We start from the raw sequence: 43,321 nt of genomic DNA, 5'->3' as shown, positions 1-43,321 counted from the left end.
CGGACGGGAGATCCTGCGCGCCGGCTGACCGATGGTAATGTGGAATACATTGGCCGGGTTGACCGGCAACTGAAGATCCGTGGCAACCGCGTAGAACCTGGTGAAATAGAATACGCGATGCTGGCGGCTCCCGGTATATCCGACGCTTGTGTGGTATTCAGGGAAGATATTTTATGTGGCTATTATACCAGTGCAACAGCAGTGGAAGAATCCTTTTTGAGGGCTTACCTGTCCGGGGAACTGGCAGATTATATGGTGCCTGGTGTGTTAATGCGCCTGGATTCGTTTCCGCTAACAGGTAGCGGAAAAAAAGACGTACAGGCGTTACCGTCGCCACTGTCGTTTACCGACAACCTGTTCCGCGCCCCTTCGGGAGAAACCGAGCAGCAGGTAGCTGCTGTGTGGGCTGCTACACTGGGCAGGGAGCAGATCGGGGCAACAGCAAACTTTTTCTCACTGGGTGGCGATTCCATTAAGGCCATACAGGTAATGTCACGCTTACGCAGCCAGGGATACAGCGTAAGCATGAAGAACATTTTTGATTATCCGACAGTAGAAGGATTGGCGCAGCAGGTGCGCAAGGTAACAGGAGAGGCAACACAGGAGACCATTACAGGCAGGGATTCACAGGGCCCGCCACAATTTACTTACGGGGAATTGTCGCAGGAAAATATCGGTAACATTTGCAAAAAGTACCCGGTAGATGACCTGTACCGGCTGAGTGGTATACAGGAAGGAATGCTTTTTCACTGGTTGTATGATCCGCATTCCAATGCTTATTTCCAACAGTTTTCCTACCTGTTAAAAGGAAGCATAGATCGGGACAGGATGTGGGATACTTTGCACCGGCTGGTTGAAAAGCATGACAGCCTGAGAACTGTTTTTCTTTATAAGGGTTTGCAACAACCGGTTCAGGCAGTGCTGACAACATTGCCGCCATTGATCAGTTTCCGGGATGTGAGTGCGCAGGTAGTCCTGGAAGGAAAGCGGAAAGTAGTGGAGCAATACCGGCAGGCCGACCGGCGGCAGCCTTTTGTGCCGGATAGCGGGCCGCTGATCAGATTCGCATTGTTACAGCTGGCAACAGACCAATATGAGCTGATATGGTCGTTTCATCATATTATCATGGACGGATGGTGCATTAACCTGTTGGTGAAAGATTTCCTGGACATATATCAGCAATACGGAAAATTGACAGCGCCGGAAACCGATACCCCACAGTATAAAAATTATCTTAACTGGCTGGACAAAGGAAATAAAGAAGAGATGCGGTCATTCTGGAAAGCCTATTTTGAAGGATATTCAACAAACAGTTCCTCCATTCTTTCCGCATATGCAGACCTGCCCTGCGGAAAAGAAGAACAATCCTGCCGGCACCTGGTAGTCAGTACGGAACAATCGGTTCAATTAAAATCCCTTTGCCGCAAAATGCAGCTGACACCCAGTATGGTAATACAGGCGTTATGGGGTATACTACTGGGCAAGTATGGTAACTGCGGGGATGTAGTTTTCGGCCTGGTCGTATCGGGCCGTCCCCCGGAACTCCCGCAGGCAGACGTCATTGTTGGGTTGTTTATCAATACAGTTCCCTTAAGAATTACCTTTAACAATAACATGTCCTTTGCTGCACTGTTTGAAGCAGTAAAAAAGCAGGCGGGAGATATCACGCTTTATCAGTATACTCCGCTGCCGGAAATCCGGGAGATGATATCCGCCGGTACAGCGCCTATGTTTGATCATACCCTTGTGTTTGAAGATTTTGGTTATCAGCTTCCCGCTGATTGGAAGGAAGCAGGTTTTGAAATGCTGGCCGGAGAACTGTTTGAGCAAACTAATTATATGCTCGACGTTAGCGTTCATACAGTAAATGAGATCTCCTTTAAGTTCACTTATGATCCATCACAACTAACAGACAGTTTGGTGAAGAACCTGATATCAGACTTGTCTGGCCTGATTGATAAAGTAATTGAGAATCCTCAACAGCCTGTCGGGGATTTTCGTGCAGGTAATGGTAGTGCTGAGAAGCATTCAAACCTGTTTTCGGATATACGTTTCTGATCTGTTCAACTTCTAATAAGTTTATTATGCAGCAGTATGATTACAGTAGCTTTCACTATTGTGAAGCGCCCTCTATTGTTTCCGGCAGCATTCCCGGTGAAAATTCACGGGTTCTTCTTGATAAGCAGGAACAGTATGAAAGTAATAACAGAAGTTATCCCCGTTCAATGCCGGTAGCTTTCCGTTCATCTATGGGATCTGTTATAGAAGATGTGGACGGCAACCGTTTCCTGGATTTTTTCTCCGGCTGTGGAGTGGTAAACCTTGGGCATAATAACCCCGTGATTATGGAAGGGATGCAACAGCAGATGGATAAGGTAATACATGCACTTGATTTTCCCACTGAAATTAAGATCGCCTTCATGGAAAACCTGAATGCCATGTTGCCTGATTCATTGCGGGATAAGGTAAAGTTTAATTTTTGCGGCCCTACCGGGGCAGACGCTGTGGAGGCTGCCATTAAAATTGCGAAGATCAACACCAAAAGAGATTCCATATTTTCTTTCCAGGGTGCTTTCCATGGAATGACCGCAGCCGCCTTGAGCGTAACCAGTAACGATTACAACAGGAAGCAGCTGAAGGCCCATGGCGGACAAGTCAGCTTTTTCCCATACAGCTACTGTTACCGCTGTCCATTTGGTAAAAAAGCAGACAGCTGCAAACTGGAATGCGCTCGGTTCCTGAGAAATGCACTGGAAAATCCGGGCTCTGGTGTGGATACGCCCTGTGCCATCATTATTGAGCCTATACAGGGAGAAGGAGGAACCATTATACCACGTGAAGGATACCTGGAAGAAGTAGTTAAGATTGGTAATGACCATCATATTCCGGTCATTTTTGACGAAATACAGGTTGGGTTTTACCGCTCTGGTAAGCTGTTCTCTTTTGAGCATACCAATGCGGTTCCCGATCTGGTGACAGTTTCCAAAGGAATCGGGGGGATAGGGATGCCATTGGCACTTCTATTAATCCGTAAGGAACTGGATATCTGGACGAAAGCCACGCACACCGGCACTTTCAGGGGAAATCAGTTGAGCATTGCAGCCGGTAATGCAGCCCTGCGTTTTGTTCAGGAAACCAATGTACTTGAACATGCCAATGCCGTTGGAGAATATATGCTGGATGCACTCAGGGAAATTCAAAAACGCTCGAAATATATCGGAGAGGTGCGGGGAAGAGGACTGGTGTTTGGATTGGAGTATGTGAAAGATATCAATACAAAGGAACCTTTTACGGAGTTCGTAGGGAAGCTGAGAAACAATTGCCTGCAAAAGGGGCTGTTGTTTGAAACAGGCGGGCATTATGATAACGTGATACGTTTTCTCCCACCGCTCGTAACCACAAAAAATATGGTTGACCGTTTCCTGGATATTTTCGAAAGGGCCAACTATGCCCTGGAACAGGAAATCCAGTAAAACACTTTTTACCAGGTTATTCAACATTGTTTATGAAGAGAGACAGCGATGCAAGACGGACGGAGTTTAAGAACAATATACCCGCCCGTATTTTCTGGAAAAAGATGTTGGGCGATTCGTTCCGTAAATCCGTGCTGGCATTTGATAAACCGCTTGCAGGAGGTGTTCCGGGATATGGGGAATGTGTCATCCCGGTGTTACCCGGACCGGGGCAGGAAATAGCCGCTTTTGCAGGAACAGACCCGTCACGGGTATTTGTACTTTTCCTCACCGGCATCACTTATACGCTGCGTTACTTTATACAGGACGATACGGTAGTAACCGGTGTACCGTCTATGGACGAGGCAAATAATCATCAGGAACCGTTTAATGAATTTATTCCCTTCAGCATAACTATCAACGACAGTGAGTCTTTCAGGACGTTGCTGAATAAGCTGGCAGGCAGGCTTTCCGAAGCGTTGTTATACAAACATTTTCCTGTTGAGATGTTAGCAGAGACGGCAGGAAGCCGCTTATACGATATCATATTCAGTTATGATGACCTGCAAAAGGTGCCATCAGACAGCGTGCCGGAGGTAGGGCTCTTTTTCCGGCTCCGTACAACACCGGCGGGCTTGCAGCTGTTTTTGAGATATGATAAGCTGCATTACAGGGAAGAAAGGATGCAACAGCTGCTGAGGTATGTGCTGAACAGCATCTCCCAGGGTATTCGTTATCCCGACAAATCGCTGTTGACGGTTGATTTTATACTCCCGGAAGAAAAAGATACTATTCTTAACAGGTTCAATCAACAGCCCGAAGCTGCGACCGGCCTGCTGTTCCCGGAGGCATTTCAGCAGCATGCGGAAACAATGCCTGATGCCATTGCCGTTATTCACAAAAACAGGCGTGTAACTTACAGGCAACTGGCACTACTGTCTGATGAGATTGCAGCGGAGCTTACAGCCAGAGGAATACAACAAGGCCATATCGTGATCACCTTTGGTACCAGGAGTATCGAACAGCTGGCCATTATGCTGGCAGTGCTGAAATGCGGTGCTGTATTGAGTGTGCTGGATGCCGAAGGTGCACCCGAACGTACCGGGCGGATCATCGCGGACTCGGGAGCGGCCCTCCTGGTTACAACATCTCATCACCAGGAAACAGCGCAACGTTTCCGTACGATGATTCCCGTGGTATTTATCCTGCCGGAGGAGCTGCCGGTAACAGGTGCTCACATCAGGACTATGGAGCCGCTTTCCCCCCCGATGCCTGCCTACATCGTTTATACCTCCGGAACAACCGGGAAACCCAAAGGAGTTGTGTTAACACATACAGGTCTTCAGAATCACCTGCTCGGTGTATCAGAAGTATTGGGCCTGTCGGCGGCAGATATTTTTGCGCAGACAGCCGCATGTAGTTTCGATATCTTCATCATGCAATACCTCATCGCTCTCTCGGTGGGCGCCACTACACATATTATAGACGATGTAGCTATCATGGATCCTGCGGCGTTCCTGGAGGAGATAGGCCGCGCAGGTACCACCATCACAGAGCTGGTGCCTACTTATATTGAAACGCTGGCAGATTTGGTGGAAAGAGAACCGTTGCTGTTGCCCGCTGGTTTAAAGTGGCTGATCTCCACAGGGGATTCGCTGAGCTTACCAACAGCCCGGAAATGGCTGGAACTTTTTCCCGGAACCCGGATATTGAATGCGTATGGTCCTGCAGAGGCTTCAGACGACGTATGTACGTATACGTTACATCGGGACAATATTGACCGGTATACCCTGATCCCGGTTGGCAAACCATTGCGGAATGTCAGGATGCTGATCCTTGACGGGAAAAAACAGCTTTGTCCTGTAGGTCATCCGGGTACAATATATATCGCCGGTACCGGATTAGGTGCTGGCTATTTGAATGACCCTGTTAAAACAGAAAGGGCATTTTTCAGGTTACACACCATTGAAGATGATTCCTGGAAAGGAATAACCGTTTATAATACCGGGGATATTGGTTATTGGTTGCCCAACGGTAATATCGTATTCTCAGGCAGGCAGGACAATCAGGTAAAGGTAAACGGGGCAAGAATTGAACTGGGTGAAATAGAAAAAGCGCTCGAAGAAGTACCCGGTATTATTGCGGCCAAAGTTATCCCCGGAAATGATGCGATGGACAGAAAATTTATCTGCGCTTATTTTCTGGCAACCAGGCCCCTGCTTCCGGATGATATCCGCGAAGGCCTGAAGGACCTGCTTCCCGGCTATATGCTGCCTTCGGGGTTTGTACAGCTGGACAAATTCCCGGTTACGGCAAACGGAAAAATTGATATCAATGCGCTGCCCGCACCCCGGCAAGCTATGGGCACCATAGGGATGGAGCCGGTAACAGAAGAAGAAAAAGCCGTTCACCGCGCATGGACAGCTGTTTTGGGGATAACGGCGATAGGCGTGCTGGATAATTATTTCATGTTGGGTGGGGATTCCATTAAATCTATCCGGATTGCTTCAAAACTTTACAGTGAAAAATACCGGGTTAGTGTGAAAGAGATCTTCAATCGTCCCACTATCCGCGAATTAGCGGAAGTGCTGGAACCGGTAGCGGATATAATAGAAGATACCACATCGGAATACGGATCCACTGCTGCCTTTATAACTGCCGGACTTCCGCCGGAACAGTTTGCATTTTTGCAACAGCAATATGATGCAGAAGCGATATATCCGCTCAGTCCCATGCAGGAAGGGATGCTTTTCCTGTCATTACTGACACCTGCCTCCGGCGCTTACCTGGAACAGATGTCTTATAGTATAAAGGGTGCGCTTGACAGCCGGATCATTTTGCAATGCCTGCAGGCGCTTGGGAAGAGACATGAAATACTCAGGACCTCTTTTGTACATGAAAACCTTGAAAGGGCAGTACAGGTGGTATTGAAACAACGGGAAATAGATTTTTCCTTTTCTGATCTCACCAGTGAGGATAACCCCGGTGAGATGATACGGATGTTTAAGGAGGCAGACAGAGCAAACGTATTCGACCTGTCGGCTGGTGCATTGATGCGGGTAAAAGTGTTCCGGGTGGCCGATAATAAGTATGAATTTATCTGGTCGCATCACCATATCCTGATGGATGGCTGGTGTATGTCAATTATCGTGGAAGAATTTTCTGCGCTGTATCGCCATTATACCGGTAAGGGGCATTATCTGCCAGCTTCCGTGGTGCCCTACAGGAACTACATAAAATGGCTGTCTCAGCAGCCGCGGGAAGAGGGGCGGGCATTCTGGCAGGAATATCTTTCCGGATATACTAACCAGGTATTCCTGCCGGGACATATCACCAATACGCCCGGGGCATTTGCCCAGCAGGAAATTATATGTGAACTGGATGAATCCCACACTGCTGCTTTGTATCAGCTGGCGAAGGAACATCAGCTTACTATCAGTACGGTTATTCATGTGTTATGGGGAATTTTGCTGGCGAGGTATAATAATGTGGATGATGTGGTGTTCGGATCAGTGGTATCTGGCCGGCCGGCCGCGCTGGCAGGGGCAGCATCGATGCTTGGTTTATTTATAAACACAGTACCGGTCCGGATAAAAACGGAGAGAAGAACATTCAGCCAGCTGCTGGAGTCCACCCGTGATCATTTCCTGGAATCAGAACGTTATCATCATATTGCCCTGCATGAGATACAGGCCCTCAGCCTTTTAAAAACGGAGTTGATTAATCACCTGCTGATATTTGAAAACTATCCTTTGCTATCGGCGGAAAACGATCCGGATGAAACAGCGGATGACTACCAGGTGTTTGGCGTAGAAGCTTTTGAGCAAACCAATTATGACCTCACTTTTACGGTGGTACCGGGTAGCAGATTGCGCTTTGAATGGGCTGTTAATACATATGCCTACAGGGAGAAGGAGATCGGCAAAGTGGCTTCGCATCTATGCATGCTGATAAGTGAGGTACTAAAACATCCTGATGGTTTTGTCAGTGATTTTTCTTTGTTGTCTGCCGGTGAAAAAGAGCAGATGCTGGCGTTGTCAACAGGAGAACACCGGCAGTACGGAAATGGAATGTTGGTGCAGGAAATATTTGAGGAACAGGTAAATCTTCATGGAGATAAAACCGCGCTGGTTTTTGAAAGCAAGCGCCTTACCTACCAGGAGCTTAATATACGGGTAAATCAACTGGCGCATTATCTCCGGGAAAAGGGAGTACAGCGGAACCGGGTTGTGGGCATCTGCGCCGGCAGATCAATAGAGATGGTGATTGCCGTACTGGCTGTAATAAAATCAGGCGGCGCTTATCTTCCGGTTGATGCAGATTATCCTGCTGAACGGGTTAGCTACCTGCTGAAAGACAGCAAAGCGGATGTTTTGCTGACAGATCAGGTGTCACCACCTTTTGAAGGAATGACCATAGAATTGGGAGACCTGCACCTGGAGGGGTATCCTGCGGATAATCCATTGCCTGTAAACACCATCGATGATCTTCTGTATGTGATATATACTTCCGGTTCAACCGGGTTGCCAAAGGGCGCGATGATCCCGCAACGGCCTTTCATCAATGCCACATACGCCTGGCGGGAATGTTACCAGTTATCCGCAGCAAAAACTTCCCTGTTGCAGATGGCAGGTTTTTCTTTCGATGTTTTTTCCGGAGATATTGCCAGGGCCTTGTTGAATGGCGGAAAGATGGTGATTTGTCCGGCGGCAGCGCGACTGGATGTGGAGCATTTGTACCGGCTGATACGGGATGAGGGTATCAGCCTGTTTGAGGCTACGCCGGCATTAATTGTTCCGTTGATGGACTATGTGATGGAACAGGATCTTGATATTGCTTCCCTGCGGTTACTGATTTTCGGGGCAGACATCTGCCGGGTAGATCAGTTCAACCGGATAAAGTCCCGTTACGGGAACAGGCTGCGGATCCTTAATTCCTATGGCGTTACCGAAGCCACTATTGATACCAGTTACTTTGAAGGAGAACCGCAACTATCGGCAGTGAATGGACAGGTTCCGATCGGACGGCCTATGCCTAACATGCGGACTTATGTACTGGACCAGCACCTGCAGCTGCTGCCGGTGGGAATGACCGGGGAATTGTTTATCGGCGGTGCAGGCATAGGCAACGGGTACCTGGGAAGAGAAGAACTTACTGCTGCAAGGTTTGTGAATGATCCGTTTAATCCAGGCGCCAAAATGTACAGAACGGGTGACCGCTGCAAATGGCAGGAAGACGGTAACCTGCTTTTCCTGGGAAGAGATGATGACCAGGTAAAGATACGCGGACACAGGATAGCTACAGGAGAGATTGAAAGTTTGCTGATGAAATACGGGGGAGTAACGGATGTTGTTATTGTAGCAACAGAAACGGCAGGTGCTGCCGGAAACTTGTGCGCATACTATGTGGCCGGCAAAAAAACAGAACCCGCTGTTTTGCGTGGCTGGTTGGCAGACAGGCTGCCAGCCTATATGGTCCCTGATCATTTTGTGCATCTTCATCAAATGCCTTTAACACCCAATGGCAAAGTAGATAGAAAGAACCTGCCCGCTCCCGTAGGCAATACGCGCTACGAAGGCCGTTTGCCTGCCGGGCAACTGGAAACACAGGTTACAGCTATATGGGCAGCCGTATTACAACGACACCCTGATGAAATCAGGGTTACTGATAATTTTTTTGAGATAGGGGGCGATTCCATTAAAATCATGCACATCAGGAATAAACTGATTAAAACGATATCGAAGAAGATCGCTGTTGTGAAATTCTTTGAACTGCCCACTATTGAAACATTCTGCGCAGGGCTACAGTCGGAAACTGTGCCGGAAACCGCGGATGCTTTGGAAGAAAGTGCACTGGGGATGCTCACAGAAACATTAAAACTGGTAGGAAATGATGAATGAAAAAAGAGACAACGTATATAGTGGGCTTGAACTGGCAATTGTAGGAATGAGTGTCAGGTTTCCCGGAGCAGCCGATTACCACGAATTTTGGGATAACCTGGCTAACGGGGTGGAATCTGTATCCTTTGCCACAAAAGAAGAGATAAACAGCTCTCCCGAATACCGGCAGATGGCTAAAAGCAGCAGTTTTGTTCCCTGTAAGGGAGGCGTATTGCCAGACAAAGGAGGTTTTGATGCCGCTTTTTTTGGCTACCAGCCGAAAGAGGCAGAACTGATGGATCCCCAGATCAGGATATTCCATGAGGTAACATGGGCTGCCCTGGAAGACGCCGGATACCCGCCGGGATTATATTCCGGACGTATCGGTGTTTTTGCAGGAGCAAATTCCAGTTATTACTGGGAAGTGCTCACGGAGGCATCCGGCAAACTGGCGGAGTTCGGGAAGTTTGAGGGTAGCCAGCTGAATACCAAAGATTCCATGGCTAAGTTGTTGTCGTACAAATTTAATCTTACTGGTCCCAGCTGGATGATACATACCAATTGTTCTACCTCGCTGGTGGCAGTACATCAGGCATGCAGGTCTCTGCTGTTGGGAGAATGTGAGATGGCAGTGGCAGGTGGGGTTGGCATTGTGTATAACGATGAACTGGGGTATCTGTACCAGGATGGTATGATAGCTTCTCCGGACGGACATTGTAAAGCTTTTGATGTTGAGGCGGGTGGTACCGTGGGCGGTGAAGGATGTGGGGTGATTGTATTGAAACCACTGAAAAAGGCGCTCGCTGACAACGATCATATACATGCGATCATCAAGGGAAGCGCCGTCAATAATGATGGTAATCTGAAAGTAGGATATACTGCGCCGAGTGTAAAAGGTCAGTATGCGGTTATCCGGTCGGCGCTTTCATTCAGCAAAGTATCTCCCGCCAGCATTACTTATGTGGAAACGCATGGTACTGCCACTAAGCTGGGGGATTCGATAGAAGTGGCTGCGTTAAAAAAAGCGTATGGCTATGATCGTCAGACACCCTGCGCTATCGGATCAGTTAAAACCAATATCGGGCATCTGGACAGTGCAGCAGGCATTGCCGGCCTGGTTAAAACAGTACTTTGCCTGCAACACGGGAAATTAGTACCCAGTCTGCATTTTAACCAGCTGAATCCTGAAATTGAAATGGACGATGCTGATATTTATGTCTGCAACCAGCTAACAGCGTGGGAACGCCGGGAAGGCGTGTTGAGGGCCGGCGTCAGCTCATTTGGTATCGGAGGCACCAATGCCCACGTCATTTTGGAAGAACCGCCGGCAAAAACTGAAAGGAAACAGGAAACGGCCGCTCATGTGCTGCTGATATCTGCGAAATCTGCCGCAGCACTAGACGCCTCCACTACACGGCTTGTTGAGTTTATCAGGCGAAATCCTGCCGCTGATATCAGGGATCTTGCTTTTACGCTTCAAACAGGCAGAACAACTTTTCCCTACAAACGTATGGTGCTTTGCCAATCCGGTGAGGAAGCGGTATCATTTATTGAAACGCAGCATCCGCAATATGTACGGACACATTATAGCCAGGAAAAGAAAAAGCTGGTTTTCCTGTTCCCCGGTCAGGGTGCCCAGTATCTGAATATGGCTGCCGGACTTTATCAGCATAACACATTTTTTGCGGGTGAGATGGACAAATGTGCGGCCATTGTTAGGAAGACCGGGGGAGATGATGTATTGGGCGTGCTTTTCGGAAGTGATGAAGCAGCGATCACAGCTACTATCCATGCACAACCCCTGCTGTTTATTGTTGAATACGCGCTGGCAAGATTGCTGATAAGGTACACAGGGGAGCCATCTGCCATGATAGGACATAGTTTGGGCGAATTAGTGGCGGCCTGTCTCTCAGGTGTTATGGAACTGGAGGATGCTTTAAAGATAGTTGTGCGCAGGGGACAGGTAATGCAGGAAGTATCTCACGGGGCCATGCTAAGTATTTTGCTCCCGGAAGAACAATTGTTACCACTTTTGACCGGCTTTCAGCTGAACATTGCGGCAGTAAATACACAAGACCTCTGCGTGGTATCCGGCGAAGAAGAGGAGATCAGCGCTTTTGAAAGTATGCTGACTGCAATGGGTTATCCCGCTTCAAGGCTGCCCACTTCCCATGCGTCTCACTCAGCCATGATGAGCGCTGCAGTACCTGTCTTTGAAAAATTCCTGGAAGATATTGATCTCAAAAATCCACGCATTCCTTTTATTTCAAGCGTTACCGGCAGCTGGATTGAAGATGGCATGGCTACCTCGGCGCAGTACTGGGGCCAGCATATCCTGGCTACCGTCCGTTTTAAAAATGGGGTTGACACACTATTGAAAGATGAACAGTGCATTTTTGTGGAGGTTGGCCCCGGTAACGCACTGTCTGCATTTATAAGAGGACATGAATCCCGCAAACCATCGCAACAGGTGGTGAACCTGCTCAGACATCCTAAAGACACAATGGAAGACGAAATGTACCTGTCAGATAAAATCGGACAGCTGTGGCTTTACGGTGTAGCGGTAGACTGGACCGTATTGCATGAAAATGCAATGGTAAAAAGGGTGCCGCTGCCTGCCTATCCCTTTGAGCACAAGCGCTATTGGGTGGATGAAGATCCTTTTGAACTATATACTGCTGCCTCAGGAGATCAGCGCCTGAGAGTGAATGACTGGTTTAATTATCCTGCCTGGCAACAAAGCCAGTCATCAGGCGCCCATAACAGTGAAGCAGGAACATGGATTACCTTTATCGCAGATCCCCTGCTGGCAGACAGTCTACAGCTATCGCCCGGGAACTGTATACAGGTTTCAGAAGGCCCGGCTTTTGCTACAGGTAACGATGGTAACCTGGTAATAAACCCACATAATGTGAACGACTGGGAGCGGTTAATGGACCGGGTGAATGACATGACACAACAACCAGTGGGCTTTATATACAGCGCAGACGCCGGCCGCGGGTATTATGACCTGCTGTACCTGTGTAAAGCAGTGGGCCGGCTGAAAAATCATCACCGTATACCCCTGAAAGTATTACTGCCTGAAGTGCATAGGGTAACCGGCACGGAAAGGATCTCCCCGGATAAATCCGCCATAGCCGCTGCTATAAGGGTCATACAACAGGAATTTCCTTCGCTGGTTTGCCAACTGATTGACATCGATGGAATATATCCGGCCACATGCCGGACCCTTCGCCGCGAGCTGGAACTCAATACCAACGACAGGATAGTGGCTATACGGAATGGGGTGCGGTGGACACTCGGGTTCCGGAGCGCCGGTATAAACAGGAATCAGGCAGCAGTGCTGGTAAAACCGGATGGCGTTTATGTTATCACTGGCGGCACCGGAACAGTGGGCCTGAGACATGCCCGTTTCCTGCTAAGTTACCCCGGTACAAAAGTAGTGATCCTCGGGAGAAGGGAATTGAGCCGCGAAACACCGGGAAATGCACATCAGCCGGCCGACCGGCAATTGCTGGAAGCGTTTGATCAACTGGATCCCGCAGGTGATCGCCTGTATTACCGCAGGGCAGATGTAGGGAACTATGCTTCACTAAAACATTGCCTGGATGATTGCATAGCGGTATTAGGACAGATAGACGGTATCATCCATGCTGCGGCATTATCTAATGATAAGTCTACTGAAACAGGCATTGTATCCCTGTCGGGAAAAGATATAGATACCCAGTTCTATGCAAAAGTACAGGGCGCGAAAAATATTGCCGCCATCACCAGGGAGATACCGGTTGATTTCGTACTGGCAACTTCATCGCTTTCCGCTTTCCTCGGAGGTGTCGGCTTTTATGCTTATGCCGCTTCCAATGCCATGCTGGATACTTTGGCCGTATTGGAAAATGACAGGGGAACCACCCGCTGGATAACCGTTAACTGGGACGGATGGAGCGAAACGCCGGACGATGGATTGATAGACGATCAGGAGGCGATGGAAGCCCTGTCCCTGGTACTATCTGATATAGCGCCTGATCAGCTTACGGTATCGCTAACCAGCCTGCAGGCCCGGATACGGAAATGGATCGATACGGATTTCTCAGCAACTGAAAACAACAGCGCCCCCGATATAGATATAGATAATGAAAACATCAGACCGCAAATGACCGTTTCTTATAAGGCGCCCGTTTCTGAACTGCAGAAACAACTGGCGGACATTTGGTCTGAAGCATTCGGATACCGGAAAATTGGTATTGATGATGACTTCTTTGAGCTGGGAGGAAATTCACTGAAGATGTTAATGCTGATAGCCAGGATTCAAAAGAAGCTGTCTGCCAGCGTATCAGTAGATTTCTTCTTTAAGAATCCCACTATATCCCGTATCAGCGATTATATTGACAAGGATGAAGAGGTGGCTTATAAAGCTATACCCAAAGCGGAAAAGCGGGAGTATTACCGCCTCTCATCGGCCCAGCAGAAACAGTTTATTCTGCAACAGATAAACGATAACAGTACAGCATACAATGAAACACAGGTATTCCGGGTTTTGGGCCCGCTCGATGCTAAAGAGATAGAAAGGGCCGTTAATCTGATCACAGACCGGCATGAAATACTGCGAACACGGATAACGCTGCTGAATGAACAGCCGGTGCAGTGGATAACAAATACGGAGATATTCACGGTTGCAGTCAGTGAAATTGAGGAACAGTATATAGAAAAAGAAATCGAAAAATTTATCCGGCCATTCAACCTGGCACATCCTCCTTTTCTTAGAATTGGTGTTTTCTATCTGAAAGAAAAGAAAGAAGAAACCATCCTGGTGGTGGATATGCATCACCTGATTACGGATGAAGTTTCCTTTGGGAATTTTGTAAAAGAACTACAACTGGTAATATCCGGTCAGCCCCTGCCGCCACTGGATATCCAGTATAAAGACTATGCTATGTGGCAGGGAGCCATGAGGCATACCAGAACCATGGAAGCCCGCAGGCAATTCTGGATGCAGCTGTTTGAAGGCAGTTTGCCCGTATTGGATTTACCATACGATTTTCCTCGTCCGGCGTTAAAAACCTATCTCGGAGAGAGAATTTATTTTGCGCTGGATAGCGAAGAAAATCAGGCGTTGCTGGCGTTTTGTGAGAAATCAGGGTATACATTGTATATGTTCACACTGGCGGTTTATACCGTACTCCTTTCGAAATTGAGTGGCAATGATGATATTATTCTGGGCTCTCCGGTTTCGGGAAGGGATAAACTGGAAATGCAGGGCCTGATCGGCATGTTTGTCAATACACTGCCGCTTAGGTTGCAGCTGAAGCGTGAACAAACATTTTTATCTTTTTTAGAGACGGTGAAGGAGGTAGTGATCAGTGTTTTTCAACACCAGGACTATCCTTTCGAGCAGCTCATTGAAGACCTGGCGGTTCGCAGAACGCCCGACAGAAATCCGCTTTTTGATGTATGGTTTGTATTGCAGAATGTGGAAAGTGAAGAAGTAGGGCTGGCCGGCCTGGCAATAACGCCGTATAATTATAATTACGCTTCCTCCAAATGGGATCTGACATTGCAGGCAAGTCAATATGGCGGACAGATTGATTTTATGATCGAATATAACCTGGCATTGTTCCGGAGAGAAACGGCCACGGCATTCAGCACTTATTACCTGAAGATGATAAGGGAAATACTGGTTAACCCGGGTATCTGTATTGATGCCATCAATCCCCTGCAAACAACCTATCAGGACGCCCTCGCTGAAGAAGTGCAGCAGGCGTTGGACAATCTTAGTTTTTAGCAGTCAATTAAACTGAACATAATGCTGGATGAACTTTTTACCAGGTTAGCCGACAGTGGTATCAGGCTGAAACTTCGCGGCGATAGTTTTGAAGTGATTGATCCGGGAAAAAGGCTTACTGCTTCATTGCTGGATACACTGAAATTACATAAGCCGGAAATACTCCGGTATCTGGCAGCGTTGGAGACAGAACAACAGGTTATTACCGTCAAACCGGCCGAAAAAAGGGAATATTACCCACTGTCTTCCGCGCAAACGAGAATCTACTTCCTGAACCAGCTGGACAATCAATCGCTTGCTTACAATATACCAAGTGCATTTGAGATCGCGGGCCGGATAGACGGAGGCAAACTACGCATAGCATTGCAACGGCTGATAAACCGCCATGAGATATTACGGACGGCATTCCGGACAATCGGGAATGTTCCCGTTCAGCTGGTACATGGAGCGGCGGACATTAGTATAACAGAATATGAGAACGGGGAAACTATAAACAATGCGATGCAGCATTTCATACAACCGTTCGATCTTGCTGTTCCGCCATTGATACGTGTGGGCCTGGTAAAGGGGGAAAAACCCGTGCTGTTGATGGATCTGCATCATATTGTGACAGATGCCATTTCTTTTAATAACCTGGCGAATGAATTTATCCAGCTATATGCCGATGCTGAACCCGAGAAACCCGGGCTTCAGTATAAGGACTTCGTAATGTGGCACAGGCACAGGATCAGTACAGGGGCATTAGCGCATCAGCAGCAGTACTGGCTGCAAGAATTTGTGGAAACGGTACCGGTACTCGATATACCGGCAGACTTTAAACGTCCGGAAGTTAAATCCTATAAAGGCGCAACCCTTGTTGTAAATATAGATAACTTAACTGCGATAGATATCAGGAGGCGAATGGCAGAAGAAGGGGTCACAGCCTACATGTATTTTCTCTCTGTTTTCAGCATTTTCTTATCCAGGTTAAGTTATCAAACGGATATCGTTATAGGGACACCAGTTAGCGGACGCACCGTGCCGGCATTGCATAAAATGACGGGAGTGTTTATCAATACCCTGCCGTTGCGCCTGAAGCCGGACCCCTATTTGAAATACAACGATTATTTAGCGTATATAAAACGTAAGGTGATTGATGCGCTCGGGCATCAGGAATACCCTTACGAGGAGTTGATAAATCAGCTCAGGATAACGCGGGAAGTTAGCCGGAACCCCCTGTTCGACGTAATGTTTGCAGCGGATGTGCAGGGCAGTATTAGCAGGGACGATATCGGGTTTGCATTGCAGGACAGCGACGTGGAAAATACATCCTCCAAACTGGATCTTAGTCTTTTTGTAGACGAAACCGCTTCCGGCTTTCAGCTTCGTTTCGAATATGCAACGTCCCTTTTTACAGCAGATACCATCGCACGTTTTTCCGGTTTTTATCTCAGGATGCTGGAATGCGTGCTCCGGCAACCGGATATTACCCTTGGCCGGATACCACTGATATCTGATGAAGAGAAATTCCTTATAGCCGGCTTCAATGATACCGCCTTTGCATTTGAACGCGGGCGCACAGTGCTGGATTTCTTTTATGACCAGGTGAAAAAAAATCCGGGGAAAATTGCGGTACGCGGTGACCATGAAGACATGACATACGGGATGTTCCATGCCCGCACCAATAGTCTCGCAAGGGCGCTGACAGAAAAAGGGATTGGCCGGAACGATATCGTTGCACTTTACATGGAAAGGGGAGTCCCCTTTCTGCTGTCTGTTTTCGCGGTACTGAAAGCAGGCGCCGCATATATGCCGGTAAGCCCCTCCCTGCCTGCAGAGAGAGCGGCATTTATGCTGAAAGACAGCCAGGCAAAAATAGTGATGACTTCCGGCAGGTACCTGCCGGTTTTCCCGGATGTTATTGATCTGGACCTGCATGTTTTTGAAGATACTGCGGATACCGCAACTACATTGTATGGGGATGATCTTGCCTATGTGATCTATACTTCCGGTTCAACCGGAACCCCCAAAGGCGTAATGATCCGTCATCACTCGTTATTAAACCGTATTTATTGGATGCAACACCGTTATGCACTTGATGATACGGATGTAATACTTCACAAAACACCAGTCAGTTTTGATGTATCGGTTTGGGAAATATACTGGTGGGCTGTTGCCGGTTGTACGGTATCTGTTTTGCCGTATGGGCTTGAAAAAGACCCCTATGCTATTTTCTCTTACCTGGAAAGGGATGCTGTTTCAGTTATTCACTTTGTGCCTGCCATGCTGAACGCTTTTACCGGCGCTGCCGCCGATCTGAAATCAGCTTCCCTGAAATGGGTTTTTGCCAGTGGTGAGGCGCTGTTGCCGGATCTGGTTAATAAATTCAACCGTACAATCAGGGCCCGCTTTGGCGCCAGGCTGATAAATTTGTATGGGCCCACAGAAGCAACGGTAGATGTTACGTGTTTTGAATGTTATCATGAAGATCATTATGAAGCAATTCCTATCGGAAAGCCTATCTATAATACCAGCCTGCATATTCTCAATGAACATGGCCTTCAGCAACCTGTTGGAACCATAGGGGAACTTTGTATTGGCGGGGAAAATCTGGCAGCAGGATACCTGAATAATGAAGCGCTTACTTCTCTCAAATTCGTTTTCAACGAGGTATTGCAACAAAGAGTTTACCGTACAGGAGACCTGGCGAGATGGTCTAAAGACGGCAATGTGGAGTTCCTGGGGAGGATGGACCACCAGTTAAAAATACGTGGGTACCGGATAGAACCGGGTGAAATAGAACATCAGCTGCGAAGTATTCCCGGTATTACTGAAACAGTGGTGGTAGCACAGGATACCAGGAACGGCAGCACATTATGTGCCTACTACGTTTGCCATCAACCAGTGGAAGCATCCTCCCTGAGGGAAAAGCTCGGAAGGACACTGCCGGAATATATGGTCCCTGATTTCTTTATAGAGATGAAAGAGATTTTCCTGACACCCAATGGAAAAGTGGACAGGAAACGTTTACCCATACCGGATATCAGAAGATCGCAAACATATACTGCACCGGTATCAAAATATGAAATAGCGTTGCAGGAGCTGTGGGCTGAGGTGCTGGGAACAGACAAAGAACTGATCGGAACGGAGACAAGTTTTTTTCAGTTGGGTGGTCATTCTATTATGGCTATCGCCATTTTATCCAGGCTAAAGGAAAAATACCAGGTGGTTTACCCTTTGATGGAATTTTTCAAACATCCCACCATCAGGGATGCTGCAGCTTTTTTGGAACAATCGGTTCCTCAATTGTCAGTAAAAACGATTCCTCCGGCAGAGTTAAAAGAGTACTACCGGTTGTCGCCGGCACAACGCAGGATATACTTCTGGCAGGTGAATCATCCGGAATCAACAGCATATAATATCCCGTTTTTATTCCGTTTGACAGGGGAGGTGGATGATGCTGCAATTCCGGAACTATTCCGTTCGCTGACAGCAGTGCACGAAATTCTGAGAACGCAGTTTATTGTAGCGAATGATGAACCGGTACAACAGCTAACGGCAGTAACAGCGTTACCGCTAAGGTATTATGACGGGGAGCCGGAAGACCTGGTAAAGCCGTTCGATCTCTCCCGCGGACCGCTGATGAGGTTGGGATTATTAAAGGGGCGGAATGGCGAACGCCGGCTGTTTGTTGACCTACACCATATCATAGCGGACGGATTTTCCATCCGGTTGCTGATGGATGATTTTGCGGCGCTACTATCCGGTCATATGGTGGAAAAGAAACGGATACAGTATAAAGATTACTGCGAATGGCAATACCGGGAAAAAGATTCAGCCGCAATGTCTGCGGCAGAAGCCTATTGGACAGATCAGTTGAGTGGGGGCGTGCCGGTAATCAATCTGCCATATGATTTTGAGCTGGCAGATAACAGGTATAACGGCAGTAATCTGCGTTTTTCGCTGACTTCTGACCAGAGCCGTTTCCTGGCCGCATTAGCAGAAGAGGAAGGTGTTACGTTGTTTACTGTGTGCTTCGCTGTTTTTTCAGTCCTTTTATCCAGGATGGCAGATCAGGAAGAATTGATCATCGGTGTTACCCAAAGCGGAAGAGAACAGGTGGATGAGGAACTGGTGGCAGGTCCGATCATTAATATGTTGCCGGTAAGAGTAAAAGTCGCGGAAAAAATCAATTTCCGCGCATTTGTTAAAGCAACCGGTGACAGGCTGATAAATACCATGGAGCACGGGGCATATCCTTATGACGAGCTGGCGGAGAAGCTGCATGTGGAACTGCCGGCAACGGGTAACCTGCTTTTTGATGTGGCCTGTTCTTTTTATACAGCCGGCCGGCAAAATGCCCCCGAAGAGGCGACAGGCTGGGAGTTACTGCCGCTCAGGGGAGGCGCGGCAAAGTTTAAACTCGGACTGTATATTGAACAAGAGGAAGATCATATTCATTTTGATTTCGAATATAATACTGCGTGTTTTAGAGAGAAGACGATAGCAAGATTCATAGATGGCTTTATGACGCTCGTTCGCCAGATCATGACAAATTCCCATGATTTAAAGCTGGTAGGAGAAACAGAACAGGAAGCTGTTATTAAAAGATTTTCGGGCGCGGGCCGGCAACCGGAGAAAGAGATGTTCTATCAGAAATTTGTAAAAATGGCCGAAGCCCGCAGTCAGTACACAGCATTGGTTTTTGGGGAGGATATCATTAACTACGGACAGCTGGTGAACCGTGTTGATGCGCTGTCGGGCCTGCTGGCAGGCCGCTTTTCTCTGCATCCCCAAAACAGGGTGGCTGTTGCAATGAAAAGATCTCCGGGCCTGATCGTCGGCCTGCTGGCCCTGCTGCGGCTGAACCTTGTTTTTGTACCGCTGGATCCTGATTTACCGGAAGAGTTGATCCGTTTCATATTGAAAGATGCCGGTGTGAGCCTGGTAATAGCAGACAATGATTTTTACGGGAAATACCATGATAAAGTAGCATGCCCGGTTTATGTGGAAACAGCGGAAGACATGACGCCTGACAACCAGGCGGTTTTACCGGCACCCGTTTCAGGTAGTGATTTGGCGTATATTATTTATACCTCCGGTTCTACCGGAAGGCCGAAGGGAGTGATGATTGGTCAGGATGCATTTATGAATTACCTGAACTGGGCCAATAACTTTTACTGCAAGGACGGGGATGGGATGGTAATGGGACTTTTTACGCCTGTTTCGTTTGATTTTACCCTGACCTGTATATTCTCCACACTGCTCCGGGGTGATAAGCTGGTTGTTTATGGGCACGACAGGGATATTTCAGACATACTCAGCGATGTTTTTAATGTATCGTCAGGCATTAACTTTATTAAACTGACGCCTTCCCATGTGAATATACTCTCCCATCTGAATATTCAAAGTACCGGGGTATCAGCTGTGATACTGGGCGGGGAAGAGCTACTGGCCGGACATATTGCCATATTAAGACATCTCAGGCCGGATATGGCGGTTTATAACGAATACGGCCCTACGGAGGCAACCGTAGGTTGTTGTATCAAGGAGATCAGCGGGGATATGACAGACATCGGTATTGGCGTACCGATAGACAACGTGTCGGTATTGGTATTGGACCGTTATGGCAACCTGCTGCCGGTTGGTGTTGAAGGAGAGCTTTGTATTGCCGGTGTGCAGCTGGCACAGGGATATACCGATCAGGAACAAAGCCTACGGAAGTTCGTGGTGGTTCCCGGGCTGAACGGGCTAAGGGTTTACAGGACCGGCGACAAAGGGAAATTCCTTGAAAACGGAGAACTGGCATATCTCGGGAGAATGGATGACCAGGTAAAGATCAGGGGCTACAGGGTTGAATTGAAGCAGGTGGCCGGCCAGTTGGCTGCAATGGACGGCATTATCGGATTACATATAGATACGCGGAAGATGGAAGACGGAAGCATTGCTATCGTCGCCTACTACAGGTCGGATATTCCGATTGATCATCAAACATTCATCCGGTTTGCCGCCCGGTGTTTGCCTGAATATATGGTGCCGTCATACTTTGTCCGTATGGACCAGATACCGTTGAACATCAACGGGAAAGTAGACAGGAAAAAACTACCGGATCCGGTGACTGTACAGCAACAGCATCCCGAAACAGCAGGTATCCCGGAAATAATGGATGGAGTAACGCAGCAGTTGCGTGAAATCTGGGCCGGTATTCTGCAGAAGGCTGCAGACACCATTTCACTGCGGGATAATTTTTATGAACTGGGCGGACAGTCGATACGCTCTATCATGCTGGTTTCAAGAATAATGAAGGCATTTAATGTGAAACTGGAGGTACGGCAGGTACTGCATGCGCCTACACTAAAAGAGCAGGCACAGTTGATCAAAGCAACAACGGCCAGTTATTTCCGGGCAATTAAGCCGGTTGAAAAACGGGAATACTATACATTGTCAAATGCGCAGGCGAGATTACTGGCACTGAGCCGCCTGGATCCTGATAGTTTAAGTTACAACATGCCATCCATGATGAGGGTAACGGGAAACCTTGACAGGGAAAGGTTGGAGCAGGCATTGTATGCCCTGCAGCAACGACATGAAATCCTGAGAAGCACCTTTCATATCGGGAACGGGAATATGTATCAGATGGTGGCAAAGGAAGCTGATTTCAATATAGAATACCTCGACTATGCCGGTCAGTGCCCTGATCCCGAAATGCTGATGACACGTTTTGTACGTCCATTCCGGCTGGACGAAGCGCCTGCATGGCGCCTATGTATCGTTGTACTGGCGGATAACAGCCATATTATGCTGCATGATATGCATCACATTATTGCGGATGGTACTTCGGGAATGATCTTTGTCAGAGACTTCATTGATCTGTATCACGGAATAGAACTGACGCCTCTGGCTATTCAGTATAAAGATTTCTCCAATTGGCAGCAACAGGTGGTGAACCATTCCCGGCTGCAACAGGAGCGGGCTTATTGGCTTGAAGCCTTTAAGGAATTGCCGCAGTTGCTGAATTTGCCTTTTGATTTTCCGCCCGGCAGAAACAGGTCAAATGACGGTGAGAGAGCGGGTATAACACTTTCCGGTACCTATGCCACAATTCTCCGGGAACTTGCAGTAAAGGAAGAAGTAACGATGTTCAGTATTATCCTGGCTGCATTTAATGTACTGATAGGGAAATGTTGCAGCCAGCAGGACGTTGTGGTAGGTATTCCGTTTGAGTGCCGGAATCATGCAGATCTTGCAGATCAAATCGGTATTTACCTGAACCTGTTGCCTTTGCGTAACTTTCCGGAGGCCGGAAAATCATTTACAGGTTTTGTGCGGGAAGTGCAAAACCGGTTGTCTTCAGCAATGGAAAACGCGGACTATCAGTTCGAACAACTACTCGATGAGCTGAAGTTACCCAGGGAAGAGGGAAGAGATCCTCTTTTTGATATTTTCCTTAACTATCTCAACTTTGAAACTGCTACGGGTAACGATATCCCTGAACTGACCTTTTCCCAGATGGATACCGGTCAGTCCTATGCTAAATATGCTTTGTCTTTTTACATTTCAGAACAGGATGATGGCCTGGATATAACGTGCGTGTATAAACGCCGTATGTTCAAAGCATCTACCATCAGCTATTTGCTGCAGGAGTTAAACCGGTTGCTGGAGAGCATCGCGGAAGATGCAACAAAGTGTATTGGCGATTATCAATTGTTCCGGCAGTACACCCCATCAACGGAAAAGCCTTCCTGGCCGGCGGGCGAAATATTCCAGAAGCAGGATATATTCCAGTCTGTCGGAAAAAGATTTGAGCAGCAGGTACTGGCGCATGCTGCTAATACGGCCATCGTATATGGAGAACAACGGCTAACGTATGATGAACTCAACAGGAGGGTAAACCAGGTGGCTAATGTTATCTGGCAAACAGCGGGGCAAGAGGCTTCAGGAAACATTGCCCTCTTGCTGTCGGACAGGATTAGCGCTGTGGTGGGCATGCTGGGAGTATTGAAAACATCATTTTCCTATGTGCCGCTGGATGTAACCTTTCCTCTGAAGCGGCTTGATTTTATATTGAAGAGCTGTAATGCGCGTTACCTGATCACGACGGCTGAACACGAAATATTGGCTCAGGAACTGGTGCAAAGGAATGGTGGAATGGTTGTACGCATAGATGATCTGACGGCCGTAAGTACCGGGAATCCCGGCTTTGAGGTGTCTTGTCACCAGCCGGCCTATATATTATATACCTCAGGGTCCACGGGAGCGCCCAAAGGGGTGGTGCAGTCGCACAGAAACGCATTGCATTTTTGCCGCGTGTACACGAACCGGCTGGGCATTAGGCCGGAAGACAGATTGTCGCTGTTTTCCACTTACTGTTTTGATGCGGCGCTTATGGATATTTTAGGCGCCTTGCTGAATGGTGCTGCACTTTATCCCTACGACGTTATGAAGCATGCGAGTATGCATCACCTGAAGGAATGGATCGTGTTAAACCGCATTTCAATTTATCATTCAGTCCCGAATCTTTACCGGCAACTGTATAAAAGTTTACCTGAAGGGATGCTGTTGCCTTCGGTAAGATATGTGGTCATGGGAGGAGAGCCGGTGTATAGCCAGGATGTAATGGCCTATAAAGCACATTTTAGTGATGAATGTATTTTTATTAATGGCCTGGGCCCTACAGAATCTACAGTAACTCTGCAGAAAATACTATATAAACATAGCCTGGTAGATAAGGATATTGTGCCGGTGGGCGGTCCTGTGGAGGAAACAGATGTACTTATCCTCGATGAAACCGGGGCAGCGGCGACCGTATTTGCAGAAGGTGAGATCGTTTATCAGAGTGACTACCTGGCATTGGGCTATTGGGACGATATACCTCAATCCAACCGGGCTTTTGTGAAGGATCTGCCGGGGGAGAAACGATATTACAGATCGGGAGATATTGGCCGGAGGTTGCCGGATGGTGAAATTGAATTTACAGGAAGAAAAGATAAGCAGGTAAAAGTGAGGGGTTTCAGAATAGAACTGGCGGAGATAGAAAACAACCTGCTGCAGTTCAACAGGATTGCAGAGGTGGTAGTGGTGTACCAGGAGAATAGCGGAAATGGCATGCTCATTTGTTTTTATAAAGCCGGGAACATCATACCGGCTGCGGAATTTCGGAGGTTCCTGCAGGAAAGGATCCCCGTGTATATGATCCCGGACCGGTATGTTAAACTGGAGACGCTTCCGGTGAATACTAATGGAAAAACAGATAGGAAACTGCTATCGGCGTATGTATTGGAAACGCCGGCAGATACAGAAGCCCCGGCAGTTATGAGTGCTTTTGAGCTTACATTTTCCGGGCTGTGGAAAGAACTCGTTAATATAGATAATATACAGCGGCATGACTACTTTTTTAACCTTGGTGGTAATTCTATAACCCTCATTGCGTTGCTGTCGCGTATAGAAAGGGTTTACGGCGTGTCGTTGCCTGCCGGCATCTTTATCACACAACCATTTCATGAAATAGCCACAGTGCTGGAAGACAGCGTGGTGACAACTTCTTACCGCCAGCCAATACAAACCATGTAATTACATTCGTTCACTTAAAAAATTAATGTTATGAATCACAGTAATATCCACCAGGAACCGCTATTGCACAATGGAGTTGAAATAAATCCGCCGGAAGAAACAGGTGTTTTCCCGGTGGTTTTGACAAGTATGCTGCCCCATCAGCGACTAAGTGAATGGCTGGCTCAATCGGGAGAAGTGGTAGACCAGTATTTGCAAAGCTATGGCGCCATGTTGTTCAGGGGATTTGAAATAGCAGGCAGTTCAGGTTTTAATGAAATCCTTCCTGCTATTTTTAAAGAACAAATTGAATACAAACAGCGGACTTCACCCCGGCACGCGGTGTTGGGAAATGTGTACACTTCAACTGATCATCCAAATGACCAGGTCATCAATATGCACACAGAGTCTTCCTACGGCAGCCCATGGCCTCAACGGATCTGTTTTTTTGCGGATGTTCCGGCAGCATCGGGCGGCGAAACACCCATTGCCGATGTGAGAAAAATGAAGTCTTTCCTCAAAGAAGAAGTGATCCGGAAATTCAACCGGAAAGGGGTGTTGTATATGAGGAACATTATGCCCGGGGTGGGTATGTCCTGGAAGGAAATTTATCAGATCGACAACAGGGAAGAGCTGGAAAAAATACTCACGGACAACAATTATCAGGTTGAATGGGTTTCTGAAGACCATCTGCGGCTGAAATGGAGCCGTCCTGCATTCAGAATCCATCCTGACAGCGGGGAGCAGGTATGGTTTAATCACGCTTTCTTTTATAGCAAACATTTACTGGAAGAATTTATCCTGGAAGTGATCCCCCCTGAAGATCTGCCATTTGTGAGCTACTACGGCGACGGGGAAGAAATAGAAAAGGAAGTGATAGAGGAAATCAGACTGGCATATGAAAAATCCCGTATTGTTTTTCCATGGCAGAAAGGAGATGTGTTACTGCTGGACAACATGTTGTTCGCACACGGCAGAATGCCTTTTGAAGGCGAAAGGAGGATCCTGGTGGCGATGGGGAATCCGGTTAGCCAGTCTGTTTGAAAACAGTCACTATAACAACGCCAATTTATGAATGCCCTTCATTAACCCACTTCACTGACCTCATTTCATCAACAGCATCATGTTTAAAAGTTACTTTCGTGCATTTTTAAGGAATGCGAGGAATAATATGCTATCCAGCGTTATCATCATTGCTGGGTTTTCCATCAGCATGGCAATATTGATAAAGATCCTCCAGATCGTTTTCTTTGAATATGGCTATGACAATTTCCATGAAAATAGAAACAGCATTTACCGGGTGGTGATGTCCCGCTACGAATATGGCCGTCTGGAGAAAAAAGAACCGGGAACGCCACTGCAAATGGGGCCGGCCGCTGGAGAGCTGCCGGGAGTTGAAAAATGGGCCAGGGCCATTGAAAATTGGCCGGGACTCAACGTAGCTTATAATAACACTATCGTCAGAACCAATACGTTTTCGTTGTATGTGGATTCTTCTTTTTTTGATGTTTTCACGTTCCCGCTGCTCAGGGGTAGTGTGAAAGACCTGGGGATGACCAATACGGTATTTATTTCTGACCGCTTCGCCAAAAGACTGTTTAAAGAAGAAGACCCGCTGACAAAAATCATCAATTACGATGGGCAGAACCTCATTGTAAAAGGAGTGTTCGCGGACCCTCCTTCTAATTCCACGCTCAATTATGACATACTGATCTCTTTATCTTCTTTTCCCGGATTAAAAGAGAATTTTAACTGGAAGGATAATACCATCCTGCATCTTTACCTGGTATTACAGGATAATGTAAACAAAAAGTCCCTTGAAAATAAGCTCACCCGGCTACATGCGGCCAATTACAATTTCCTTCCCCAGGTAAAAGTAATGTACACGTTGCAGCAAATGAAGGATTTTCATCTGAAGTCGGCCGATGTGGAATGCCTGAGCTGTAAAACAGCCAATGTCAGCCTGATCAATTTCCTGCTGGTTGTGGCAGTAATTATCGTGGTGATCTCCACCATCAACTTTATCAATATTTCTTTCATTAAATCGCTGGACAGGGGGAAGGATATTGCGATGAGAAAGATCATGGGAGCGCAGCGGCACCAGGTGTTTGTGCAGTTTATGATGGAATCGCTTATACTGAACCTCATAGGGCTGATATTTGCGATCGGTATTATTTTCCTTCCCTTTGTAGATACTTTTTTTGAACTGAGCTACCACACGGGAGATATGTTTGATGGATGGCATTTCCTCCTCATTCTCCTGATAATGATAGTGGTGGCGGTGGCTTCGAGCCTGCTCCCCGCCTTCGTGCTGTCTTCTTTCCGGCCGCTGGATGTATTTAAAAAGAAGCTTACCGCAGATGCAGTCGGCATATTTTTGAGGAATGCGCTGATTGTTGTACAGTTCATTTTCTGTATAGGACTAACAGCAGCCAGTATGTCTATCTATAAACAGTTCCGGTTTGTTGCAACAAAAGACCTGGGAATTAACCTGGACAATGTGATTATGGTAGCTAACCCCGAAGAGGCTCGCCCCCTGGAGAACAGAAGCGGGGATGCCTTTAAGAATGAACTCATGCAGGACAACGGAGTGATCAACGTCACGTTTTCGTCCTATCCCGGGCGGCCATATACCACTACGAATATTATAACGCCACAGAACACAGATATTCACAAGCTCACAAGAGTGGGACATATAGATCCTGATTTTCTAAACACTTATAAAGTGCGGTTGCTGGCCGGGCGGAATCTTTCTGCAGGAATAAATGCGGACATACTGGGTTCCCTCCTGGTGAACGAGTCGTTTGTAAAATCCTTTGGATATAAAAGCATTCAGGAAGCAGTAGGGAAATTTGTGCGGTTTGACAATGAGCGCGAATACAAGATTGTAGGTGTTATTGGCGACTATAACCAGGTTTCCCTGAAAGAAAACATATTACCGGCCTGTTTCCGGTACTATAAATGGTCGAGCGACTATTTCTCGATCCGGATAAAACCAGGGGAGTTAAATAAAACGATAGCATCAGTAAGAAAAGCATTTAATAAAATTTACCCGGGATACGGCTTTGAATACAAGTTTCTTGGCGACGCATATAATGCCCAGTACAGCGAAGACCGGAAGTTTGGTAAGTGGGTGGTGGTATTAACAGTGCTGGCAATGTTACTGAGCGGTATCGGGGTATGGGCCGTATATTCCTACTACATGAAGAAAAAAGCACGGAGTTTTGCTATACGAAGAATACTGGGGGCTGATGTTGGCGATATCCTGCTTTCCAATTACCGGAAACTGATCAAATTAATCCTTATAGCATGCCTTGTGAGTTTTCCCGTCACTTATTTTACCATTGAAAGCTGGCTGGGAAGTTATGCCTATGCCATTGGCATCGGGCTTTGGTTTATATTGGTTCCTCTCATGATCGTGCTGGTATTACGGCATTTATTACCTATGCCTCTATTGCAAAGGTAGTGCGCGAAAAGCCGGTTAATTTCCTCCGTGCCGAATAGTTATTCCCCATTTAAAGAAAGTACATATGGCTATGCAAACAATCTATGATGCAACATTAGAACAGGTACAATGCTATCACTATCATGCCGGCCTGGATGACCTGGTACAGCATCAGATCCTGATGATCAACGTTGATACAGAAAACCTCGAGATACCTGTTGTACGGCAGGCTATTGCAGTAATGGCAGGAAAACATGATAGCCTGCGGACAGCTTTCACGCTGACAGACGATGGCCTGAAACAATATGTGCTCCCCTATGATGCGCAGCAGGTCCCTTTTTATTACTATGATATCAGCGATGCGCCGGATATGGAGGCCTCCATGAAACAAAAGGAAAATGAGTGGCGCGTCAGGTTAAAACCTGCGCATACGCCGCCTTTATGGTGCTGTTATGTGCTCAAAACCGGTAAAGATACCTATTGCCTTACTTTACTGATCCACCACCTGATATCAGATGGCTGGTCACTATCAGTAATGCTGAGGGACGTGAATAATTTGTATTGGTCAATATTAAACAAAGAACCTGTAGATGATAGCCCGGCGCCCGCCCAGCTCCGGCATTACGTGGAGTGGCAAAAGGAATGGATGGCTACCCGGAAAGGGGAGCTTACTGCCTATTGGCATAATAAACTATCCTGGTTTATGGACCGCAGCCAGGTGCCCAAACTCTTCGATTTAATGAACAGTGTACCGGAAGATGATCACCCGGTAACGCCATCGCCGCTTCTGACCGACAAAGAAGTGACAGCTTTCCTGAACAGGGAAGAAGCAGCCTGTTACATCTGCGATATTGAACCGGAATTATATGAAAGGATGTCTGCGTTGGCAATGGTCAATAAAGTCGGACTCGGTGCAGTGATCATTGTCAGTTTGCGATTGCTGTTGCTTTCCGAAATTGACAGGGAACGTATGCTGATCGCCATGCCTGTTTCCGGGCGGTATTCCCCCGGATTCGAAAACATTATCGGTTACCTGGGAGGTGGAATATACCTGGGCAATCCTGTTGACCAGAGACAATCAGTCAGCGAATCTGTGATGAATGCACAGGTTGAATTTCTGGAATCCGTGAGACATGTGATTTACGACCATCACCTGGTAGGCCAGGACGGCGGCAAGGTGAGGGTATTCTCTGATATTTATCTGAATTTCAAGAGTAACAAAATTATTGGCGACCGCAACATCGGACCAGTACGGGAAAAAGTACACCAACCGCTTGATGGACTGGAATACTACGCGCTTTCCTATTTCGCTGCAGAATTTGCCGACGGCATTGAGTGCTGCTGGAAGTATAACCTTAATCTATACACGGCCAGCACAGTGGAACGCTTCGCCGAAAAACACCTGGCAGTATTACGGTTAATGTGTGAATACCCCACATGGCCGGTAAGCCGGATAACGGGTGAACTGCGGGAAACTGTATGACTGACCGGCTAACATAATTATATGAAAAAAAGCTACCGGTTTATTGAAAAGCATCTTTTTAACAGAAGATGGGGGACATATACCTGCCATCACCGGGAACAACTCCGTATTACCCTGTGTATTATCTGCAAAGAGCGGCTGTTCCATCTTAAAAAAACTTTTTGGAAGAATCTCCGGAAGATTCACTCATGGAAAAATATTGATGTGCTGTTGCTGGATTACAACTCCCGCGATGGAATGGACAAATGGGCGAAAAGAAAACTATTGCCATGCCTGAAAAATGGAAAAGTAGTTTATTATAAAACCTTTCAGCCGGAAGTATTCAGCCACAGCCATTCTAAAAATCTTGCGTTTAAACTGGCTTCCGGTGACATTGTGTGCAACATTAACGCTGATACTTTTATCGGCGCCGGTCTGGCCTGGCATATTAACCATGTATTCCGGGAGCATAAAAACCTGTATCTGTTCCCTTCTCCAAGGTTCGGGTTTGACAGTGGAACTGCGGGGGTTATTTGTGTACGCAAGTCTGATTTCCTTCAAATCGGCGGATTTGATGAAAGGATGAAAGTGTATGGATGGGAAGATGCTGATTTTAACAACCGCTTGCAAAACGCCGGACTTGAAAAGCGGTCTTTAACCTGCAAAGCCTTCCTGCAGGCGATGGATCATAAGGAGAAATATGATGTAAGGCAGTTGTCTGGTAAAGTAACGGCCATATACACAGACAGCACATCACCTGAAACAGAAGAAGAGGTATTGGTATTGATCCTTTTCCGGGACTGCACCTATAGAAAAGGAGTGATTGTAAATAACCTGATAAAGGCTGCAAATGACGAGGTGTTTGCGCTTGCTTTTGATGAGCGGCGGCATCAGTACAGTCATGAGCTGGCTGGCACTTTCTGGCAGGAAGGCATGTGGAAAGAAACGGATGACGATGTGGTGCTGATGGATACGGAAGGCTTATCAACGAACAGCAGGCTGAAAAAGAACGGGGAAAGCCTCAGTGGAGATATCGACGGCGCAGGCTGTACAGTGTTGTTCCCGGTAACAAATGAAGCGTTGTTTCACCTGATATTGTATTTCGAAATGGACTATAATAACCGGCTCATTATGATTACCAATATCGATGAAAAAGTAACAGCCGTAAATAATGGGATGTTTGGTCAGGGAACGGTTTTCAGGAATTTTGACTGGTCAGCACCCATACATGTGGAATAATACCACATCTATATTTATAATCAGCCGGCGGCTGAAAAGCAGGATTAGTTATGTGATCCCATCCTGTTCTATTGTTTACTCCTAAAATCAACGTTTATGCCGACAGATTTTAACCTGAAGAGTGACCTGGTTGTTCTGGCTCACCAAAGGAAGAAAGAAGATGCTTTCTGGCGGGCAACGCTTTCCCATGGTGTTGAGCTGTCTTGTTTTCCTTTTGATAATATCCGGCATGAGAATACTTCCTGCTTCAAAACCTTCCGTACCTCCCTGTCCCATGCATCGGGCAGCCTGTTGTGGGAATTTACCCGTGGTGAGGATATCAGGCTTTATGTGGCTGTTTGCGCTGCTGTATGTTATACGATCAGCAGGATTACAAGGCAACAGACGGTGTCAGTCGGCACTCCTGTTCTCGGTAATCTGAAAGAAGATGACGTATTCAACCAGATGCTGGTATTGATGTATGATCATCAGGACAACATCACCGGCCGGGATTTGCTGAATAAAATCCGGGACGTGGTCAGGGAAATTAACGAACATGCCACTTATCCGTTATCTGTATTAAGAGAGGAACTGGGACACAGGATTTTTGAAGAAGAAGAACTGAAGTTATTTGATATTTCACTGACATTGGAAAATGTACAGAAACGAAAGCCGGCGGAAGATACCAAAGTGAATTTCAATATTTTCTTTTCCCGCGCCGAACAGGATATTACCGTGGAAGTGCATTACAACAGCAGCTTATATAGTGAACTGGCTGTAGAGAATGTAGTGAGGCGGATAGATGTTTTCTTTAACCAGGTTATCGGCGCCCCCGATATGATGCTGCAACATCACAGCTATATGTTGGCGGAAGAAGAGAACGCAGTTGTGAATACATTTAATGCAACGGATACCGGCTTGCCGGCCCGGGGCTCATTTTGTGATGCCTTCCGGGACAATGTGCAACGAAAACCCGGGCAGATTGCACTGGAACAGGGGGCGTTGCAGCTCACTTTCGCAGAACTGGATAAAAGGTCAGACGCCGTTATGCATGATCTGCGAAGCCGCATTTCCGGCAAAGCAAAGATCTGCGTACTGCATCGCCGCAATACAGACCTCTTGGTTTGGATAACAGGCATAATAAAATCGGGGCATATCTATGTTCCCCTGAACGTGGAAGATCCCGAAGAAAGAATACAGTACATTCTCTCCGACACCGAAGCAGGCATGCTGATAGCGGATTCCTATTACCTTGAACGGAAACCAGGGATTACCCCGTTTTGCAACGGGAAAGGAATACCAGTAAACAGTCACCTGCCGGAAGTTCCGCTGAAGGCAATGCCGGCGTCGCCGCCATTGTTGTCGGATGTTGTATATATCATTTATACATCCGGAACCACGGGAAAACCCAAAGGGGTGCAGATAACTCATGGTAACCTGATGAATTACCTGCACTGGGCAGAGCAGGCTTATATAACAGCCAATGCAACAAGTATCGCGCTGCATTCAAACATCGCATTTGATATGTCCATCACCTCACTTTTCTTACCGCTGACAGCAGGGGGAAAAATGGTGCTTTACCAGGAGGGGGAGAATGACTTTGCCGTTGGCGCCATTGTGATGGACAACAAAACGGACATATTGAAAGTAACGCCTTCTCATCTGCGGCTGCTGATACAACTGATAAGCAGGGATCAGCTGGCTGCCATAGGTCCGTTGCGATTAAAGACACTGATCGTTGGTGGAGAAAACCTTACCTGCGAGATCGCTCAAAAAATAGCTGAGCTGTTTGGAGGAAAGGTAGACATATACAATGAATATGGTCCTACTGAAGCTACGGTGGGATGTATGATTCACCGCGTAGACCTCAGCAGTGACTACGGTTTGTCTGTTCCCATCGGAAAGCCTGTCAGTAATACGGGTATTTATATACTGGATGAACAAATGAGGCCTCAACCAGTAGGGTTTCCCGGCGAGTTATATATCGGCGGCAGCAGTGTAGCACCGGGATATTATCATCAGACAGCGCTTACCGCTGCCCGCTTTCTGACAGATCCCTTCCGGAATGGAGGATTGTTGTACAAAACAGGTGATCTGGCGGTCATGTCGCCTCAAATGAATATTCATTACCTGGGGAGGATAGACGAACAGGTAAAAATAAATGGCTACCGGGTTGAACCCGATGAAATTAAACGGCAGTTATTGGGTTTTGAAGGAATAATGGAAGCGCAGGTTGTTTTTCAGCAGGAGAAAGATGGGGCCGGCACCCTGGCATGTTATTATATTTCAGCGGAAGCTATTGAGGAAACAGCCTTGAGGGACTATTGCCTGAAGCGGTTACCGGTATATATGTTGCCATCGTTCTTTATCCGCATTGACGCCATTCCGCTTACGGCGGGCGGTAAGCTGGACAAAGCTTCGCTTCCTGCCTACAGGGCTTCTCCGGAAGAACCGGGAAGAACACCCGTTAGTGAAGAAGAAACCCGTCTGCTGGACATCTGGCGGGATATCCTGAAAAAGCCGGATATTCAGGTAACATCAGATTTTTATCTGTCTGGCGGCGATTCTATCAAAGCTATCAGAATGATAGCTACACTCAACAAAACAGCCGGTGTAAAACTAACGGTCAGCGATCTGCTCACGCATCCTACGGTGAGGCAGTTACTGGCTTGTATGCACAGAAAGAAGGAAGATGCCGGCAATGATGTTATTGACCGTGTGAAAGCGGATTTTACAAGAATAGCCGATACGGTACTGCAACAGATACCATCGCCGGATAAGGTTGACGATGCTTTTCCGCTCAGTGATATACAACTCGGAATGATCTATCATTCGAGAAGTGCAGACAACCTTGCATTGTACCACGACCAGATGATACACCGGCTACAGTATCCTGACTTTAATTTCCCCCGGTTCAGGCAGGCCCTGCTACTGATGATTGAAAAACACCCCATCCTGAGAACAGGTTTTGATCTCCATACATATGCCATGCCGGTACAGATTGTTTATAAGGAAATAACACCGGCGCTGCTGTATGTTGATCTTTCCGGAGAACAGGAACAGGACGCGGGTACACGTATACAGAACTTCCTGGCTGAAGACAGAAGGAATCCTTTTGATATTACCAGCGCACCTTTATGGCGATTAAATATTTTCTCCCTCAGAAAAGATGAGATCATCATGGTATGGGTGGTATATCATGCAATTATTGACGGCTGGAGCGATGCTTCCTTTAAAACTGAATTGCATAATATCTATCTCCGTTTGTATGAAGATAATACCTATAAGCCATCTCTGCTAAAAATAACTTACAGGGATTATGTGGTACAGGAATACGCTGGCAAGGGTAATGCGAACAACAGGCTTTTCTGGGAAAAGGAACTGCGTGGACTGAAACCGTTGCTGTTGCCTGCAGATACCGGCCCGGCTACAAGCGTTACTTCTATGAAATTCAGGTTGCCATTGGTATGGGGGCAAGGGCTGGATGCCTGTGCGGTACAACTTGATAGTGATGTACGGACCCTGCTGATGGCCGCCTGTTTACAAACGATGAAAATACTGACGCATGAGCGGGAGGTGACCATCGGGATGGTATTAAATAATCGCCCTGAAACGGAAGACGGTGATAAAGTACTGGGATGTTTTCTGAATACGCTGCCGGTCCGTTATATCATGGCGCCAGGGGATACCTACAGGGATCTCGTCCGACAGGTTACTGCGAAAATGAAAGGAGTACAACTGTATAAACATAGTACACTGGCAGAAATATCCGGTTTGCCGGGTAATTCGCTACCGGATGAAACGCCCTTATTCGATATCATATTTAATTACATGGACTTCCATGTTTATGATTCAGCAACGGGGCTTGACAGGTATCACCGGGAAGATGCGGCGCTGGAAGACTGGTCGGTAACTAATTATAAGCTGACTTTTAATGTTAGCAAAGTAGCAGGTACCTACGAGTTGGAATTGTTATACTACAGTGATTTTATTGCTTCGGTGCAACAAACCATCTGCAGCGCATGGGAACGTGTTATTGGTTACTTCATTACAGATGTTGGCAGGGAAATAGATTTCGCAGATCTGGTTGAACGGCAGGAAGCGCGGACGCCTGACAGTGTTGCATTAATCAGTAAAGGAAACACATTTTCCTGTGGTGAAGTTAACCGCCAGGCAAACCGCCTGGCAACAGTATTGCACAGAAACGGCCTGGAAAAGGAAGCCGTGGTGGGGGTAATGGCTGATCAATCGGCAAACATGATCATCGCTGTAATGGGTATCCTGAAGGCAGGCGCCGCATACCTGCCACTGGATCCGGATACAGCGGCAACACAGTTAACTGCTGTATTGAAGAACAACGGGGTGAAATGGATCATAGGCGCTAATATTTTAGATGATCCGGCTGTATCCATAGGAACGGACCTGGTTTGCAGGCCGCTGTGGGATTGGATAAAAGAAGAACCCCACACAGGATTGGCAGTTACCTGGCAGCCCGGTGATCCGGTACCTGAATATCCATCCGTTTTCATAACGGACGCCAACGGTCAGCAACTGCCCATGGGTATCACCGGGGAAATATGCATTGGCAGCAAAGGAATGTACAGGACTGGTTGTACCGGCAAAAAACTGGCAAATGGCGCAGTGGAACTGGCAGACCAGGTTAACAGACAACATTATGAAAAATGGGTGGAGGAGGAATCCTTAATAGTTCCCCGGAATGAGGTAGAAGACCTGTTGGCTGAAATATGGGCCGAAGTATTACAAACCGATAAAGGTAAGATTGGAATAAACAGCAGTTTTTTTCGGTTGGGCGGCAATTCACTAACGGTGATGCTGATGGGAGATAAAGTTCATTTGCGTTTTAATATCCGCATTTCAATAACGGAAATATTCAGAAACCCCACTATACAGCATATTGCATCATTCATCAGATCAAGAGCTGTTCTCGCTACAGGCGAGGAAAGCGGGATTCTCATTTAGAAAAAGGATTGTTAGCATTTAAGTTTTAACCTGTTCGTTATGATAGAGAAAATGAAAAGCAGAAACATTGAACTCAAATGGATGAATGGAATGCCGGTAGGTACAAAAAAGGTTGCTCTGCTGATACCACAGTATAACGAAGGGAAAAACTTTGATCTGTTAAACCGGCTGCACTACTTCAGGATGCTTGCAGAAGAGTATGAAGATTTGATGGATGTTATCCTGATTGATGACGGCTCCACAGATGATAGTTATTCCAGGATTTTAGCCTTCGTGAATGAGTTCCCCGACGCCTTCTTTTTTGCTTCGGTAAGGCCGAATGCCATGAAGGTAGGGGCTTTATGTATCGTGTCGGCGGCAGTACAACATGAGTATGTTATCCTGTCGGATTTTGATACTGATCTGAAGAACTTATCAGCATTACCACACTCCCTGAATATCCTGGACAAAACACCGGCGTATATCGGCTGTTATTTCAGGATGCTCCCTTTCTCGGGAAGCGGGCTGTGTTTCCAGCTGCAACGGCTTGAATATGCTTTTGCACGCATGTACTATAAGTTCCACCGGAAGGAGAACAGCGTGCCTGTTATGCCCGGGGCGGGCTCCTGTTTTAAACGGAAGCTGTTGCTGGACGTATATGCCTCCCACAGCGGATTGCGTAACGGGGAAGACAGAGAGGCTACGGTACTGGCGCTTAAACTGGGGCTGGAAACATTGTACTCGAAGGATATCCTGGCGCTTACCCGGCCTCCTCTGACTTTCCGTGCTTTGGTAATACAGCGGAAGCGCTGGTACCTGGGGTATATCGAAACCTTTTTCAAGGAAAAGGGATTTTACATTAAGATGTTGCTCCATTTCAGGCGGATTGGTATCCGCACCCTGCAAGACGCAATGGGGATTATTTGCATGTTGTTATTACCACTGGAAATACTCCTGGTTTTTCTGCTGAGCACCAAAGTGGCACTGTACATATTGGGAGGCACCTGTCTGGCTGTTTTGAGCTATTATTTTCTGCTTTTTGTCAGTAACCCCGATGAGAGAAAGGAAATATCTTTCAAAGACGCCTGCCTGATTGCAATATATCCCCTGTTTTGGCTGGCCGTTTCTTTTTGGGCCTGGTGGTACGCGGCAATCGTTTTTGGAAGAAGAAAGAAAGAAAGTGGAGAAGACAGGATAAACATTGTTAAAATGAGAAACCAGGATTTGGTGCTGGATGAAGCCACCAGTGAAAAATGATCATTGAACCTGTATTGTAAAATGCTTAAAAATTCTTGTATGTCTTCCAGCAACCCATTAATATCCTGCATTTGTGTTACTCACCGGAAACCGGCGCTGCTCGCCCGGGCTGTCAGATGTTTTGCAGCACAAACCTATCAGCATAAAGAGCTGGTCATCCTGTTTGAAGATAATGATTTGTCAACGCTTGCCTTTCTTGCGGAGATGCAACCGGAAGACAATATAAAACTCATCTGCATACAGGGCGAACCCAAAAAAACACTGGGCGAATTAAGAAACCTTGCCGTGCGGGCGGCAACAGGTGAATTTATATGCCAGTGGGATGATGATGACTGGTATCATATGGAACGGCTTGAGTATCAGCATCAGGTTATTTGTGAGACGAAGGTCAGTGGGTGCCTGCTCACAAGGTGGCTGGTGTATGACAGCAGCTCCGGAAGAGCGTTTCTATCTAACCGCAGACGATGGGAAGGTAGTATCATGTGTCGTAAGGAAGTATTTACAGGCAGAAAATATGAACATAAAGTAAGGGGAGAAGATACAGATATCATAGAGTACCTGCATGAAAATAATCACCTGGTTTATATCGACGACCGGCCCGACCTGTATGTGTATATATATCATGGTAACAATACCTGGGGCGTAGACCATTTTTCAAAAATATTTGAAAAGAGTATGGAATTGGCCGGCTATTCGTCTTTGATCGCCAACATACTGGACAGCGAATACAGCCCCGAAGAATGCAGGGCCTTTATCAACAGCATGGAATTAGGTTTACATGAGTAACACGGGAGACTAAGTTTTTCACCTTTCAAAAATCAGAAAATGGAAAATACAACGGAAAACCTGATCAGGTCCGGGCTGCAGGATACATTAACGGATGTAGCTTTACCGGCAAATGTGGAACTGACGTTTATCGGCAACGCATATACGCGTGTTTGTGTTGTTACTGCACTTGAAAAAGGGTGCCTGCTACCGGAGTGGATCCTGCAGCATGCCGGTTTTGTTACGGCCCTCTATGAACGCCAGCGGGCGTTGTTATTCCGGGGTTTTTACAGTTTGGGCAAAGAGGGGCTGGCCCAGGTGGTAAAACTGACTTCTGATGGCGGCGCATTGACTTACGCCGAACCATCTACCCCCAGAACGAGGTTGGGAGATGCGGTGTATACCTCCACGGAATACCCTAAAGACCAGCATATTCCACAGCATAATGAGCATTCATATTCGGGGTTCTGGCCTAAAAAATTGTTTTTTTACTGTGAATCTGCCGCCAGCACAGGTGGGCAAACACCCATATGTAACAGCGAAGCGGTCTTAAAACAGATCCCCGCGGCTGTTGTGGACCGCTTTGAATCGAAAGGCGGTGTCATGTACGTGAGGAATTTCTCAGATGAAATGGATATCAGCTGGAAGGATTTTTTTGGTACTACGGATAAAAGAGAGGTGGAGGCGTATTGTAAGGAGAAGAAAATGTCTTACAAATGGTTGGATAATAATCAGCTCAGGTTATCCCAGATTGCACAGGCCACCATTGTGGACCGGCGGTCGGGCGCAAAGATATGGTTTAACCAGGCCCATCTTTTTCATTCCTCTAACCTGAATACTGAAGTAATGCGTTATCTGGTGGATGCCTACGGGGAAAATCATTTGCCGAGAAATGCCTACCTGGCCGATGGCACTCCTATTTCCACCGGGGATATGGAAGCTATCAGAAACGCATACGATCAGGTGATGTTCAGGTTTGATTGGGAAGATGGGGATCTGTTGATGATGGATAACCTGGCCTATACCCATGGCAGGGACCCGTACACGGGAAGCAGGAGCCTGTTGGTAGCCATGTCTGAAGAAGATGGTATTGATAATTATCCCGAAAGTATCCCGCATATGCATTTTGATAATCCTACCCCGGAAAATAGCGGTGTGCATGAAGAAGATATTGTCGCCAACTCGCGGCAAACCACATCGAAACATTTCTTCCTGAAAGAGTCCAGGTTTGATAACAGCAAGGTTATGCTCAAATACAAGCTGGCTTTGTCTTGCCGGCTGTTGAGAATGCTGGAGTTGGATGAAGGAAGCATTAGCGGCCATATCAGCCTGAAGGTGCCGGGTTCGCAGAATCTTTTCTGGGTAAACCCGTTTGGGGTACTGTTTGATGAAGTGACACCAGACAACCTGGTGATGGTAGACGAAAATGGTGTGGTAGTAGAGGGCGATCACCCGGTGAATGTTGCCGGATTCTGTATTCACTCTTCCATACATCAGGCTAATAAAGATGTGAGTTGTATTGTACATACGCACTCTCCATGGGGCACTCTTTTTTCTGCTTTTGCAGATTGCAGTATCCTTCCCATTGATCAGAACAGTTGTATGTTCTACGATAATCACGTGGTTTACCGGGATTTTGATGGCCCTGTAAATAATCTCGGAAGTGCGCATAAGCTGGCGGATGCGTTGCAGGGGAAAAATGTGGCTATATTGGCTAACCATGGTGCGCTTACCTGTGGCGACGAACTGGAAACAGCGGTGATGTATATGGTATGCCTGGAAAGGGCACTCCGTTTGAATGTGAAAGCCCGGGAATTGAACACAGACCTCCGGTTGGTAGATGCTGCCACAGCATTGGCTTCCAGGGAATGGATTGCAAATCCGCTGGGTTTTAAAATAGAGTTCGACGCACTGGCGCGGAGAGTAGAGCGCCAGTATCCTGATATTACCGATTATTATCCCCAATCCATCGATATTTAACGTATCCGGTATCGTACAAAACCGGATAATGCCTGCCATTCCCAATATTAACCTTATTTATATGAGCATTAACGATCTGATCCTGGAGATAGAACGTAATCATATTGACATAGCCATCAATGATTCCGGTAATCTGAGCATTGTGTTGTCGAAAAACAACATGAAAAACCAGCCGCTTATTGAAACGATAAAGGCGCGTAAGGAAGAGATCATTGGTTTTCTAAAAGCGCGGGAAGTAGCCGGTAACACGCTGTTTCCGGTCCAGGCGGAGGCCGCGGAATATTGGCAACAACTGCTGCACGGCCTGGAGCCTACACTGCCTGAAAATGTGATTGTACGCGATGCCACAATGAAGCGGGGAACTGCCGGTGTATTGCATTTATCTTATCAGCATAACAGGGACATCTTATCCTTCCTGAAGCAACAGGCTATTAATGCAGCTACTGCACTCAACTTTACCGGTGGCTGGGTATTGTCTGCCTACTATGGCGAAAGCAGGTTTGTATGGGGGAACATGCTCCCGCAGCGTGATGACCAGCATACCATGGCAGGTCCGGGAAATGGCGTGGTACCGCTGGTATACGACTTTTATCAGAACAAAACGGTGATGGAAGCGCTTCAGGATTTTAGCACGCAGCTGTCACAATCAGAACATTTTTCTGCCGCCGTACCAGATATGGCCGGGGGCAGTCTTTTCAGTGTATATTTTCGTTTCCGGGATACCACCGTGGGTACTGAAAATGCCCGGTCTTTCGTGGGGATTGCTGCTTCTCCCTTCTCTATGGAAATAATCGTTACCCCTACTGAAACAGACGTAATGTTCGAAATTCATTTTAGGGCAGATCTGTTTCCCGAAAAGATGGTAAAGGAAATGATGAACCTGGTGATGCAGCAATATAATAGCCTGGGCGTGATCAGAGATCAGCTGCTGGTGTCTGCAGGCATTTTCAGGCAGGATATTGCCCTGGCCCGGACCAGTGGCCCGAAAGCTGTGATTCCGGCTTTTTCCCTGGTGGAGCTGTTCAGTGCATCGGTGAAAAATTATCCCGGATGTATTGCCGTGGAAGATGCTGAAGGCGGTTCCATGACCTATGCAACGCTGGACGAAAGGAGTAATTATATCGCCAACCTGCTGACCGGCAGGGGTATCTCCGGACCGGTGGGTATTTACATGCACTATTCTGTGAACCTGATAGCAGGTGTACTGGGAGTGTTGAAGGCAGGGTGCAGTATTGTCAGTCTTGAGCATGGATTCCCGGCCAATAAGTTACAGTGGCTGGCAAAAGCTTCGGAGTTATCCGCCTGTATATTGGGTGAGCAGGAAATGGAAGGAATGAGTGAACTACTGCTTTCTTCATTACCGGATTGTATATTGATTGGTTTGCCGGAGCAACTCCCGGCCGCTGCTCTGAAAAGTGTACCAGTTACCTGTTCTCCGGCAGACAACTGCATATTATATTATACTTCAGGCTCTACCGGCGAACCTAAGATTGTAAGAACCTGCCACCAGAATGTACTGAATGGTTTGGTGTGGTTGCGACATCACTTCCCGGCTACCCGGGATGAAACATTCTGTATGAATATCAGGTTGTCCTTTAGTCCATCTGTCCGTAACATTTTTGAGGCGCTTAGTCAGGGTGCCAGGTTACTGGTAATACCGGAGTCGCTTTATCATCACGTGGATGGATTTTGTGGTATGCTGGCAGAAAAGAACGTTACCAGGATTTCATTGACACCCAGCTTTGTGAAGGTGTTGATAGATGGTAATAAGATGGAGCAGCTGAAACAGGTCAGGTTGCTTGAACTCCGGGGAGAGGCCATTAAGTCGGCCGACTTCAGACTTATACACAATGCCGTACCTGGCGTGACAATACTCTGCAGATACGGTGCAACAGAGGCTTCTTCCACAGTTTATAACCTCAACTATGACGGCCCGTTTGAATACTATCCGATTGGTAAGCCAACCTATAATACCACCATCAGTATTGTAGACAGCCACCTGAACATAAAGCCGCTGAATGTAGTGGGAGAGATACTGGTAGAGGGCAGCAGTGTGTCTGCAGGGTATCTGAATGCGGGCAACAACGAAAATGCTTTTAGGCATGGAGATAGCTTCCCGCGTGCATATAGGACCGGCGATCTGGGTTTTATGGATGAAAATCACGTGTTGCACTATGTAGGGAGGAAAAACAGGATGATTAAGCTGAGAGGATACAGAATAGAACCCGGTGAAATAGAGTATACCCTTGAGCAGTTTGAAGGCATTATAAAAGCAACGGTATTATTGGATAGCAGAGGGGAGGCGTCGAGGCTTGCGGCGTTTTGCCAGGTAAATGAGCCCTCCCTTTTTTCTGAAAATATACTTAAACAATTCCTTTCCGAACGGTTGCCTGCCTATGAGGTGCCCGCCAGAATTATGACAGTGAAAGCGTTTCCACGAACTGTTACGGGAAAGATCGATTATATGGAACTTCAGGAGCAGCTTCATCGCGAAAACAGTAAGCAGTCCAGGTTGCCTGCTTCTGTTACAGAGGAGCGCGTATATACAATATTTACCAGCCTGATGCCGGATATTCCGGTGTCGATAGACGAAGATCTGTATGCCATGGGAGCTAATTCTATAGTACTGATGCGGGCTGCGTTCAAACTGGGAGAGGAGTTCAATATTAAACTGAAAGCAACACAACTATTCGCCAGCAATACGATCGGAAAGCTGGCGGCATTTATAGAGCGGGCCGCGGCGGAAAATAAAGCGGTACAGCATAGCGACTACGAATTGTTCCATCACCATCACAGCCATAAACATATCTTTTTTATGATTCCTCCACTGACCGGCATGCCATTTTATGCTGAATGGGCCTCTTTGGTTCCTGCGGAAGCGGATCTGGTGATGTTTGCCCCTGTTGCTGCAGACAGGTATCGTACTTTTGGAAGAAGTATGGAAACACTGGCAGTTTTTTATAAGAACATAATCCTTCAATTGGGCAAAGGCAAAATGATATACCTGGCAGGATGGGCTTTGGGCGCTTCGCTTACATTTGAAATATGCCTGCAACTGGAGGCGATAGGCGTGAAGGCGCAAACCGCTTTCCTTGTTACTACCGGGGTGGATGATAAGGAAGAATACGAACAATTTACCGGAGCATTAGAGCATTCAGCTATATTAACCGGGAAGTACCAGCCAGCGGGAAAGTATACCGGGAAGATCTCACTGATCGGATCCGGAGAACAGCATGATGCGACCAACAGCATTTTCCGTGAATATTGTACAGGAGAGATTTCCGTGGAAACAGCAGATCTCCGGAATGCCAGCGAACTGGCCCGCGTTATTTTTTCAGGGATAGTCTGAAACAGGATAGTTATCCCGGACCGATGAAGATTCTCTGCTACCTATCTTCTATAAATAAATCCTTCCTTTGACTCCATCCAATAAAGAATATTTCAAAACACCGATGCGGTGCTGCTTCCATCTTAGACCTATGCGGAACAGTTGTTAAATGAAAGTGTGGGAAAAGGACATTCTTAGAAAAGATGCACCGCCCGAAGAGCTGAGTTAAGGAGCTTTTTCCTGTTATTTAGATTAAGATAATGCCGGCC

Annotated in this window: 14 protein-coding genes; all 14 read left to right on the top strand. The window is 47.1% G+C overall.

Annotated features, from left to right (window positions below; genetic code table 11):
• Positions 1 to 2,058: condensation domain-containing protein (locus VN105_RS00435; RefSeq protein ID WP_325636836.1), on the top strand; the 2,058-nt coding region annotated here is incomplete at its 5' end.
• A gap of 26 nt (positions 2,059 to 2,084) precedes the next feature.
• Complete coding sequence (locus VN105_RS00430) at positions 2,085 to 3,473, top strand: aspartate aminotransferase family protein (RefSeq protein WP_325636834.1); 1,389 nt, start codon at positions 2,085 to 2,087, stop codon at positions 3,471 to 3,473.
• A gap of 32 nt (positions 3,474 to 3,505) precedes the next feature.
• On the top strand, positions 3,506 to 9,352 hold the full coding sequence (locus VN105_RS00425; RefSeq protein ID WP_325636832.1) for a non-ribosomal peptide synthetase: 5,847 nt from the start codon (positions 3,506 to 3,508) through the stop codon (positions 9,350 to 9,352).
• Entirely contained in the window at positions 9,342 to 15,110 is a 5,769-nt protein-coding gene (locus VN105_RS00420; RefSeq protein WP_325636830.1) for an SDR family NAD(P)-dependent oxidoreductase, read from the top strand. Before VN105_RS00425 ends, VN105_RS00420 begins: the two co-directional genes overlap by 11 nt.
• 21 nt (positions 15,111 to 15,131) lie before the next feature.
• The gene (locus VN105_RS00415) at positions 15,132 to 24,659 is read left to right on the top strand and encodes a non-ribosomal peptide synthetase (RefSeq protein WP_325636829.1); all 9,528 of its coding nucleotides are present in this window, start codon (positions 15,132 to 15,134) and stop codon (positions 24,657 to 24,659) included.
• A 30-nt stretch (positions 24,660 to 24,689) separates the two neighbouring features.
• Positions 24,690 to 25,682, top strand: a complete 993-nt coding sequence (locus VN105_RS00410; protein WP_325636828.1) for a TauD/TfdA family dioxygenase — start codon at positions 24,690 to 24,692, stop codon at positions 25,680 to 25,682.
• A gap of 79 nt (positions 25,683 to 25,761) precedes the next feature.
• The gene (locus VN105_RS00405) at positions 25,762 to 28,104 is read left to right on the top strand and encodes an ABC transporter permease (protein WP_325636826.1); all 2,343 of its coding nucleotides are present in this window, start codon (positions 25,762 to 25,764) and stop codon (positions 28,102 to 28,104) included.
• A gap of 64 nt (positions 28,105 to 28,168) precedes the next feature.
• On the top strand, positions 28,169 to 29,566 hold the full coding sequence (locus tag VN105_RS00400) for a condensation domain-containing protein (protein ID WP_325636824.1): 1,398 nt from the start codon (positions 28,169 to 28,171) through the stop codon (positions 29,564 to 29,566).
• A 21-nt stretch (positions 29,567 to 29,587) separates the two neighbouring features.
• The gene (locus tag VN105_RS00395; protein ID WP_325636822.1) at positions 29,588 to 30,784 is read left to right on the top strand and encodes a glycosyltransferase family 2 protein; all 1,197 of its coding nucleotides are present in this window, start codon (positions 29,588 to 29,590) and stop codon (positions 30,782 to 30,784) included.
• 96 nt (positions 30,785 to 30,880) lie between these two features.
• On the top strand, positions 30,881 to 35,743 hold the full coding sequence (locus VN105_RS00390) for a non-ribosomal peptide synthetase (RefSeq protein ID WP_325636820.1): 4,863 nt from the start codon (positions 30,881 to 30,883) through the stop codon (positions 35,741 to 35,743).
• Between the two features lie 51 nt (positions 35,744 to 35,794).
• On the top strand, positions 35,795 to 36,979 hold the full coding sequence (locus VN105_RS00385) for a glycosyltransferase family 2 protein (RefSeq protein ID WP_325636818.1): 1,185 nt from the start codon (positions 35,795 to 35,797) through the stop codon (positions 36,977 to 36,979).
• 39 nt (positions 36,980 to 37,018) lie between these two features.
• Complete coding sequence (locus VN105_RS00380) at positions 37,019 to 37,765, top strand: glycosyltransferase family A protein (protein ID WP_325636816.1); 747 nt, start codon at positions 37,019 to 37,021, stop codon at positions 37,763 to 37,765.
• A gap of 39 nt (positions 37,766 to 37,804) precedes the next feature.
• The gene (locus VN105_RS00375) at positions 37,805 to 39,724 is read left to right on the top strand and encodes a class II aldolase/adducin family protein (protein WP_325636814.1); all 1,920 of its coding nucleotides are present in this window, start codon (positions 37,805 to 37,807) and stop codon (positions 39,722 to 39,724) included.
• Between the two features lie 61 nt (positions 39,725 to 39,785).
• Positions 39,786 to 43,073 carry an AMP-binding protein gene (locus VN105_RS00370; RefSeq protein WP_325636812.1) on the top strand — a complete coding sequence of 1,096 codons (3,288 nt, stop codon included), beginning with the start codon at positions 39,786 to 39,788 and terminating at the stop codon, positions 43,071 to 43,073.
• The last annotated feature ends 248 nt before the right edge of the window (positions 43,074 to 43,321 follow it).

Origin of the sequence: Chitinophaga sp., assembly GCF_035564935.1 — a bacterium.
Taxonomy (GTDB): Bacteria; Bacteroidota; Bacteroidia; order Chitinophagales; family Chitinophagaceae; genus Chitinophaga.
The sequence above is the reverse complement of the archived record's forward strand: the minus strand, read 5'-3'. Positions and strand labels throughout refer to the sequence as shown.

Excerpts from the sequence above, each read along its gene's own strand:
- VN105_RS00430 (WP_325636834.1), top strand. The coding sequence starts at position 2,085 with ATGCAGCAGTATGATTACAGTAGCTTTCACTATTGTGAAGCGCCCTCT.
- VN105_RS00425 (WP_325636832.1), top strand. The coding sequence starts at position 3,506 with ATGAAGAGAGACAGCGATGCAAGACGGACGGAGTTTAAGAACAATATA.
- VN105_RS00420 (WP_325636830.1), top strand. The coding sequence starts at position 9,342 with ATGATGAATGAAAAAAGAGACAACGTATATAGTGGGCTTGAACTGGCA.
- VN105_RS00415 (WP_325636829.1), top strand. The coding sequence starts at position 15,132 with ATGCTGGATGAACTTTTTACCAGGTTAGCCGACAGTGGTATCAGGCTG.
- VN105_RS00410 (WP_325636828.1), top strand. The coding sequence starts at position 24,690 with ATGAATCACAGTAATATCCACCAGGAACCGCTATTGCACAATGGAGTT.
- VN105_RS00405 (WP_325636826.1), top strand. The coding sequence starts at position 25,762 with ATGTTTAAAAGTTACTTTCGTGCATTTTTAAGGAATGCGAGGAATAAT.
- VN105_RS00400 (WP_325636824.1), top strand. The coding sequence starts at position 28,169 with ATGGCTATGCAAACAATCTATGATGCAACATTAGAACAGGTACAATGC.
- VN105_RS00395 (WP_325636822.1), top strand. The coding sequence starts at position 29,588 with ATGAAAAAAAGCTACCGGTTTATTGAAAAGCATCTTTTTAACAGAAGA.
- VN105_RS00390 (WP_325636820.1), top strand. The coding sequence starts at position 30,881 with ATGCCGACAGATTTTAACCTGAAGAGTGACCTGGTTGTTCTGGCTCAC.
- VN105_RS00385 (WP_325636818.1), top strand. The coding sequence starts at position 35,795 with ATGAAAAGCAGAAACATTGAACTCAAATGGATGAATGGAATGCCGGTA.
- VN105_RS00380 (WP_325636816.1), top strand. The coding sequence starts at position 37,019 with ATGTCTTCCAGCAACCCATTAATATCCTGCATTTGTGTTACTCACCGG.
- VN105_RS00375 (WP_325636814.1), top strand. The coding sequence starts at position 37,805 with ATGGAAAATACAACGGAAAACCTGATCAGGTCCGGGCTGCAGGATACA.
- VN105_RS00370 (WP_325636812.1), top strand. The coding sequence starts at position 39,786 with ATGAGCATTAACGATCTGATCCTGGAGATAGAACGTAATCATATTGAC.